Below are 57,671 nucleotides of genomic sequence, written 5' to 3'. Positions count from 1 at the left end.
CCTGCGGCCCGCCTCCCCGCCTCTGACGGCGATCTTCGTCATTCTGGCGGTGATCTGTGCCAGCGCCGCCATGAGTGCGGCCGGCGGTATGGAATACCTTGTGCGCGTTGCGGAGAAGGCGTTACGCAAGCATCCCAAGCAGATTCCCGTGGTGGGACCGCTGGTGGTGTGGCTGTTCACCGTCATGTCCGGTACCGGAAACATCACCTTCGCGCTCATCCCGATCATGTACGAGGTCTCCTATTCGGCGAAGATTCGGCCCGAACGGATTCTGGCCACGGCCACCACGGTGTGTCAGATGGCATTGTTGGCGAGTCCAGTGGCAGCGGTGACCTATGTATTCCTGACCCAGACCGAGGACGAGGGCAACTCGCTCGGCAAGATCCTGCTCGTCACCATTCCCTCGACCCTGATTGCGACAATCCTGACATCGCTGGTCATGTCCCGGCTCGGCAAGGACCTTGACGATGATCCGGAATATCAGCGACGATTGGCCGACGGGGAGGTCGAACCGCCGCATGTCGGCACCGATGACGACGAACGCGAACCGCTGCCGCCCCGCGCGGCGTGGAGCGCCTACATCTTCCTGGCCGGCGTCGTCATCGGAGTGGTGCTCGGACTCTTCCAGAGCCTGCGGCCCACCTACGAGGTGTCCCGGGACGACGGAACGCTCGTGGTGAACACCGTGTCGATGACCTTTTTGATCCCGATCATCATGTTTGCCGTCGCCGGTCTGATCATGGTGATCTGCAAGGTGAAAACCCAACCGGTGCTGGATCAACCGATCATCGGTACCGGCCTCGTCGCCGTGCTGCTGCTGGTGTCGGTGCCGGTGCTGGCCGGCACGATCCTCAACGATCACATGGACGAGGTGGTCCGATTCGTCAACAGCGCGCTCGGTGTGTCCGTCGTCCTGTTCGCGGTCATCCTGTTCCTGCTGACCGCGCTGATCCAGAGCCAGTCCGCGGCGGTCGCCATCCTCATTCCGGCGGCGTTGACCGCCGGCCTGTCGGTGGGACCGATGACCGGCATGCTGGGTGCGACGGTCGGCAACAATCTGCTGGCGTCGATGAGTGGTCTGGGTCAGGCGTGCATCCTCACCGACAAGACCGGCTCGACCAAGCAGGGGTCATTCCTCGTCAACGGCTCGTTCCTGGTGCCGATGCTGCTGTGTGCGGTCTTCTCGGTGGCCGTCGGACTCGGACTTCAGCTGTTGGTCTACTGAAGCCGATGGCCGGCGGCGAGAAGTCGGTGACGGATCCTCGTCCCGAGTAGCAGAATGGGCTCATGCCTTCGGCACCTTCCCATCGCCCGCCGCGTGTCACCCCGACCTCGGATCCGGTCTGGGCGGCCACCGCGGCCGACGTGGTCGCGGCAGTCCACAGTGACCCGGCCGGCCTCGACTCGGGTGAGGCGGCAGCCCGGCTGGGCCGCGACGGACCGAACGTGCTGCGCACAGTGCGTGTCCGCCCGCTTCACATTCTCCTCAACCAGTTCCGCAGCGCACTGATGCTTCTGCTGATCGTGACCGCCATCCTCGCGGCCGTCCTGGGTGATCGGAACGACGCCGCCGTCATCGGGGTCATCCTCGCGGCCAGCGTGCTGGGCGGCTTCGTCAACGAATACCGTGCCGCGAAGGCGACCGAGTCGCTGCACGATCGCGTCCACCACAGCACGACGGCGCTGCGGTCGGGGCAGGCCACAACCGTCGACGTCGCGGAACTGGTGGTGGGCGATGTGGTCCGTATCGTGCTCGGCCAGATCGTCCCGGCCGATCTTCGGCTCATCGAGGTCACCGACCTCGAGTGCAACGAGGGAGTGCTGACCGGCGAGTCGACGGCGGCGGTCAAACAGGTCGACCCGTTGCCCGCGGACACGCCGCTGGCCGAACGCTCCAACTGTGCGTTCATGGGGACCGTCGTCGAGGCCGGAAACGGCACCGGCATCGTCGTCGCGACCGGGGTGCGTGCCGAGTTCGGCTCGGTGGCGGCAGGACTCGGCGACGATGCACCCCAAACCGCCTTTCAGAAGGGCCTGTCCAAATTCTCGGTACTGTTGTTGCAGGTGGCGGTGCTGCTGACCATCTTCATCATCGCGGCGAATCTGATTCTGGGGCGTCCCCTCATTCAGTCGATTCTCTTCGCTCTCGCCATCGCCGTGGGGATCACTCCGCAACTGCTGCCCGCCGTCGTGACCACGGCGTTGGCTGCCGGGTCCCGGCGGCTCGCGGACGCGAAGGTGTTGGTCAAGCGGTTGGTGGCGATCGAGGACCTCGGGGACATCGACATCCTGCTGACCGACAAGACCGGCACCCTGACCGAAGGGCACATCACCTTCGTCGACGCGTTGTCGGCCGACGGCCGCAGCGATGAGTCGGTGCTGGTGACCGGTCTGTTGTCGACGGATTCGGATGCAGCGCACGGTGTTTCCGGCGGCAATGAGCTCGACGCGGCGCTGTGGTCGGGTGCCGGTGGGGTGACCGAGGGCATCGCGGGCTACCGGCGGGTGGCCAGTCGCCCCTTCGATCATGTCCGGCAGATGGCGTCGGCCATCTCCATCGACCCGCAGGGGCGACACATCCTCGTGGTCAAGGGTGCCCCGGAACGGATCCTGCAACGCTGCTCGGTCGTCGTCCCGGAGGCGCAACGCACCGTGGATGGTCTGTTCGCGCAGGGGTCGCGGGTCGTCGCGCTGGCCACGCGTGAGATGCCTGCCGATCGTGACGCCATCGGCGACGACGATGAACGTGAACTCACCCTGACGGGTTTCCTGGAGTTCCTCGATCGACCGAAAGCCTCTGCGGCGCAATCATTGCAACAGCTCGCCGACCTGCACATCACGGTGAAGGTGGCCACCGGCGACAACGTGGTGGTGGCCGAGAAGGTGGCCGCCGACCTCGGAATGGTCTCCGGGGGTGCCATCACCGGACCCGAACTGGACCGCCTCGACGACGACGAGTTCGCGCGAACGGTGCACGACCGCACCATCTTCGCCCGCGTGACGCCGGATCAGAAGGCACGGATCGTCGCATCGTTGCGGCAGCACGGGCAGGCCGTCGCCTTTCTGGGCGATGGGGTCAACGACGCCCTGGCCCTTCACCGCGCCGACGTGGGGATCTCCGTCGACAGTGCCACCGATGTCGCCAAGGATTCGGCGGATGTCGTTCTGCTGGAGAAGGATCTGGGTGTGCTCGCCCGCGGGGTCGCGGAGGGGCGTCGGACCTTCGCGAACACCATCAAGTACGTGCAGATGAGCGCGTCGAGCAACTTCGGCAACATGTTCAGTGCCGCAGGCGCATCCGCGTTCCTGCCGTTCCTGCCGATGCTGCCGAGTCAGATCCTGCTGAACAACCTGCTCTACGACGCCAGTCAGCTTGCCATCCCCGGTGACCGTGTCGATCCGGAGTACCTGCGGTCGCCGTCGCATTGGGACATCGCGGCGATCCGGCGGTTCATGCTCTTCTTCGGGCCGATCAGTTCGCTGTTCGATTTCCTCACGTTCGCCGCTCTGATCAACATCTTTCACGCGCACGCACCGGAGTTTCACACCGCATGGTTCGTGGAATCCCTCGCCACGCAGACTCTCATCGTCTTCGCGATCCGCACCCGCCGCATCCCGTTCCTCCGAAGTCGTCCGGCGACGGTCTTGGTTCTCGCGGTCCTGAGTGTGCTCGCGATCGCGGTGGCCTTACCGTTCACCCCGCTGGCCGGTCCGCTGGGATTTGTCGGATTGCCGCTCGGGTTCTATCTCTTTCTGCTCGCCATGGTGGTGGCGTATCTGGTGAACGTGGAGTTCGCCAAGCGCATCTACTATTCGGGCGCCGAGTTCCGGGCGCAGCCTCCGTCGCGATGGCGTGGACACGAACACCACCTGGAACGTCGGCGGTCCCGATTCACCGCCGTCCGGCGTTGACGGCGCTCTGCGGGGTTAGGCTGGGGTGTGCTCTACCTCTCCCTCGTCGTCATCGCCATGGTCGCGGTGAGCGCGTGGGTGCAGTCCTATCGTCGCTCCACCCAGCCCCGTCGGAATCCGGATCTCTTCGTCGCCCTGTCCCAACTCAACGACCGGTCGGGGTCACCCGGCCCGTGGCGTGCCGCCGAGGTCATCGACGAGAAACATCACCTCGAGACCCGCGCCGCCTGGCCGTCGGCTGTGGTCGGGGCGCTGGCGATGGGAGCCGCGGTCCTCATCGTCCAGGATCCGTCGAACATGATCACCGGGGCCGGATTGCGATGGGTGACAGGCGAATTGCTGGTGATCGCGCTCATCTCGGCGGTGTGGACGGGCCTGTGTGTCCACCGTGCCGCCCGGCTCGTGGTCAGCCAAGCCGACCTGCATCGCGGCCGCTGAGGTGAGCCTGACCGTGGGCGCCGGCGCTGATGCTTGGCCTGACCGTGGGCAATCGTCCGCGTGCTGCGCGCTCCGGAGGACGAGCCCGACGCTGCCCCGCGCTCGGCACCCGGGTTGGCGCAGCTTCCCGATCTGCTGACGGCGGCGGCCGACGCCGGTGTGCGCGTCGATCTCACCGTCGAGGGTGAGCCGATCGAGTTGGTCCTGGGAACCGAGAAGACGGCGTACCGGATCCTTCAGGAAGCCCTGACCAACGCCACCAGGCATGTGGATTCGGCGCGGGCGTCACTCCGATTGCGCTATGCGCGTGACCAGTTGACGATCACCGTCGGCAACGCGGCGGCGGGTGCGCCGATCCGGGAATCGGGCTTCGGTCTTGTCGTCATGCGGGAACGCGCACAGTCGGTGGGCGGGGAACTGCGGGTCGGTCGATTGCCGGACAACGGCGCTCCTGCGTGAGACCTTCCGGATTCTGATCGTTCCACCCCGGATCTCGAGGTGGTGGGCGAGGCCGGTGATGGTGCCGAGGCGGTGCGGTTGGCACGGGAACCACGCCTGGACGTCGTCGTGGTGGACATCCGGATGCCGCGGGTGGATCGCCCATAAGAACGGACTCGCCGCACCCCGGGGTGGACGGGCTGCGCCGTGAATGATCATGGTAGCGATGACGCTTGGCGATACTTCCGAGACGGGTTGGCCTCGTCTTCGGTCTCGCCCCGTGCCCGGCTCGTGGGCTGATTCCCGATCAGCACGGCAACGCCCCAGATGATCAGCCCGACGGCGAGAACGATCCCGTGGGCGATCCGGAGGGCGCCGGGCACGAAGAACACCGGTAGGAAAAGGGTGAGACCGAGACCGGAGAGCGTCGCGCCCAGCCGGTCCATGGCCGGGCCGCCGCGTTTCCGCGCCGCGTGCACGATCAGCGCGATGCCCACCGCGGCCAGCAAGAACCAGCCGATACCGAAGGTGATCATCGGGACCCAGGCGTAGCGAAATCCGTCCGCGATCGCCAGCGCGTCGTAGTTTCCGTTGTCGCGGGCCCAGTGTCCGAGCGCGGTGAGTCCGTAGGCCTCGGCGCCGTAGTACGGCAGCAGAAACGACGCCGCCAGCCATGCGGTCAACTCCAGCGCCGAACCTGCGCTCGGGAGGAAGCGCAGGGCGACGGCGATCAGCACGAATCCGGTCATGGCGCACAGGTGGGCCGTCATCCACGAGGGTGCGGCGAACGCCTCGGCGCCGGCGCGGCCCTCTTCGGAACCGAAGCCGCAGATCAGTGGGTACAAGGTGAACATCACTCCCGCAATGATCGTCGCGACGCCCGATGCGGCCGATGTCGAAGTTGCGGTGCGTGGCATGTGCGGCGTCATGGGTTCACCCGTCGTAGTTGTGAGCACTGCTCTCTCAATTAGAGAGCAGTGATCACAAAAGGTCAACCGCTGCGTCGCCATTCTGCGTCGGCAGCCGTCGTCACACCGATGGCGAGCTTTGATCGGCCGTGTTCCCGGCTGTGACAGTAGGACCGGCGGCGGGGATGGTCACCGTCGTCGACGTGGACAGGCCACGACTGTCGGATGCGGTGACGACGAAGGAGTCGGCGGTGATCGCGCGGGGCGTGTTGGTGGTGTACAGCCATTGGCCGGTGCTCGGGTCCAGGGTGACGATGCCGTTCGTCGGCTGGGTGGTGATCTGGTAGGTGATGGTGTCGCCCGGATCCTCGTCGGTGGCGGTGACCTGGCCGACCACTCCGATGGGCATCACCAGGATGCCGTCGGCGAAGCTGGTGGCGTAGAGCGTGGTGCCATTCGGGCTGACCGCAACGTCCCGTGGGTTGAAGATCGCGGTGGTGCTGACGACGTCCCGGGTGAGGGTGTCGATGGACGTGATGGAATCCTGCGTCGCGACGTAGAGACGTTTCCCGTCGGGGATGACCGCGAGTGCGTTGGGATTGCCGATGCCTGAAATCGTGGCTGTCACTGTGTCATTGTCGGGATTCGACGGGTCGATGGCGACGATCGACACCGTCTGCTCGTTGGCAACGTACAGGGTCGTGCCATCGGGCGAGATCACGACGGACTCCGGGCTGGTACCGACGTCGATCGTCTTCACGATGGTGTTGGAGGACGTGTCGATCACCGAGACTGTGCCCGGGTCGGTGTCGCTGGTGACGTAGGCGTATCCGCCATCCGGGGCGATGGCCACACCATATGGGTAGGTCAATGGAATCGTCGTGACAGTTGTGTTGGTCGAGGCGTCGATGACCGACACTTGGTTACCCGAGCCTGTGGTCACGTAGAGCAGCCCGCCGTCCGGTGTCATCGCCAGATCCCAGGTGTCGCCTCCCGGCGGGATCTCGGTCACGGCGCCGGTACTCATGTCGATCACGGCGACACCGGCAAAGGTGTTCACGTACGCGCGCGAACCGTCCGGACTCATCACGAGATGAATCGGTGCCTCGCCCACCTGGACGGTCGATTTCGTTCCGGCGGCGATGTCGCGGAAGGTCACGGTGTTGGCTCCGAAATTGACGACGGCAACCTTGGTGCCGTCGGCGGTGAGCGGGGTGACACCCCACGGCCATCGATAGGGGCTGTTGACCGACTGATCAGTGATGATCATCGTCGACGCGCCGATCGAGCTGCTCGTCGAGGTCGAGGACGTGATGGTCGGGGCGTGGTTGAGTGCCTGCGGCGCGATGATCGGTACGGTCACGGTTGTGGTCTGCCCCGACGACGGTGTCGCCGAGAGCAGGTGCCAGTGCGCGCCGTTGACCGGTGTCTCATCAGACGCCGTGACTATGAACGAATCCGTGGTCGCGGCGGTGCTAGACGGGTCGGACAACCCGAGCACGTAGTCGGGATCGGTTGTGTAGGAATACGTTCCGTCCGGATACATCACCACTGTCTCGTGTTCGGGTTGGGTGAGCACGGTGTAGGTCAGTACATCGCCGTCGGAATCGGTGGCACCGAGCGATCCGGTGACCACGCCGGTGGTGGGGTCGACGAGCTGTGACGTCGACGACATCGCCGGATAGGAATTGAAGAACTTGCGATTGACCTGTTGCCAAGCGGCCCAGACGAATACCAGTGCAGGAGCCGGAGGCGGCGTGGTGGGGTCGGTAGCGGCGAGCGGATTGAATCCCAGTGCGCTCAGGAGGTTCGCCACCAACTGCGTCGGTGCGTTCACCACGCGGACACCGTGATCCGTGGTCACCGGTGCAGGTTCCTCGTCTACGACGGTCGACGATGTCTGCGAGGCTTCCGGCTCCGAGAAATCGCTCGCTGTGATCATGTACGGGGTTGCGGATTCCGCTGAAGCGTCCATGCCCGCCGCGTCGTCGGAGTTGCGCTGCAGTGAGTTTGGTGGGACGTCCACCGATAAAGGAGGCGACGTCGGGGTCGTGGGAGAGTCGGACGGTGATACCGAAGGCGTCACCTGCACATCGGCACCAGTGGGTGTTTGATTCTGTGCCGCAGTGGGTTTTACTGTCACTCCGGTATCCGCGGTGGGTTCCTCGCTGGTCGCGGTGGTTGCTGTGCTCGGCTCCTCGGTGGGAGTCTGATCGAGATTTGTCGGTCCGGTCGGGTCGGAGGTCACGTCGGTCTCGGCCGTCGATGACGGTTGTGTGTCGAGCTCCGTGGCGAGGTCGGTGCCAGCGGTCTGATCCGAGGTCGTTGACTGCTGATCGCTCTGGATGCTCGACGTCGAGCTCGACGAATCCACCGGTTCTGCGGTGGCCGTCGACATGACGCCAGCCTGGCCGCCCCACCAGAGCGCAGTCCCAATCCCTATGCCCGCCAGACCTGCTCGGAACTTACGTGTCGATCCACTGCATGGCCTCTGGTCATCGTGCGTCCTCGCGGTTATGTCGGCAGGCCCTGCGGGCCTTGGGTGCGGTGCGCCGCGAAGACGACGATTCCAGTACGACGAGGAGCCGCCAAGCCCCATCTTTGGGGGGCATCAGAACGGTAGCGGGCCGGATGAAGCGCCACGGCGCAGTCGCCCCGACCATCCTGCACAGAGACCCATCGACCAGACCCGCAGGACACCGCAGACCGCTTCGGGATCGGCCGGCCGACGCTCATCAGGGGGACGATGCCGAGAAGATGGGTATCTACCTGTTCGTGCCGGCGGCGGCGATCTGGGTCACGGTCGGCGACGTGAGTAGTCCTCGATGACCGGAGGCGTTGGGTCTATGGTCGGCCCGGCATTGCGCTACTACGAGGTAGATCTCCGTTGGATGTCAATGTTGTTGCGCATCATCGTTGAACCGCACCGCGCGGCGTGGACTCTTGCGGTGGGATTTGGGGGTTGCGACGGTGCCTTAGCCGGAAGCAGAAGCGACGCCTCTGGCCACGTGGTCGGTTGCGGAGCCGAGCTGCGCTGGGGAGGAATAGCAGGCGATGGCGATGAGGGCCAACCCGGCCATCGCGTTGAGGTGGGCCGCCATCCACAACGGTGCGGCGAACGTCTCTCGCCGTCACGGCCCACCTCGGAGCCGTGGACAAGTGGGTGCAACGCGAACAGTAGGTGGCGGGCCGCCGCGCCCGAGTCAGGTGAAGGCTACCCCGGGCTTGAGGCCGAGCTTCTTGAACACAAAGGCCGCAGGACAGAATCCGGTGAACGAGGACTGCAGGAGGTTGAGGCCGACGAACCCCGTCAGCCACAGCCAATATCCGGAAACGAAGGCGCCGAGCGCCACCGAAATCAGGATCATGGTGCCGGCCATGATCAGGACGGCGCGGTCGATGGTCATTCTGGGGAGTCCTCTCGGGCCGGTATATACCCCATGGGGTATCTGACGAGACAATATCATATACCCCCATGGGTATTCGGCTCCTTGCAGTCAGAAGAGGAAGCGACGATGAAGACAAACGAGTCGACCCTCGACCTGGGTCATCCGGGGAGTGGCAGGCATCGTTGCGCCGATCCGCGGGGTCGTCGTCGAGGCGGGCCGCTTGCTGGGCGTCATCCTGCTGGTGCCGTGATCATGCTGGTGACCGCTGCCGGGGGTTCTGCCCATCTACCGCGTACTGGGAATGGCCACAAACTGAGCTGTGGCGCTGAGCGGCGGTCTTCAATCCATACCGGCCGGCTTCGGCTCGGTGACGTGAGAGCCGATGACGGGAATCGAACCCGCGTATTCAGCTTGGGAAGCTGATGTTCTGCCATTGAACTACATCGGCGTGCAGGTCTGTACGACCTGCGACGAAAGACTAGCAAACTCCCCTGGCTGTTCCGACGTCGAGGCCCTTTCCCGGTCGGCGCGTCTCCCGCGACGGCGAGGTGCGCGTGGACGAACACGCCGGACACATAACTGAGGCGATCCCCGTCCGATAGCCTCGGACCGTGCTGCTTTCCGACCGGGACATCCGCGCCGCCATCGACACCGGGCGCCTCGCGCTTGACCCGTACGACCCCGCTCTCGTACAACCGTCGAGTGTCGATGTGCGCCTGGACAGTCTCTTCCGGGTGTTCAACAACACGCGTTACACCCACATCGACCCGGCGCAGCGGCAGGACGAGCTCACCAGCCTCGTCGAACCCGACAAGGGGGAGCCGTTTGTCTTGCACCCGGGCGAGTTCGTGCTCGGATCGACGCTCGAGGTGTGCTCACTGCCCGACGACCTCGCCGGACGACTCGAAGGCAAGAGCTCGCTCGGACGTCTCGGACTGCTGACGCACTCCACCGCCGGGTTCATCGACCCCGGCTTCTCCGGGCACATCACGTTGGAGCTGTCCAACGTGGCGAACCTGCCGATCACGCTGTGGCCGGGCATGAAGATCGGCCAGCTGTGTCTGTTCCGCCTGTCGAGCCCCGCCGAGCATCCGTACGGCAGTGCCGCGGTCGGCTCCAAGTACCAGGGGCAACGCGGACCGACGCCGTCGAAGGCCTACCTCAACTTTGTGCGGGATATTTCGGGGTAGCAGCAGGCGAGCCTTGGGCCGGAGCTGTTGGGCTGTCGGCTTGCATGGTCTCGACTCGTGGCTCGCCCTGCAGCGCTCGCAGCGGCTCGCCCGGCGAGAGATGGTCGGGCCGCGGGGTCTCGATACGCGGCGGCCTCGCTTCGCTCGGACGTCGCTACTCGACTGGCGGGGGATGATCGCTGTTCACCGACGCGTCGACGCGGCGCCACGTCGTGGTGGGTTCCGCGATCATTGCCCCGCGTACGTCTACTGGTATGAAGCTGACCGTCATCGGATGTGGATATCTCGGCGCGACCCATGCGGCCTGCATGGCCGAACTCGGGCATGACGTCCTCGGCGTGGACGTCGACGCCGAGAAGGTGGCTCGGCTGCGTACCGGTGAGGTGCCGTTCTTCGAGCCCGGACTGTCAGACATCCTGCGGCGCAATCTGACGGCCGGCCGGCTCGAGTTCACCACGTCAATGCAGGCGGCCGCCGACCACGGCAGTGTGCACTTCGTCGGCGTCGGAACGCCGCAGCGGGCACGAGGATACGGCGCCGACACCTCCTACGTCTTTTCCGCCATCGAAACCCTCGCCGAACTCCTGCGTGGTGAGCATCTGATCATCGGGAAGTCGACGGTGCCGGTGGGCACCAGTGTCGAACTCGCCGAACGCATCGGTCACCTCGCCGGAGACCTCGCTGACATCGAATTGGCCTGGAGCCCAGAGTTTCTCCGCGAGGGATTCGCCGTCGAGGACACCCTGCGGCCCGATCGGATCGTCGTCGGCACCGACCCGGAGGCCGTCACCAGCGCGGCGGTGGCGATGATCGGTGAGATCTACCGGGAGATCCTCGAAACCGGGGTACCACTGGTCACCACCGACTGGGCGACAGCCGAATTGGTCAAGACCTCCGCCAATGCCTTTCTCGCGACCAAGATCTCGTTCATCAACGCGGTCAGCGAACTGTGCGAGATCGTCGGCGCCGACGTGTCCACCCTCGCCGACGCCATCGGCTACGACAACCGCATTGGGCGCCGATTCCTCAACGCCGGACTCGGATTCGGCGGGGGCTGCCTGCCCAAGGACATCCGCGCGTTCATGGCGCGCGCCGACGAACTCGGCGCACACCGCACCCTCGGATTCCTGCACGAGGTCGACGCCATCAACATGCGCCGCCGCAGTGCCATGGTCGACCTCATCGAGCAGACCTGCCCCGGCGACCTCATCGGCGCCAACATCGCCATCCTCGGCGCGGCGTTCAAACCGGAGAGCGACGACGTGCGGGACTCGCCGGCGTTGAGCGTCGCCGGGCAGTTGGCCCTGCGTGGTGCCGCGGTGACGGTCTTCGACCCGAAGGCCACCGACAACGCGCGCCGCATGTACCCGATGTTGCACTTCACCGACAGTGCTCGCGCCGCGGCCACCGACGCCGACGTGGTCGCGCTGGCCACCGAATGGGCCGAATTCGTCCACATGGCACCCGAAGAACTCGACGACGTTGTCCGCCACAAGGTGATCGTCGACGGCCGACGATGCCTTGATGCAGGTCAGTGGCGTGCATCCGGGTGGGAGTACCACGCGCTCGGTGGTGCGGTCCGGGACCGCACCACCACCCCCGCGCGGGTCGGCACCGCGAGCGCCGCACAGGTCGGCGGCCCCTCGTCACGGGCAGCGATTCGCCGACACGTGCTAGGTTGAACAACCACACAGCGGATGCGGGGAGGCATCCGGGCGAGTGTAGGGAAATTCGATGTCCACGAGTGCAGATGCGGCCACCGCGCGCAGCGTTGTCCACGCTGCGCTGACTGATCGTGTCCGCACGCGGCTGACCAGCCGAAACTCGCCGGTCGTCGCCCTCATCGACCTCGACACCACGGGTGCCTCGGCCATCGTCGTCGACATCACGGCCGACGAGGAGATCATCGCGGCGCCCGCACCGCTCACCGACGTGACGCCCCGCGCCCTCGATCTGGCCCTCGCCACCCACCTGATCGGTGTGGCCCGGGTACCGGCACCCGATTCCGACGTCGGGACCGCCGAACTCCGCAAGCTCGCCGGGCGCGCCCGCACCCGACTGGCCGCCTCCGAGGGCGCGTTCATCATGGGTGAGGAGCACGTCCGCCTGTTCCGCGTCACCCGCCGCGACATGGAGGTGGCGACCGCCACCCAGGCCGCAACGCTGTCGGCATACATCGACGACGTCCTCGCCTCGGTCGGTGCGCCTGACGCCGCAGTCCTCCTGACCTCGACGCACGTGCAGTGGCCCGCACTGGACACCCTGCTGTCGCAGGTCCGCGGTGCGCCGGTGATGGTGCTCGACGACATCTCCGACGAGCCGCAGCCGACCCACGGAGTCGCGTTCGCCACGACGGAAGACTTCCGGACGCCCTCCGACGACCAGACCTCCCAGGTCCGGGTCGTCGAACCCCCGGCCGATGCTCCGACCGCGGTCGCTACCGCATCGTCGGTGGCTCCTGGAGCTGCCGACCTCGGGCCCCACGATGACCGGCCCGCCGATGGCCTCGCCACCGACGTGGAGCCGATCGGCGTCGACGATGCCGTCACCGATCAACTCGAGGCGATCACGGACCGACTCGACCCGGTGGAGGCACTCTCCGGATACCTCGCCGACTCCGATTTCGACGCCGACGCCGATTTCGACGCCGACTCCGCTGCCGACACCGCGGTGCCGCCCCCGGAGGCCGGCGACAGCCGCTGGTTCTCCCGACAACGCTGGCTGCTCGGCGGTGCGGTCGCCGGAGTCCTGGCGGTGTTCGGAGTCGCCACCGCCGTCGCCTTCACCGGCGGTTCGCCGGAGCCGGCGGCGCCGAGTGTCGCAGCGAGCGCCCCTGCCGTGGCCGCCCCACCCGGGAGCAGCGCGCCGCAGGAGTTCGCCGATCCCTCCGACCTCGTCGAAGCCCGCCGGCCTGCGGTGCTCTACACCACTCCGCCGCCCCCACCGCCGCCGGACACGAGTACGCAGCAGCAGAATCAGAATCCGTCGTCGCCGCGAAGGCAGGCCCGACCCCAGCCGCGGATTGTCATCCCGATCCCCGGGCGGCCGCCGATCGTCATCCCCTGACCGGGCTGATCAGGACACCGAATCCGGATCGTGTCCGGATTCCCTTGCGGCGGTGAGGTAGTCGGCCAATTGCCGTTTCATTTCACGGTCGAGCGCGCGGTCGAGCGCATTGTGCGCCGACACCTGGCCGGCTCGACGCAGGCCCATCAACAGGCGTGTGGTTCTTTCGGATTCGTCGTCGTTCGTCGGGATCCAGCCGTCGTCATGGCCTTCGGTGACCCGACGGCGGCCGGCGGAGATGAGGGTGTTGGCGACGCTGTCCATCGCCTTGTCGAGGGCGGCGTGCACGTCGAGGATGTCATCCAGTGACATCCCCTGGGCGACAAGCTCTCCGTAGGCGGTGACGGTTTCCGGATCGAGGATGGCGTAGGTGTTCGGCGGACTCCCGCCGGTGGATTCGGCACCGGCGGATTCGGCACCGGCGGATTCGGCACCGGCGGATTCGGCACCGGCGGATTCGGCACCGGCGGATTCGGCACGGATCAACCGGAAGTCGGAAAGACGTTGCCACTGCTTGGGATCCGCGGTGCGTAGGGTCTGCTCGAGTTCGTCGGCCGTGACGGAGGTGGGGGTGGTCTGCGACCACCGCTCGGTGACCGCTTCGCGCAGGCCCAGGACGTGGGCGAGGTCGTCCCCACGTTGCATACCGGACAGGAAATCGCCGATGTGGCGGATGGTGAAGCCACGGCCGAGTAGATCGTTGATCACCTTCAGGCGTGCGAGGTGTTGGTCGGTGTAGATGGCAATGCGGCCGCGCCGGAGCGGTCGCGGCAACAGTCCTCGGTCCTGATATCCGCGAACGTTCCGGGTGGTCGTCCCGGCTTCGCGGGCCAGGTCGTCAATCCGGTATTCGGTCACGGAGAGACATTCTCGCAGATCGGGTGTGACCGGTGGTCCGGGTCGGTCACTCCGGTGCGGTCACGGTCGTAGCCCGTTGGCGATCAATGCGAGCACACCCTCGTAGTTGGCAGCCGGATCCAACAGTGGTGGTAACGCCCCGGCAAGTTCCAGACTGACCGCCCCGTGCGCGCAGGACCACACCTGCATCGCCAGGACCGCGGCATCGCCCGTCCGGATCACGCCGGCCGCCTGGCCGTACTGGACGATGTCGCTGAGCGCGGTGAACGCGCCCTGCGCGGTCTCCGCATCAGGTTGGCATTCCGAGGAGAACATCAACTCGTAGACGATCGGATATGCCAGCGCGAAGTCGCGATATGCGCGTCCGCTGTGCGCGAGGCGAGCGGCGGGATCGCTGTCGGTGACCGCCCGGAGGTTGTGGCCGAACTCGGCGAAGGCATCACTGACCAGCGCGTCGAGCAGTCCTTCCTTGCCGTCGAAGTGGTTGTAGACGCCCATCGGTGCCACCCCGGCTTCCTTGGCGACCGATCGGACGGTGAGTCCGGCGACCCCGTCACGTTCGAGGATGCGACGCCCGGCGTGAATGAGGTTCGCTCGGACCTCGGTGGCGGGTGTGCGACGTGACGGGGTTGCGCTCGGCATATTGACAACCTACTAGAACGGTGTTCTCCTTGAGTGGAACGTTGTACTACAACGTTGGGTCAACGTTCCACAATCTGACTCCAACCGGAGAGGGGCGCATCATGCGCACTCGTTGGTGGGCGCTTGGCGCCCTGTGCTTTGCCGAACTACTCGTGATGATCGACAACACGATCGTCAACGTCGCGCTGCCGACGATGGCCCGCGACCTCGACGCCGGGATCTCCGGCCTGCAATGGATCGTCGACGCCTACACGCTGGTGTTCGCCGGACTGCTCCTCACCGGCGGATACCTCGGTGACCGGTTCGGTCACCGTCGCATGCTGCTGACAGGGATCGCGGGTTTTGTCGCGGTCTCGGTACTCGCGGCCTCATCGCAGACTCTGGGTCAACTCGTCGCGGCGCGTGGCGGCCTGGGACTCTTTGCGGCGCTGGTCTTTCCGGCGACCCTGGCGTTGATCACGACGATCTTCACCGAACCACGTCAACGCGCGGCCGCGGTCGGGATCTGGGCGGCGACGTCGGGAATAGCCGTAGCGATCGGTCCGGTGCTCGGAGGGTGGTTGCTCGAGCACTTCGCGTGGTCGTCGGTGTTCTGGGTGAACCTGCCGGTGGGGGTGCTTGCGGCCGTCGCCATCGTCGGGGTCGTCCCGGGGACACGCCCGGAGACGGTGTCGCGCTTCGACGTCATCGGTCTGCTGCTGTCGATCGTCGGTCTCGGACTGCTCGTCTACTCGGTCATCGAGGGACCGAATGTCGGCTGGACCGACGTCCGCACCGTCGCCGGACTCGGTGGTGCCGCGGCCGTGATGGCGCTGTTCGTTTGGCGGCAGATCGTCATCGCACATCCCATCCTCGACGTTCGGTTGTTCGCCAACCGCCACTTCGCCGCCGCGGCCGCCATGATCAGTGTGGCGTTCTTTGCGCTGTTCGGGTTCATCTTCCTGATCACCCAGTACTTTCAGGCGGTCAAGGGATACGGGCCATTCGACGCCGGGATCAGGACGCTCCCCTTCGCCGTTGTGATGGCCGTCTTCTCGCCCGTGGCGATGGCGCTGGCGCACCGATTCTCGCCCCGACCGGTGGCCGTCGCAGGTGCGATCCTGATGTCCATAGGGTTCGGCCTCGTCGAAACCACTTCGCGGACTTCGGGATACTGGGAGCTCATCGTCTGGTCGATGTCGCTGATGGCGATCGGGCTGGCGTTCATCTCGGGGCCGTGCACCCAACTGATCATGGACGCACTCCGGCCCGAACAGGCGGGCGCCGGAAGTGCGGTGAACGACACGACTCGCGAGGTCGGCGGGACCCTCGGAGTTGCCGTACTCGGGTCCGTCCTCACCTCCGTGTACGCCTCCGGCGTGGCGGATCGGCTTGCGGCACTCGGTGTTCCGCACGGTGCCGCCGACACCGCCGGGGAATCGGTGATGGCTGGCGTGGCGGTGGCGCAACACGCACCCGCCGTGGTGGCCGATTCGGTTCGTGTGGCGGTACAGGAGGTTTTCGTCGACGGACTGCACTCCGCGGTGTGGGTGGCGGTCGCCGTGACGGCGACGGCCGCGGCCCTGGCCGCGGTGCTGCTGCGAGGTGACCCGCGGGGCGCGACAGCGACCGACGCAACCGCGCCGGGGTCAGAGGTCGAGCGTGAGGTGGTCACCACTCGCCCGTGACACACAGGTCAGGATCTGCCCGCCGGCACGTTCCGGCTCGGTCAGGATGTTGTCGCGGTGGTCGATGCCACCCGACAACGTCCCGATCTTGCATGTGCCGCAAAAACCTTGGCGACACGAATACGGAACCGAGGGAATCTCGTTGCGCAACGCCGCGAGTAGGGTCTGGTCGGCGCCGACTGTGATCTCCTGACCCGTCGAAGCGATGGTCGCGGTGAACTCTCGACCGTTCTCCACCGGCGGCGGAGTGAACCGCTCGTAATGCAACTCGATGTCCGGGCGATCGACCAGATGTCGACGCAGATTCTCCAGCATCGGTACCGGGCCGCAGCAATACACCGCCAGACCCGAAGGGGCACGGCCGGTTTCGGGATCGATCGCGCCGACCAGCTCAGCCATGGTGGGCAGGCCGCCCTCATCGTCGGTGCGGATGGTGACCTTGTCGCCGAAGCGGGCCACCTCTTCCCGAAACGGGATCGAGTCGAGCGTACGACCGGTGTAGATCATCGACCAGTCCAGACCGAACTTCTCCGCGGCATTCAGCATCGGCAGGATGGGGGTGATACCGATGCCGGCCGCGATGAAGCGCAGCTTTCCGGCTGCGGATCCGTGGCCCGGTAACGAGATCGGAAAAGCGTTGCGCGGACCCTTGATCGACACGAGATCACCCACCGACAGAGTGTCGTGCACCTCGACCGATCCGCCCCCTCCGTCGGGGATGCGTCGCACCGCGATGCGATAGGTGAGCCGGTCGGCGGGGTCACCACACAGCGAGTACTCGCGCATCCGGCCGGATGGCAGCAACAGGTCGAGGTGGGCTCCCGCATGCCAGCGGTGCAGTATGCCGCCGTCCGGGTCGGCGAAGGTGAGGGCTACGACGTTCTCGTCCTCGGCGACCACCTCGCGATCCACGACCCGCACGACGGTGATCCCGGTGTCGGCGGTGGTGTCGTGCAGCGGCGACAGGGGACGCCAGAGCGGCCACCAGATCTTCGACAGCGCGGTACCGAAGGTGAGGAGGGGATCATGGCGCCACCGGCCGTAAAGATGCGGCGGGGGTGCGGTCAACGACGTCGTGTGGGGATGTGCGCGTTGATTCATGAGATGCCGTTCACCCCGCCCGACGTGCCGCCGGGGACGCTGCGAGATACGCGACTGCTTGTGCGGTGGAACCGATCTCGTTCGGATGGAACCCCGGACGGAAGTAGCTGGTGGTGGCGAGGATGACCTTCCACATCTTGGGCAGGACCCCGGCGCGGACACCTCGGAAGTAGTGGTATTCGCGCTGAAAGAAGTTGTAGTGCAAGCTCGGATCGCTCGTCATGATGAACCGGAAGCCACGGTTGACCAGCAGGAGGAGCACCGGCAGGGCCACCAGCATCGCCCGGCCCCGCCGCAGATATCCGTCACCGAAGTAGACGGCCACCTCATGGGCGACTGCTCGGTGCTCCACCTCTTCGGCGCCGTGCCACATGAACAGATCCGACATCGTCGGGTCGGCACCATGCTCGACCCAGGTGTTGTTGAGTGCGAAATCGCCGAGAATCGCGGTGTAATGCTCCAATGCCGCGATCAGCCACAGTCGTTCGACGAGATGTTTCTGGCGAGCACTGGGGCTGCCTTTGTGCAGCGGCCCCAACAACTTTCGGAATATCCACTCCATCTGGCGACAGAACGGGCGGGGATCGATGCCGTGATGGTCGAGGAATTCCCAGAGGACGTGATCGTGGGCCTCGGCGTGCATCGCCTCCTGCCCGATGAAGCCACGCATGGTGGCGATCAGTTCCTCGTCATGCACCAGCGGAAGAGCCTCGTTGTAGGTCTGTACAAACCATCGTTCACCCTCGGGCAGAAGGAGGTTGAGCACACTGACGAAGTTCGACGCGACCGGGTGGCCGGGGATCCAGTGCAGCGGGACCTGTGACCAGTCGAACGCGACGTTGCGAGCATGGAGTTCGACGGGGCCGGGGTCGGAGCCATCGGCGTCGAGGGGTTCGCGGGAACCGCTGATCGAGTGAGCGTGGGCGTTCATCGGTGGGCCTCCTTGCCGGCGACGACGGTACGTCGAGCTGCGAGATGTGAGATCCAGGGAGCGAATCTATAAATGCGGTAACCGATCTGGGCTTCCGGGGCGACCGGTACCACGGCCTTGTCGCCGACGATCGCCGCGACGATCCGGTCCGCAACCTTGTCGGGGGTGAAGCCTCGTCGGCGATAGAGCTCGGTGAGTCGTCGCTGTTCGGCGGACTGGGCATCATCGTCGAGTCCGGCGATGGCCGAGGTCCCCACGATCGGGGTGTCGATGAGACCGGGGCAGATGGCGCTCACCCCGATGTGGTGATCGGCGAGTTCGCCCCGCAGCGACTCGGAGTAGAGCAGCACGCCGGCCTTGCTCGCCGAGTAGATCCCCAATCCCCGCTGCGGGGTGAACGCGGCGGCGGAGGCCAGGTTCACGATGTGACCGCCGGTGCCACGACGGACCATCTGACGGCCGAACTCGCGACACCCGGTGATCACGCCCCGCAGGTTGACGTCGAGGAGTCGATCGATCTGCTCGTCGGTGGCATCCAGCGACGCCCCGGAAAGTCCGATGCCGGCGTTGTTCACCACAATGTCCGGGACACCCTGTGCAGCTGCGACATTTGCGGCGAACTCGGCAAACGCCCCGGTATCGGAGACGTCGAGGGCGTACACCGCGGTGGCCGCGCCGCTCTCCTTGCACATCCGCGCGGTCTCTTCCGCTCCGGCCGGGTTGATGTCGGCGAGGACGACGTCACAGCCGAGTTCGGCCAGGGCGCGAGCGGTTTCGCGGCCGATGCCGCTGCCGGCGCCGGTGACGACGGCCAAACGACCCGACAGTGCCTGATCTTGGCCGAATCGCCGTGCGCGGGTGTGGGTGTCGGGAGTCCGGGGTGAGCCGTTGAGGTAGGAGATGAACTCGCGCACATTGGCTGCCACATACTCCGGATGCGTTGACGGAAGCCAGTGCCCGGTGGTCGACGGCCGACGCCAGAGCTTGGCCACGTACTTGTGCGTGGTCGCGAATGTCGGTGGGCGGATGGCGAAGTCACGCGAGTTGAGGAGCTCGAGCACCGGAACGGACACCGTGCGCGGGGCCGGGAAGATCAGTCGCCGACCGATGTTCGCGCGGTAGTAGCGCACACCGGAATTCATGTCGCGACGCAGGGTGGGCCCGGTGTGCACCGCGTCGCGGGGGGTGCCGTCCATGAGGTGTAGGAACTCCCGCCAGACCCGCGGGTTTCCGAGAACCCCGAGGAACAGCCGCGGAGCCACCGGCAGGTGGAACAGGCCGATGTAGGTGGAGCTGATGGCCTGCGCGATCGAGTTGCGGATGTTGCGTGGCGTCGGGTGGGTGATGTTGTGGCGCAACAGCGCACCCACCTGATCGAGACTCGGGCCCGAGATCGAGGTGAACGACGCGATGGCCATCGAGGCGTCGCTGCGCGACACCGCCTCCCACGATTGGATGGAACCCCAGTCGTGCGCGACCACATGGACCTTGTCGTTTGGAGCGACGGCCTCGGCGACGGCGAACAGATCGTCGGCGAGATTCTCGATCCGGTAGGCGGACACGCCGTCCGGGCGGTCACTGCCGCCGATGCCGCGAGTGTCGTAGGCGAAGACCCGGGCATCCTGCGCCAGGTCGGCGGCGACCCCGTCCCACACCCGGTGGGTGTCGGGCCACCCGTGCACCAGCACGATCGTCGGCATCGCCGATTCATCGCGTGCGCCCCCGACGGCCTCGAAGAGAGCGAGGTTGACCTCACCGCTGCGGACCGTGCTGCGTTTCCATTCCACCGTCGAACTCCCGTCGATCAATGGAGGTAGACGTTACCAACGGTTACATGAAAAGCCAACGAATCCGGGGTTTGCGCTGATCAACCCCGAAAAACCGGTGGTCAGGAAGGTGTCACTGCCGATACGACGCCAGGAAGTTGCCGATCCGTTCGATCGCCTCACCGAGCTCGCGGGCCCAGGGGAGCGTGACGATCCGGAAGTGGTTGTGGTCGTCGAGGTTGAATCCGGTGCCCTGGACCACCAGGATCTTCTCCTGCAGGAGGAGGTCCTGAACGAACAGTTCGTCGTTGTGGATCTCGTGGACCTCGGGATCGAGGCGAGGGAAGGCGTAGAGCGCGCCGGACGGCTTCACACAGCTCACGCCGGGGATCTCGTTGAGTTTCTGCCACGTCACGTTGCGCTGCTCGTAGAGCCGACCACCGGGGTTCACCAGGGCCTCGATGCTCTGATAGCCACCGAGCGCCACCTGGATGGCGTGTTGGCCGGGCACGTTGGCGCACAGGCGGGTGGACGCGAGGATGCCCAAACCCTCGATGAATCCCTTGGCGTGGTCTTTGGGTCCGGTGATGACCACCCACCCGGCCCGATAGCCGCACACGCGGTAGGCCTTGGACAGCCCGTTGAAGGTCAGGCACAGCAGGTCCGGGGCGAGCGAGGCGATGTTGGTGTGCACCGCGTCGTCGTAGAGGATCTTGTCGTAGATCTCGTCGGCCAGGATGAGCAGGGAATTGCGGCGGGCGACGTCGGCGAGTTGCTCGAGAACCTCGCGGGAGTAGACCGCACCGGTCGGGTTGTTCGGGTTGATGATCACGATCGCCTTGGTGCGCGGCGTGATCTTGGCCTCGATGTCGGCGATGTCCGGATTCCAGCCGTTGTCCTCGTCGCAGCGATAGTGCACCGCCGAGCCGCCGGAGAGTGCGGTCATCGCCGTCCACAGCGGGTAATCCGGCGCCGGGATCAGCACCTCGTCGCCGTCGTTCAGCAGCGCCTGCATCGTCATGGTGATCAGCTCGGACACGCCATTGCCGAGAATGACGTCGTCGACGTCGAAGTACGGGAAGTCGGGGATGAGTTCGTAGCGCGTGACCACCGCACGACGCGCGGACAGCACGCCGGCGGATTCGGAGTAGCCCTGTGAATACGGCAGGGCGTGGATCATGTCGCGCATGATGACGTCGGGCGCCTCGAACCCGAACAAAGCCGGGTTGCCGATGTTGAGCTTCATGATGCGGTGGCCCTCGGATTCCAGCCGCGCGGCATGCGCGTGTACCGGGCCCCTGATCTCGTAGCACACGTTCTGCAGCTTCTGCGACTGCTCCAGCGGCTTGAGGTTCTGATTCAGGTGGGATACATAAGGCCTACTCACGAGTTCAATTGTCGCAGCCGCAGGCAAATCGGTTTTTTTCGGGCGTCGACGTCGACGTTCTCAGCGCTCTCCCTGACGTTGACGGCGCTTTGTCTCGCACTGACAGCGCTCTCTCCGACGTTGACGGCGCTTTGTCTGACGTTAACGGCGCTCTCTCCGACGTTGACGGCGCTCAAGCAAGCGCTGTCAACGAGGAGGTGAGCGCTGTCAACGAGGAGGAGAGCGCTGTCAACGAGGAGAAGAGCGCTGTCAACGAAATCGGGCCCGTCCGATTCGGTGTGAATCGGACGGGCCCGATGGCAGATCTCGTGCAGTCAGGCCTCGTGCAGTCAGGCCCTGTGGCCGGGCCGCTTCTTGCCGGCGGCGATCCCGAAGCCCTTGGCCTTCGACGCACCGGTTTCGCCGAGGGTGCGCTCGTCGGGAGCCGAACCATTGCTCGACGGTGCCGGAGCGTCGTCGACGGGTTCACTCACGGCTGCCGGTTCCTCGACGGGTTCACTCACGGCTGCCGGTTCCTCGACGGGCTCACTCGGCTCCTCGGCCGGCTCACTCGGCGGCTCGGCGGGCGCCGCCTCGGCCGGTGCAGCGGCGGCAGGCTTGGCTGCCGGCTTGCCGATACTGCCGGGGCGCTTCTTGCCGGCGGACATGCCGAAGCCCTTGGCCTTGGCGGGCTTGTCCTCGGTGAGTGCACCTTCCGCGGGCGCAGTTGCCGATTCGGCGGACTCACTCACGGCCTCGGCTGCCGATTCGGCGACGGGCTCACTCGGTGCCTCGGCGGGCGCCGCGGAATCCTCGGCCGGTGCAGCGGCGGCAGGCTTGGCTGCCGGCTTGCCGATACCGCCGGGGCGCTTCTTGCCGGCGGACATGCCGAAGCCCTTGGCCTTGGCGGGCTTGTCCTCGGTGAGTGCACCTTCCGCGGGCGCAGTTGCCGATTCGGCGGACTCACTCACGGCCTCGGCTGCCGATTCGGCGACGGGCTCACTCGGTGCCTCGGCGGGCGCCGCGGAATCCTCGGCCGATGCGGCGGCGGCAGGCTTGGCTGCCGGCTTGCCGATACTGCCGGGACGCTTCTTGCCCGCGGACATACCGAAGCCCTTGGCCTTCGCCGGCTTCTCCTCGGTCACCGCGGCCGCACCTGCGGGCTCGGTCGACGCCTCGGCAGGTGCACTGGCCACCTCGGCCGGCTCACCTGAAGCCTCAGCGGGTGCCGCCGGCGCGGCTGCGGCGGCAGCACCGGGCTTCGCGCCCGGACGCTTCTTGCCCGCAGACATACCGAAGCCCTTGGCCTTCGCCGGCTTGTCCTCGGTCAGCGCGGCACTGCCGGCCGACTCGGTCGATGCCTGGGCGGGTGCTGAGGCTTCCTCCGCCGGCGCCGAAGTTGCCGCGGCGGGCTTCTTGGCGCCCGGGCGCTTGGCTCCGCCCATGCCGAATCCCTTTGCGGCGGGCTTCTTCTCGGCCGCGGGCGCCTCAGCGGTGGCTTCCGCGGCTCCGGCCGACGCCGCCTCCGCCGGTGCGGCCTTGGCGGCGGCACCCGGCTTCTTGCCGCCCTTCATACCGAATCCCTTTGCGGCGGGCTTCTTTTCGGCAGGCGCCGACTCGGCGGGTGCCTCGGCCGGTGCGGCCTTGGCGGCGGCGCCGGGCTTCTTGCCGCCCTTCATGCCCAGACCGACCTTCGGCTTCGGCTTCGACCCGGCATCGGTCGTCGCCGCGGCAGCAGCGGCCGCGGGAACCTTCTCCTTCTCGGGTTCGGGTTCCGGCTCGGGGGCGGGCTTGCCGATTGGGCCGAGGAAGCGGCCACCGCGGGTCACCTCGGGGGCGCCGCGCTTGACCGACTCCAGCAGCAGCTGTGCGACGTCGACGACCTCGACCTTGCCCTCGTTCTCGGTGCCCGACGTCCGCGCGGTCACGCCGTCGGTGAGCATCACGCGGCAGAACGGGCAACCGGTGGCGACCTTCTGCGGCACGTCGCCACCGATGTCGGAGCCGAGTGTGTCCAGCGCCTCGTCCACCCGGTCGATGTTGATGCGCTTACCGATCTGCTCTTCCATCCACATCCGGGCGCCACCGGCGCCACAGCACATGGATCGTTCGCCGTGACGCGGCATCTCCCGCAAGTTCGAGCCGGACGCGGCCATCAGCTCACGCGGCGCGTCGTAGACCTGGTTGTGGCGACCCAGATAGCACGGATCGTGATAGGTGACGCCCTCGCCGAGCGGGGCGACCGGCACCAGACGCTTCTCCCGCACCATTCGGTTGAGGAGCTGGGTGTGGTGCACCACTTCGTATTTCGCGCCCAACTGTGGGTACTCGTTGCCCAGGGCGTTGAAGCAGTGCGCACAGGTGACGACGATCTTCCTGCGCTGCTGCGGCGCGGTCGAGAAGACCTCGTTCATCATCTCGATGTTCTGCTGGGCGAGCATCTGGAAGAGGAACTCGTTGCCCGCGCGGCGAGCCGAGTCTCCGGTACAGGTCTCGCCCTCGCCGAGGACCAGGAAGTTCACCGCGGCGATGTCGAGCAGTTCGGCGACGGCCTTGGTGGTCTTCTTCGCGCGGTCCTCGTACGCGCCGGCGCAGCCGACCCAGAAGAGGTACTCGAAGCCCTCGAAGGACTCGACGTCCTTACCGAACACCGGGATCTCGATGTCCATCTCGTCGATCCAGTTGGTCCGCGCCGAGGAGTTTTGACCCCACGGGTTGCCCTTGTTCTCGAGGTTCTTGAACATGCCGGCCAGCTCGGTCGGGAAGTCCGACTCGATGAGCACCTGGTAGCGGCGCATGTCGATGATGTGGTCGACGTGCTCGATGTCGACGGGGCACTGCTCGACGCAGGCGCCGCAGGTGGTGCAGCTCCACAGCGTCTCGGTGTCGATGACCGCACCGAGCTGCTCCGGGTCGAACGCGCCGTCATCGGAGGTGATGCCGTCGCCGCCCCCCATGAGCCCCTTGGACTCGCCGACCAGCTTGCGGGCGGCCTCGGCACGCGCGGCCTCCGGGATCTTTGCCAGCTTGGCCTCGTCGACGTTTCCGTCGGCGTCGACCAGGCCGACCTCGTCGCCGCCCATGTCGGTACGCCCACCGGCGATCAGATAGGGCGCCTTGGCCTGCGCGTGGTCGCGGAGCGACATGATGAGCAGCTTGGGCGACAACGGCTTACCGGTGTTCCACGCCGGGCACTGCGACTGGCAGCGACCACATTCGGTGCACGTGGTGAAGTCCAGCCAGGCCTTCCACGAGAAGTCCTCGGCCTTGCCCGCACCGAACGCGTCGACGTCGGGATCGGCGGTCTCCATGTCGAGGACCTTGCCGCGGCTCATCATCGGCTTGGCCGCACCGAGGGCGACGCCGCCGTCGGGCTGACGCTTGAGATAGATGTTGAAGAAGGCGGCAAAGCGGTGCCAGGCCACGCCCCAGTCGATGTGCGAGCCGACCACCGCGAGCCACACCATGCCGCTCATCAGCTTGATGACCGCGGCCCCGGTGACCCAGTACTCCGACGACCCCTCGAACAGCTGCGCGAAGTAGTGGGTGAAGAACGACGTCCAGATCGGCGGGTCTTCCAGGCCCGCCGAGATCTTGAAGGTCTTGACGAAGACCATGCCCAGGCCCTCGAGCAGCACGACCCATTCGACGAAGTAGGCGGCGCCGAACCGCGAACCCGAGAAACGGGAGATCCGCTCGGGCACACGGGGATGGTTGAGCTGGCGAATGATCATCAGCGTGACGATGCCGATGACCGTGCCGAGCCCGAGGGCCTCGTCGGCGAAAATGTAGATGTTCCAGGAACCGATGATCGGCCAGTGGAAGTGCGGGTCGAAGATCTGACCGTAGGCCTCGAACCAGAAGATCGCGCCGATCAGGAAGCCGAACATCACCAGCCAGTGCGCCCAGCCGACAGTTCGGAACTTGACCATGCGGGTGTGGGCGACGAACTCCTTGAGCATCGTCCACAGGCGGGGGAGCACCGGAAAATACCGGCCGCTGTCGATGCGCTGGCCCTGGGCGATGGCACGCACCATGCGCCAGACTCCGCGCAGGAACAGCGCCCAACAGAACAGGCTGATGACCGCGGCAATCGTGCCGATGGTGATCGTCGTGGCATTCACGGCGTCCGGCCCCTCTCTGGTTGTCTTCAGACCCTCCGGCGCTGGCTGACGGGCGCGGGGTCAGACGTCTACTACAGGTAACCGTAATTGCTGGGGGTGAGGCAGCGCTGCCAAGGCTGACCTAAGTAACGCTCGGTCGGTTACCGGTGGTGTCAGACAGATGATACTTGTCAGTAACTTACTGTCCAGTCAGATAGTGGGTGGTGTGACGCGCGCGACCTTCTCCAGCTCGTCGAGCGCGGTATCGAGATGCGTGAGCAGCCGCTGCAGGCTGGGCAGCTCCTTGCGGGCGCCGATGAGCCCGAAATTGATGTGCTCGGCGGTCGAGGTCACGGTGATGTTCAGCGCCAACCCCTCCATCGCAACCGACACCGGATAGACCCCGTCGAGCCGGGCGCCGTTCCAGTACAGATTCCTGGTGGGTCCGGGGACGTTGCTGATGATGATGTTGAAGTTCGACGGTATGTGGCCGGCGAGGCCGGGGACGATCGTCAGCGCCAGAGGCGCCACCGCGGCCGCCCCGTACGCAAGGGCCTGCAACGGGGAGAGTCCGCGGATGACCTTCTTCGACTCGCGCATCGACCCGACCAACGTGGCCAGGCGGCGCTCGGGGTCCGGCTGATCGGTCGCCAGATTGGCCAGGATCGCGGTGACCGCATTGCCCTCGTGATCGTCACCTCCGATCCGGGTGGACACCGGCACGGCCGCGATCAGCGGTGCGGCCGGGAGTTCGTCGTGGTCGATGAGGTAGGACCGCAATGCCCCCGCGCACATGGCGGCCACCACGTCGTTGATGGTGATCTCCAGCTCGTCGGCGACGGCCCGCAGGCGAGCGGTCTCCCACTGCTGCGCCGCGAACCGTCGGGCGCTGCCGATCGAGACATCGAGCATCGTGCGGGGCGCGGGACTCACCGGGGAGGTGAAGCTGTCGTTGGACACGGTGTTCCAGGCGATCTTCGCTGCGGCCGGCGCGATTCCGGCGATCTGTCCCGCGACGTCGAGGGCTGCACCGGCGGCACCGAGAACGCCGGAGACGCTCAGCAGCGATGCGCCGGCGGGCTTGCGTGGACGCGACGAGACGGACGGAGCCCACGGTGACGTGCCATTGCGGTCGGCCGGATCGGGCGACAGGGTTCGCTCCAGCATGCGCAGCGCGGAGACGCCATCGAGGAGGGAGTGGTGGATCTTGGTGTAGAGCGCGACGCGGCCGTCTTCGAGACCCTCGACGATGTGCAATTCCCACATCGGCCGGTTGCGGTCGAGCAGGGCACTGTGGTGCAGCGACACGTAGCGGAGCAACTCGCGGATGCGACCCGGTCGGGGCAGTACGGTCCGGCGTACGTGATAATCGAAATCGATCTCGTCGTCGTAGGACCAGGCCAGCAGCCCCATCAGCGCGACGGGCGTCGCGGGACGTTTGCGGAACAGCGAGCGCACCTCGGTGCACGCGCCGAAGCGGTCGATCATCTCCTCGGCGAGGTCGGCGGCGCTCTGCCCGTCGCGGGGGATGAACAACTGCAGCCCACCCACATGCATCGGTTGTTCGCGGGTCTCGGCCATGAGGAACATCGATTCCGTGACCGGCATGTATGGCATGACGCCCCCTTCGACCCCTGATGAATCCCTGATGTGGGAGATCCTGCGGTGTGGGTCCCATTACAGTACCGCCGGAGGAGATCCGTGCGTGTACCGGTCCGTGGTGACCTCTACCGTGGTGCCCTGTGGGGATGCGAGCGGTGGCCGGACGGGCGTTCCTGATCGCCCTGATCGCCGTCGAACTCGTCATCACCCTGGCGGCGACCTGGGTCTACGTCTCCGCCCACGGGCGGGTCGTCGACGAGCGTGACATCGCCGCCGGCTCCACCGTCGTCGTCCTCGGGTCGCTGGTCGACGACGGGGAACCCGGCGACTATGTGCGGGGTCGCCTCGATACCGCACTGGAGCTATACCGGTCGGGGCGAGCGGATCGAATCATCAACTCCGGCAACGGGAATCCGGACGCAGGAGATGAACCGGCGGTGATGCGGGCCTACCTCGAGGGTCACGGCGTCCCGGCCGGGATCATCGTCGATGACCCCGCGGGATTCGACACCGCGGCGAGCTGCCGGCGGCTGCGTGACGAGTTCGACGTCGACGATCCGGTGATCGTCACCCAGGACTTTCACGTCTCGCGGGCCGTGGCGTTGTGTCGCAGCCTCGGAATCGATGCGACCGGGGTGGCCGCGCACTGCGACTGCTCGTGGCCGACCCTGCTGCGCAACCACTTTCGTGAGGCCGTGCTCGCGCGTCCGCGGGCATTGCTGACCGCCGTGGCCGGCTGACGGGTCTTACCGGCGCCGCAACGGCAGTCGCGGACGACCGGTCAGGTAGAGCGAACCGGGTAGGTGACGCAGCACCTCGACCAGCAGCAACGAACCGGCCAGGGTGGCGAGGTAGACGACCGCGGTACCCCAGGGCTGGCCCAGCGCCTCGAGGATGGCCGGGCGTCCGTCGACCTTCGGATAGAGGATGAAGAACAGCACCAGCACGTGGCACAGGAACACGCTGAACGAGCGGTTCGATGCGAACGAGACCGCCCGGGCGAACCGCGGGGTGAAGTCACGCCAATGCTCGCCCCAGTGGGCGGCGGCGGCATATAGGCACGTCATCGCCACGATCAGGAACGGGATCAGCGTCGGGAAGAATGCCGAGTCGTTGTCGTGGACCGGATGTCCCTGCACCTTCACGCCGTACAGGTAGACACCGACCGCGAATCCGCCGGTCAGCAGGAGGGCGCCGGCGAGCCACCAGGCCTTCCCCGACAGCCACTCCGCGATCTCCTCGCGGTGTACCGCGGCGATTGCGCCATAGAAGATGAAGAACTGATACGGGATGAACGTCGCGTAGTGATGCCACCAGTACGGCGCGACCGACGCGGGCGGTTCCCAATAGGTGATGATCAGCGTGATCGCGACCTGCACGGCCAGGCTGCCCGCGAGAAGCATGCGATGCCGGCCGACGGTGGCCCGCACCACCCACAGCACCAGCGGGAACAACAGGTAGACCTGCAGCATCACGAACAGGAAGTACATCTGGAACCCGGACAGACCCCACACGACGAGCTTGCCGAACTCGTTGAGGCTGGTCGGCACGTCCGACAGTCGGCCATTGGCCCACATCGCCTGGACCACCCAGTAGATGAGCGACCAGATCAGGTACGGGAAGATCACCAGCTTGATCCGGCGACGCCAGAAATCGAGCGTGGAGAAGTCCGCCTTGTCGAAGTTCTGGTACATCAGCACGAAGCCGGTGAGCGCGAAGAAGGTGTTGCGGGTGAAGTGCAGCAGCAGCGAGGTCGTGTTGACCGGCAGGCTGGTGAATTCGTTGGTGGTCTGGGTGAGGCAGTGGACGAAGATGACCAACGAGAAGGTCGTCGCCCGGATCAGGTCCACATGGTGCAGATAGGCCCGCCGAGTGCGGCCGGCGACGGCGGTGGCGAACGTCGATTGTGGAGCTGATGGCTGCACGCCGGTATCGGTCGCGCGCGTGACTGCGGTCGTCATACCCCTACTCTCGGACAACGGTGCGGGCGGCTGGCCCGTCGACCGCCGGTGTGCGGCGCTCCCCGCCCCGGAACCGGCGTCAGTGGAAGATCGGTCGCGTCGTCGCGATCGGCAGGGCGGTGATCCATCCGCAGCCGTGATCTATCCGTGATCTGACGTCAGGGTAGCAGCGCAACCTTGGCGTTCCCTGGGACGCATCTGCCAGACCGTCCCAGGGGTGAAAAACCTCACAATCGCCACGATCCAGACATTCCTCGGGTCGATGCCCGCCGCGGCGGTCCCATGTCGACGATGCAACTTCGGTGAACGTAATCCTGTCGCCTCGATCGGCAACCCGGCACCCTGACTCGCACCGCCCACCCGTGCGAGTTCGTATCCCGGGCACCACACATGACCAGCGCGACGCCAGTCGCAGGAGAGGACAACAACCATGGCCGAACAACCCACGAAGTCGGTGGCAATCGTCGGAGCCGGGCTGGCCGGCACGAGTGCCGCACTCGGCTTCCTCGACGCCGGATTCGACGTCACCCTCTACTCCGATCGGGATCGCGCGTCACTGCGCGACAAGGTCCCGCCGACCGGCGTCGGCGTGCTGTTCGGCAAGTCCCGCGAGTGGGACGCCGAGATCATCGACGATCTCTACCAGGTGGGCAATACGACCGGCATCAGCGTGCGCCTGCACTCCGGCAGCGGTGACGAGCGCGCCGACGTCCTCGAGTTCAATCCCGACTACGGCTATGTCGCACAGGCGGTGGATCTGCGTCTGCGCGCCGACGACCGGCTCGGCCGCTTCCTGGACCGCGGCGGCCGGTTCGACGTCGGGCATGTCGACACCGCTCGTCTCGACGAGATCGCCGGCTCGCACGATCTGACCCTGGTGGCCACCGGCAAGGGTGGTCTGTCGGCGCTGTTCGGGGTGGACGAGTCCCGGACGCACTACCGTGAGCCGCAGCGCCGGCTGCTGCAGGTGACCCTCGAGGGCGTCGATCACGGCCCGGACACCTTCGGCTACCGCAGCCGGGAAGGCGGGGCGCATTCGCTGTTCAACCTCGACAGTGAGAATGGTGAGATCTTCGTCGGTCCGTTCCTGCACAAGGACGCCGGCGCGACCTGGTCGATCATCGTCTTCGCCAAGACCGACGGTGCGTGGGCACCGAAGATCGACAATGTGGTCGACGCCCAGTCGGCGCGTCAGGCCGTCGTCGACATCTTCACCGAGTTCTTCCCCAAGGACGCCCCGGTGGTGTCGTCGCTGCGGGTCATCGACTCCGATCCGTACTCCTGGCTGACCGGCGCGGTCACCCCGACCGTGCGTCATGCGGTGGGCCGCACGGCGAGTGGGCATGCGGTCGGCGCGATCGGCGACACCGCCATCGCCGTCGACCCGGTGGCCGGCCAGGGTGCGCAGAACACCCTGATCCAGGTCGCCGAACTGGTCAAGGCGGCACGTGCCCGACTGGCCGCCGATCCGAACGCGACGTTCGACGCCCAGTGGCTACATGACGAGTTCGAAAAGCATTGGGAGCGTCGCGGTCACGCCTCGGTCGAGGTGACGCGTCTCTACCTGGGCGACCCGGACTACGCCACCCACCTGGAACTGTCGTTCCCGGCGGCCGCGGTGAACACCGACATCGCCTCGGCGTTGTTCGGGTTGCTGTCGGAACCGAATCCGCTTCTGTCCCTGCGTACCCGCGACGATGTGGTGGGATTCATCTCGGCGGTGGCCGGTGAACCCGCCGATGATGTGCTGGCACGTTTCGTTCCGGCCGGACAGTTCTCGGCGGCACCGTCCCGGGAGTCGGTGTCGGTCTGATCCGGGTCCGTGCGATGAGCGGCATCGGCCGGCGGGGTGTCCTCGCCGGCCGTTGTGTTGTCAGCGTCCTCCGGGGGGCGGTGTCGTTCGGGCCGGTCGGCCCTGGTGGGTGGTCCCCACTTCGGTTGTCGCGTCGACGATTTCGTCGAGGAGTTGCGGGAAGGTGGCCGAGGTGGTGCGCACGATCGATGAATGTGTCTGTCCGGCAAGCACAACCACCTCCGCGTGGCCACCATCTGCGTGGACCGCGGACGCATAAGCGTAGGTCATCAGCGCCGGAACGGTGGTGTCACGCGAACCTACAACGGCGATGATCGGAACCGACGGATCGATGTTCTGGATCGGATCGACCGCAGCGAAATGCCCGGGCACCTGGGCGGCGGTACCCCCGAGAACGGTGATCGGGTTGCGGTCCCCGAGCCGCACCGCGCGACGGAGGTCCAATGGTCCGGAGATGGAGACGGCCAGGGCCGGACGGTATTTCGGTGGCCCGGACGGATCGCCGGGGAGTGGGCGGCGCCGGGTTGCCGACCACACGGCGAGTTGTGCGCCGGCGGAGTGCCCGACCACCACCGAGCGTCGCGGATCGATACGTGGGAATCGCTGCGCCAGAGCGGGAATCGTGTCCATGGCGGCGGCGATGTCGCTGAAGGTGGTGGGCCAGCCGCCGCCACGGCCGACCCGGCGGTACTCGATGTTCAGCACCGCCAGGTCGCGGTCGGCGAGCGCGACCGCGAACGCGGTGAAACTGGCCGCACCGACACGGCTCTTCCACGCGCCACCGTGGATGAGGATGACCAGCGGGATGCGTCCGGGGTGCGTCGCGGTGGGCAGGTAGAGGTCCATGTAGTTTTGCTGCGGGTCGGCGACGCCGTCGGTCACCGGGTAGTCGATGCGATCCACCGACATGTACGGCGTCGATGCCATCACCGATGGTGCCGGGGGGCCGGCCATACCGGTCTGTCCCGACGAGGCGGACACTCCCAGGGTGAGCGCCACGACGCCGAGCACACCCGCCGTCAGCACCCGAGCCCGCGCGGTCCGACGACGCCGAGCGGACGCATGCACCGGAGCCACCCGTCCATTGTGCGGGCTGTTGGTGGAGCACGCTTCGTGACCGGGCGCCGGCATGTGAGGATGTGATCCGAGCCGAACACAGGAGGTCCGACGATGGCGCGCAACGGATGGGGGCTTGCCGATGCACCCTCGCAACGCGGGCGTGTGGTGGTGGTGACCGGCGCCAACTCCGGCATCGGACTGGAAACCGCTCGGCAGTTCGCGCTGCTCGGTGCGCACGTGGTCTTGGCCTGCCGCAATCCGCGGTCTGCCGCCGCCGCGCGTGACGACATCGCGGCGACCGTGCCCGGAGCGCACCTCGACACCGTCGGACTGGACCTCAGTGACCTGTCGTCGGTGCGTGACTGCGCCGACACCCTCATCGCCGACTACCCGGTGATCGACGTCCTCGTCAACAATGCGGGCCTCATGCGGCAACGTCGGGAACTCACCGTCGACGGTTTCGAGATGGACTTCGGAACGAACTTTCTCGGGCACTTCGCGCTCACCGGCCACCTCCTCGGTGCGTTGCGCAGCGCGCCCGCGGCGCGCATCGTCACCGTCGCCTCCAAGGTGTACAAGGCGGGCCTCATCGACTTCGACGACCTCACCATGGAGCACGGGTTCTCGGCGGCACGGGCATACGCCCGCGCCAAGTTCGCGCAACTGGTGTTCGCGGTGGAGTTGCAGCGGCGACTGTCGCGCAGTGCGGGGTCGCCGATCTCGGTGGCCGCCCATCCCGGCGCCACCCAGTCGGGTGTGATGCGGGATCAGGCCGCAACTGTGCGGTGGCTGTTCACGACCCCGTCGTTGCGGTGGCTCCGCCGCACCTTCATCATGGAAACCCCTGGTGGTGCCCTGATCTCTCTGCGCGCGGCCACCGATCCCGGGGTTCTGGGCGGTCAGTACTACGGCCCACGCGGACCGTTCGAGTTCAGTGGTCCGCCCGTCCAGGTGACGCTGACCGACAAGGCCACCGATCCCGTTCTCGGACAGCAGCTCTGGGACACCGCGGGGAAGCTGACCAGGGTGGATTTCGGGTTGTAGGCGGTGAACCGACCCACAATCGGGTTGGACGATCGCGGCCCGCGCCCTCGGCATTGGCCCTACCATCACGGACAATGACTCGCACAGCTGCTTTCGTCCGGATCGTGATCGCGTACGTCCTGGCGATCGGGGTGGGCCTGATCTGGCTGATCTGGGGACCCGGCACCGGCATGCGGTGGCTGGATTCGCTGATCGCCGATGTACTCGCCACCCTGGTGATCTTCGGTTTCAGTCGGCTCCACCACAATTCGAGCTTCTACGACGCGTACTGGAGTGTCATCCCACCTCTGCTGGTCATCTGGTGGTGGGTCCGGGGTGACACCGGAATCGGGGCGTGGCATTGCTGGGCGATCGTCGGTGTCGTCACGATCTGGGCGGTGCGACTGACGATCAACTGGATTCGGACGTTCCCGGGTCTGCATCACGAGGACTGGCGGTACCCGATGCTGCGCGGGCGCGCCGGTCGTGCCGAGTTCGTCGTCGACCTCACGGCCATCCATCTGGTCCCGACCCTGCAGGTATTCGTCGCTCTGATGCCGGTGTACGTCGCCGTCCGGGAGCCCGACGTGCGGCTGCCGTGGCTGGTCGTCGTCGCCACGGTGGTCGGACTCGGCGCGGTGGCCCTGGAAACACTGGCCGATCGGCAACTGCGTGTGTTCACCGCGGACGCGGAGCCCGGCGCGGTGATGGATCGAGGCGTGTGGTCGTGGTCGCGGCACCCGAACTACTTCGGTGAGTTCGGTTTCTGGTTCTCGTTGGCCCTCTTCGGAATCGCCGCTGTTCCCGGCGACGCATGGTGGATGTTCGTCGGTGCGGTGGTGATGCTGGCCATGTTCCTCGGTGCGAGCATCCCGATGATGGAGCAGCGCAGCCTCGAGCGGCGCCCTGCCTACGCCGAGGTGATGGCGCGGGTGTCGATGTTCGTTCCGCGCCCGCCGCGGCCGGCACGCGTCGCAGGCCGATGACACGACCTCGGGTCGTCATCGCGGGGATGGGAGACACCGGCACGCTCACCGCCATTGCGCTGTCGCGTCACGTCGACGTCGTCGGCATCTCGCCGACCGACGCACTGATCAGTGGTCAGGAACTCGGTCTGCGACTGGCCCGGCCGGATGTCTGGGCCGGCGAGTACGCGCTGCCGTATCGGAACTACCGCAAGCTCGATGAGGTTCGAATCATCAAGGGCCGCATACTCGGTGCCGACCTGGACCGACGGACGGTCACCGTCGACACCGCCGCCGGCGGCACGCTGACCGAGCCGTACGACGCCCTCGTGATCGCCACCGGCGTACGCAACGGATTCTGGCGCACCACCGACCTCCGGTCCACTGCCACGGTGCGCGATGACCTGGCCGCGCACCACCGTCGGATCGCGGAGGCGACGTCGGTGATCGTCGTCGGCGGGGGAGCCTCGGCGGTGAGCGCCGCGAGCAACATCGCGACGCGCTTCCCGACCATCCGCGTCGACCTGTACTTCCCCGCAAAAACACCGCTGCGGCAGCATCATCGACGCGTCTGGACCACGTTACGACGACGCCTCGAGACCGCCGGGGTGGGGCTGCACCCCGGTCACCGGGCCGAACTCACCGGCGTCGACACCGACGACATCGGCACCGGACGGGTCCGCTGGAGCACCGGACAACCCGACGCCGAGGCCGACGTCATCATCTGGGCGGTCGGCGCATCCACGCCGAACACCGGGTGGGTGCCGGCGGAGATCCTCGACGACCGCGGATTCGTCACCGTCACACCACGATTACAGATCCCGGATCATCCGGAGGTGTTCGCCGTCGGCGACGTGGCGGCCACCGATCCGCTGCGGTCGTCGGCACGCAACCGCGCCGACCGCCTCGTCGCCCGCAATGTGCGTGCTCATCTGGCCGGACGCCGGCTGCGTTCCTACCGGCCGCCGCGTCGTCGCTGGGGATCGGTGATCGGACCCCAGACCGATGGGCTGCAGGTGTTCGCCCCGAACGGCCGTGCGTTCCGATTCCCGGCATGGTCGGTGCGGACCGTCCTGTGGCCGATCATCGTGCGCCGGGGCATTTATCGGGGTGTGCGAGATCGACCAGGCGTGTGGGAGGCGAGCCCACCCGACGAGGACTGACACCTGTACGCTCGGATTCGGTACCGCCGAGAGAGGGAGGATCTCACCATGGTCGACAACGTTCTGTGGGATGCCATTGCGTCCAACGACTCTGTGCTCGACGCCCTGCTGTTCATCTTCAGTGGCGTGAAGTAGTAGTCCGATACCGACGACGCCCCGATCTCCGAGATCGGGGCGTCGTCGTGTCCGGAGCACGGACATCTTCTCCAACCGGAGGTGTCAGAGAGCGAAACGTCCGGCAAACGCACGCAACGGCAGGTCCGTGCTGGTGATGATGCCGGGTCGGGCGGCGACCACCGACCGGAGGGAGTTCAGCGCCGGCATGCCCGTCACGGTCATGCCGATCGACGCGAAGTTCTCGGGTTTGGACAGATCGACGCCCGGCCGCGGGAAGATCATGTGCTTGCTGTAGATGCTGGGATCGCCGGTGACCTGGGTGATGTAGCAGGACTTGATGTCCCACGCCGGATCTGTGTGCGGGGTCATCTGCCATTCCAGGTGTGACTCGATCCGTGCAACGCCGTCGACCATCCCCCGGTAGGAGATGTAGTTGGCGCCGAGCGAACCCTTGGGCAGTTGGTACCAGCCCAGATCGATGTCCTTGGTACAGGCCCCGAGTTCGTAGTTGAAGGTCACCTCGTCGAGTTCGAGATCGAATGCGTCCGCCATCAGGTACACCGAGTCGGCGAACACCGCCGTGTACTTGTGCAGCGACTCCGGAATCGACGGATCATCCACGGAGCGTCCGTATCCGACCTCCTTCCACGTCTCCACCGAGTGATGGCAGGACACGTCCACCGACTCGATGACTGTCACGTTCTGGATCTCGGCGACGTCGGCGGTGTGCACGATGCCGAGGATCTGATTCAGTCCCGGGTTCATCCCGGTGCCGTAGAACGTGGAACAGCCTCGCTCGCAGGCCGATTGGATGACCTCGCTGACCTTCCGTCCGGACGGGTGCGACCAGTTGGTGTCGCGGTGATAGCCGGTGATCCAGTCCGCGGTCGTGACGACGTTGATGCCGGCCTCCAGCACGCGCTCGTAGAGTGCCTCATCGGGGAAGACGCCGTGGAAGGTCAACACGTCGGGTTCGGCGGCGATGATCTCCTCGACGGTCCCCGTCGCGGTCACACCGATCGGGTCCAGACCGACGATCTCACCGGCGTCCCGGCCGATCTTGTCGGCGGTGTAACAGTGCAACCCGACGAGTTCGAGATCGGGGTGCCGCTGAATCCGACCGATCGTCTCGGTGCCGAGATTGCCTGTGGCAACCTGGAATACCCGAATCTTGGTGTCGCTGCTCATGGACGTGTGACCTCTCTTCGGTGAGTAAGGCGTCAGGCCGACGCGGACACGGCCGAGGGATGCAGCGGGACGATCGCCCCACTGTGTGGGCAAGCGGGATCGAGATCGATGGGCACGCCGTCGTCGGGATAGAACTGGCGCGCCCACTCCCGCAGTGCGGTGAAACCGCGGAACTCCCTGCGGGACAGCGCCGGTGGATCGGAGTACCGCTGGTGTGACCAGATCTCGACGTCTGCGGCGAACTGCTCGATCACCAGATCCGCCATCGCCCGGCCGTAGTCGGTCATGTCGCCGGCGTCCTCCTCGCCGGGTTTGCGTCCGATCCACACGGTGAATCGGACGTCGCAGGTCGCATCGTCGACGGGGGTGACCGCGGGCATGGTGCGGTTGGAGATCATCCCCCACGACTTGGTGACCGAGCAGCCGAGGCCGGCGTTGATGGAATACACTCCGCTACCGGCGGTTTCGAGGGTCTTGCCCGCTTCGAAGGCGATGGTGAAATCGACGTAGGAGACCGGTCCGTCGAAGTCGTGCCGGGTGAACTCCGGCATGAACGGGGTGCCGTGCACGAAGGTGAAGTGCGCGAAGTCGACGCCGTTCTCGAGAACGTACTGCGGGTGTAGTTCCACTCCTCGCCAGCAGCGGATGGCGGCCGGCACCGGCCGGTAGTAGAGGCGGGCCGCCTCGGCGTCGTCGCCGAAACCGACGAACACGTCAGGGACATCGAAATGCGGTGCGCGGCCGTGCTTGTCGTGCCAGATCCACACCGACTCGTTGCGTTCGACCACCGGATAACTCCGGATGCGCCGGCCTTTGTTGGGTCGCTTCTCGTAGGGGATGCAGACGTTGCGGCCCTCGCTGTTCCACTGCCATCCGTGAAAGGGGCACTGCAAGTTCTCGCCGTGTACGGTACCGCCGTAGCCGAGGTGGGCGCCGAGATGTTCGCAGTAGGCGTCGAAGACCGACAACCGGCCGGAGGCCGATCGCCACGCCACCATGTCGCGGCCGAAGTAGGTCATCCGGTGGACCTGGCCGACCGCGATCTCGTTCGACCACGCCACCTGGAACCATCCGGTGGGCTCCATGGACAGGGGTGTCTTGGTCACTGGTGGTGTGTCCCTTCGATGACCGCGGCGGGGGCTGATGTCGCACGCTCTGGTCAGAAAGGTAGAACCCTCTGCGAAAAAACACAAGAGGGTTCTATGAAAAGGGGGTGCTGGGTACGATGCCCGGTATGGCAGAAGCCGAGGTGAGCGCCCGACGCCCCAACAAGCGGGGGCAGGCGACGCGCGACGCGATGCTCGACGCTGCGGTCACCTCGTTGGCCTCGGGGGATCCGGGTTCGGTGTCGGGCAATCGGATCGCCAAGGACATCGGGGCCACCTGGGGGGCGATCAAATATCAGTTCGGCGACATCGACGGCCTGTGGGCGGCGGTGCTGCGTCGCACCGCCGAACGCCGCGGCGACCTCCCGGTCCGCGACGTCCCGCCCGGCACCCCGATCGCCGATCGTGTGCACGCCGTCGTCGACCTCATGTACGAGGGGCTGACCGCGTCGGATTCCCGTGCGATCGAGACACTGCGAGCGGCGCTGCCGCGGGATGCGGCCGAACTCGTACGGCTCTACCCACAGACGGCAGCGGAGTTCGCGTCGTGGTCACCGTCGTGGAATGAGGCGTGCCAGCGACTTTTCGGTGATCTCGGTGTCGATCCCGCCCGGGTGCACGAGGTGGCCGAGTTCCTGCCGGGCGCGGTGCGCGGGCTGGTCTCGGAAAAGCAGCTCGGCAGTTACAGTGACCTCGACGTCGCCCGCAGAGGACTGGCCAACGCGATCGCGGCCTACCTGGACCCGTCTGCCACGAACGCGCCGGGCACGGACCGGCCCTGAGCGTCGCAGGTCATCGGCCGGTCACTCGGCGGCGGCGACCTGCGCGCGCACCTCGTCCATGTCGAGTCCCTCGACGGCGCTGATCAACTGCTCGAGTTGCGGGGCCATCAGGGCGCCGGCCTGGTTGAAGACCATGACGCCGTCGCGGAAGGCCATCAGCGTCGGGATCGAGCGAATGCCGAACCCGCCGGCCAGCTCCTGCTGCGCCTCGGTGTCGACCTTGCCGAACACGATGCTCGGGTGGGCTTCGGCCGCCTTCTCGAAGACGGGCGCGAACATGCGGCACGGGCCGCACCAGCCGGCCCAGAAGTCGAGGAGGACGATGCCCTCGGCGTCGACGGTCTCGGAGAAGTTCTCCATGGTGATCTCACGTGTACTCATGGGACGTTCAATGATGCGTGGTGCCGACATATTCCCTGATCCAATACCCTGTGGGGTATACGACATCAGTCATCGGGAAGACCGAGTGCGTGCCGTGTGGCCGTGACCTCGGCGACGACCCGGACGTCGTCCCACCCCAACTCCGCTCCGGCGAGGCGCGCCATCTCGGCGAGGTCGTCGTCGGTGGGCGGTGCCGCGGTGCCGATGCCGGTGCGGCGGATCAGCAGATCGGTCAACGACCGCGCCGATTCGTGCCTGGCGGAATGCACGAGGGCGGCCAGCGGGATGCCGTCATGGGTCACCGCGCGGGCCAACTCGGGCCGCTCGTCGGCGAGTCCGATCACCGCGGGCGCGTCGCTGCCGTAGATCTCCTCGACGATGGCGACGGACGTCGCGTCCAGGGCGGTGCTCGTCAACGCCGAACGCCGGGTGCCCTCGCATCCGACGAGGAGGCGGGTGGCGGTGGTGCTCGGCGAGACCGACAATCCCGCACCACGGGCCAAGGAATCGACCGCCTTCTGTGCGAAGGCGCGGGAATTGGTGTACTTCCCGCCGGTGGCGGAGACGATCCCGGCCATCCCCTGCTTGGCGTGATCGACGAGTTCGGATGCGCGACTGGCGTTGTAGGTGTCCTCGCCGGCCTGCTCGGTCAGCGGGCGCAGCCCACCGTAGGCGGTGATCACGTCGTCGATGTCGAGGTGTACCGGCACCATCGACGCCTCGTTGATGGCCGAGATGAATTTCACCACGGCCGCCCGGGTGAGCCGCCACTCGTCGACCGCGCCGTGGTACGGCGTCTCGGTGGGACCGACCAACGACAGTCCGCGCCACGGTGCGAAGCTGAAATGTCGGTGGCCGGACACCGTCAGCACCATCGTCGGCGACAACTCCCGGGTGACCAGGTAGATCCCCTCGGATCGCACCGTCGGTTCCGGTCCGGTGAGTTGTTCGGTGATCGGACTCGCGGCCAGCACGTCACGAGCCCACGGACCCGTCGCGTTGACCGTGACGCGCGCCCGGACCTCACCCACCCGACCCGAAAGGTGATCGCGCACATGGGCTCCGACGACACGCCCGGCGCCACCGATGATCGTCTCCACACCGACACCGTTGGCCAGGAGTGCGCCGTGAGCGGCGGCGCTGCGCAGGAAGGCCAGGGTGAGTCGTTCCGGGAACGCCATCATTGCGTCGTGGAAGAGGGCGCCGGAGTCCAGGCTGGGCAATCCCCGGGCCACCAGGGCGTCGTGGCTCAGAATGCGGTGTCGGGGAATGTGTTTGGTGGGGTCGGCGATGCGGTTGCGGTCCGCGGACAACAGGTCATAGGCGGTCAGCCCGGCGCGTTCGACGATCCCCGGATCCGGGAGCACCATTCCGATCGGGCTGACCAGGTTGGGGGCGATCGACATCAGCGTGCGCCGCTCGGCCAGCGATTCCCGCACCAGGCGCACGTCGAACTGCTTGAGATAGCGCAGCCCACCGTGGATCAGTTTCCCGGTGGCCGCCGACGTCGCGCCGCCGAAGTCGTCGCGTTCGACCACCGCCACCTCCAGACCGCGGCTCGCGGCCTCGTACGCCACGGCCGCTCCGGTGATCCCTCCGCCGATCACCAGCACGTCGACTGTGGTTGTGCCACCACCGAAATCGGTGCGGTGCAGGGTCGTGGTCGCCATCGTGTCAGTGCTCCTCGATGTCGGCGCGGATTCGCCGCAGGAGATCGTCGCGTTCGCTCTCGACGTCGAGCCAGCCGAGTCGCAGGACACGCACCGCGATCATCCACGGGTCGATATCGGCGGAACCGATCCCGGACAGTTTCTGGTACTCGGCGAGATAGAAGTGCAGCATCACCCGGCGAACGCTTTGGTAGACAACGCGTTGGATGGCGGAGATACCCGGGAAAAGTTCGGCCTCGGTGAACAGCAGTCGCGTCGCCGCGACATCGGTGGCGGGCACGCCCGCGGCGGTGGACTGCCAGTCGATGGTGGCCAGACCACCGTCGTGCTCGAAGACGTTGAGCGGGTGAAAATCCAGGTGCAGCACCGAATTCCCACCGGGTAGCGCCCTGATCCGGCGGCGCACCGCGGCCCGTTCCTGCTCGGTCAGCGCCGAGAGTGGTTCGGAATCCAGCAGATCGACGGCCACCTCCCGGGTGTCGGTGAACGCGGTGCTGCGGTGGGAATGAATCCGCATGTGCTCGCGGGCCAGCGACCGCGCGACGGCCGGGATTCGATACGGGCGCCGCTCGGCGACGGTGGTGAGCGGATCGCCGGCGACCCGGTCGAAGATGATGCCGACCCGCCCGTCGTCGAGGAGGAGCTTGCCGTGGCAGGCGATCGGCGTGATCCCGAGGGTGTGCACCTCGATCGAGTCGTGCACCTCCTTGTCGATGGCCGCGACCGCGGTGTCGGTTCGGGACTCGCGGAAGACCTTGAGTACCTTGGCTTCTCCCCAGGGATAGATGTCGCTGGTACGACCGGTGGCCATCGGACGGCCCAGTTGATGACTCATGGTGTGTCCTTCTGCCCGTAGCGGATGCGCAGGGCGTGCTCGATCACCGCGAGTTGCTGCTCGTCGTCCAGCGTGCGGGGGGTTCCGAGTGCGTGTGCGTGCCAATACAACTCACAGAGCCATTCCAGCAGTGCGGCGTTGTCGACGGCCTTGTCGAGATCGCTGCCCAGAGCGACGGCGCCGTGATTGGCCATCAGTGCGCCCAACCGGCCGTCGAGTGCGGAGTGCACCGCCGTGGCGAGTGCCTCGGTACCGAAGGTCTCGAACGGGGCCACACGCAGGGAGCCGCCGAGTCCGAGCTGCTGATAGTGGATGACCGGCAACTCATCGCACACCACCGCGACGGCGGTCGCGAATCGCGAATGGGTGTGCACGACCGCGTTGATCCCGGTGAACTGCGGCTGCCGGTAGACGCCGAGATGCAGCTCGATCTCCGAGGAGGGTCGGTGATTGCCGGCCACGATGTCGCCGGTGAGGTTCACCACGGTGATGTCGTCGACGCCTGCCTCGCCGAGGACGGTGCCGGATGCGGTGATGGCGACCAGATCGCCGTCACGGGCGCTGACGTTGCCGGCCGAGCCGATGAAAAGGCCGAGGTCACCGAGGTGCCGCGACGCTGCGGCCACGCGCGCGCACAGGGTGCGGGTGGTTTCGGATATCACTCGTCCACCCTCAGGGGTTGCGAAATCAAAGTCAAGTCTGATTTCACGTGGCGCGCACCTCGCTGGATAGGATCACCAAGATGTCTCAACCGTCCGATCACTCAGTGGGCGCCGACCTCGATTCGGTGCCGCTGCGTCGAGTCCCCACTCAGACGCGGTCGCGGGAAAAGGTCAGCCGCGCACTGGTCGCCGCTGACGTGATCGCACGCCGCGACGGCGTGGAAGCGCTCACCCTGACCCGTGTCGCCGAGGAGGCGGGACTGTCGGTCGGGGCGTTGCACCAGTACCTCCCGGATCGCGAGGCCATCGTCGCTGCGCTCGTCGCCCGCTACCACGAACGCATCGAGGCGCAGATGGACGCGATCATCGATCGTGTCGAGGTGGGCGCGGTCGACGATCCGGTGCGCGAGGTGATCGGCCGGATCGCGCAGATCTACACCGAGGAACGCAGTGTTCGCCTGGTCCGCGCGATGGGTGCGGTGGCCGCCGACGGCGGGCGCGCCCACAAGGCGCGGATGGTGGAGAAGCTGCGCGAACTGATGGTCCGTTGCGGGATGCCCGGGACCGACATGGCCGTCGTGCGGATCGTCTTCGCCGCCGCCGATGCGGTGATGCACGAGGCGTTCGCCGGCGACGAACCCGACGCCGCGCTGCTCGCCGAACTCGAGACGATGCTGCGTGCCTACCTCGATCAGCGGTGACGGGCCACCGACCTCAGCGTTGATGACCGGACTCCCCGACGATCTCGAGCGCCGACAACCCGACCATCAGCGCGCGTAGCCCCAACAGGAGACCCTCGAGATCCTCCCCGCCGGGATCGGCGATCCGATGGAGGGAGAATCCGTCGATCATCGCGAGCATGGCGTGGGCGGCGAGGGGATTGTGCACCCCACCGGCCCTCAGCGCCCGGCCGGCGACGTCGCGTGTCGCGTTGATGATGGCGACGACGCGTTCGCGCAGTTCGGGTTTGCGGGAGGCGTAGAGGTAGATCTCGAACTGGGCGATGGTGTGCGGATCGTCCTCGTTGCGGATGAAGTCGACGAAGCTGTCGATCAGTCGTCGCGTCGACGAGCCCTCGCCGACCGCTCCCTCGAGCGCGCCGAGCCGGGCGACCTCGCGATCCATCGCCTCCGACACCGCCTCACCCATCAACTCGTCGATGGATTCGAAGAAGTAGCTCGTCGACGAGGCGGGCAGGCCGGCGGCGGCGGCCACCGCGCGGTGTGTCACCGCGGCGAGTCCCTGCTCGGCCATGATCTCGATGGTCGCGTCGAGGAGTTTCTGCCGGCGTTGGCGGCTGCGTTCGCGGACGCCCCGCTCACTGGTCTGGTTGCCGCTCATCGGTGCGAAATCGTCGTTGCGATCACTCGGTGGGATCTCTCCGTGGGTGTGGGGTGGGTGAGGTGGGCTCTGAAGATCATTTCACCGGCACTTCGGCGGCCGGCCGCCAACGGGTGGAGTCGAGTCGTCGGACCGCCGGGATGACCGCGACGAGTCCGGCGGCGGGGATCAGGAAGGCCAGGCCGATTCCCGATCCGGACGCGACGGCACCGATCGTTACCGCCCCGAGGATCACGCCCACATAGTTGAACAGGTTGACTCGCGCGATCACCTCGTCGCGGCGGGCCGGCAGGATGCGCCCGGCCACCGCGAAGGTGACCGGGATCAGGATGCCGCCGGCGACACCCGCGATGGCCAGGCCGACGATGGCGCCGGCGAACGCGGGGACGGCGGCGATCACCGCGCATCCCGCGATGCCGATGGCCAGCGATACCCACGCCAGCCGGGTCACGCCGAAGCGAACCTCGAGGCGGTCGGTGACGAGTCGGGAACCCAGCGTGGTGACCTGATACATCGCGTAGCCCAGCGGCGCGAGGTTGGCCAGGTTGTCGAATGCGTTGGTGAGATAGACGGTGCTCCATGTCGCCACGGCGGAGTCGAGCATGAAGATCGCCATCAGAGTCAGTCCCACCAGCCAGATGGATCGGCGCGGCATCGGGATTCGCCGCGGCTCATCGCCTGCGGTGTTCTCGCTGTTCGCGGCGGGCGAGGCCGCGCCGTGATGGTCGGGGTGGAGTTCGGGTGCGGCTTGTTCGCGGGACGGGTCGAGCCCCATCACCCCGAACGCCGCCACCGCGATCTGCACGGCGGCGGCGGTCAACAGCGCCCCGACCGCACCCGCGGCCGTCGACAGGAACCCACTCATCGCGACGGCGCCCAGCGCGGCGGCAGCGGTGTACGCGGCGAAGAGCCTGCCCAGGTACGGGCTGCCGGTGCGGGCCTCGAGCATGGTGCCCTGGATGTTCTGGGCGGCGTCCATCGTCCCGAGTCCGATGCCGTAGATGACGGCCGACGCCATGAAGATCGCGAACGCCGGCGCGAACGCCATGGACGCGATGGCCGCCGCCTGAACCGTCAGGGCCGCGCACACCGCCACGCGGCTGCCCCACCGCACCGAGATCAGGTCCGCGGCGATCGAACCGACGCCCGCCATCACGCAGGTTCCCAGCAGGATCAGGGCGACGCCTTGGTCATTGATGTCCCAGGTGTTCTGGAACGACGGCAACGCGGTCATGACCGCGGCGTAGCCGAGGCCTTGTGCGGCGTATCCGCACGCGGCGGCCGCCTTGCGAACCCGCAGTGCGGGTTGCTGTCCGATGGCGTCGGACCCGGTGGGAGTGATCTGCATTCGAGGATCCTTCGTGGTCGTCGACTGATTGTCGCGCGTGTGTGCCGGCCTGTGCACCCGTGTCGGAATATGTGTGTTGCTGCGCGGTTCTGCGGGGTAAAACTCGGGGTACGAAATCTGGACTGATGTCCTGTTATCTTCATTAGGGGGCCTGGGATCGAACAGGGCAAGAGCGTCCGAACAGTGTTTACACTTCGGAAACCCGACGGCGCCGACGGTGACCTACCCTAATTCCTGAGCAACTGTCCAGACTTGATGGCACACTGTCTCCGACGATGCGGACCACCTCCGTGGCCGACGACGATGAAGGGATCTCCATGTCCACTCCACCGACCGTCCTGGTCACCGGAGCGAGCTCCGGAATCGGCAAGGGCTTCGCCACCCGATACGCCCGGCAGGGCCACGACGTCGTGCTGGTGGCGCGGCGAGCCGACCGACTCGACGCGCTGGCCGCCGAGTTGGAGAACGCGCACTCCGTCACCGCCACCGTGGTACCTGCAGATCTGACCGACCCCACGGCAGCGGAGACGCTCGGCGAGCACCTCGACCGCGAGGGCATCGCGGTCGGAATCCTGGTGAACTGCGCAGGTTTCGGTACCGCGGGCCCGTTCATCGAGGAAGACCCGGCCCGGCTGGCCGATGAGATCGCCGTCGACGTCGTCGCGCCGACACTGCTGACCCGCCGATTCTTGCCGTCGCTGGTGGCCGCGGGTACGCGGGGTGCGTTGATCATGGTGTCGAGCACCGCATCTCATCAGCCGGTGCCGAACATCGCGGTGTATGCCGCATGCAAGGCCTATGTCACCTCGCTCACCGCTGCGATCTGGAAAGAGCTGTCCGGCACCGGAGTACGCGTACTGGCTCTGTGCCCCGGGCCCACCGACACCGAATTCTTCGAGGCCGCCGGATCCGATCGGTTCAAGGTCGGACGGGTCGGCGCGATCGACGAGGTCCTCGACGCCGCGTTCGCGGCCCTCGACCGTGGCGGTGATCCCGTCGTGACCGTCGGACGGGGTAATCGCCTGCAGGCCCTCGCAGCCAAACTCGCCCCCCGTCGACTGACCTTGGCGGTCGGGGCCACCTCAACCACCCCCGCGGAATGACTTGGCCGGCAGAGAAAGCCGGCAGAGAAAGGCAGACATCTCATGTTGCTCGACTTCGACGATCGAGTACGCGCGTCGATCAACCTCGAGGCGGTGTTCGGCGCGCTGCCGACACTCGCCGACCTGGTGGTCGAGGCGCGGACGATTCTGGCGCAACTGGACTCCGACGTCACATTGACGCTTCGGGCACCGGGAGGACTCGGCGCACGGTATACTTTCGGCCCCAACGGTATTCGTTCCGGCGGTGGTGCATCCGGTCCCAGCCTGTTCTTCACCTCCGCCGGGCATCTGAACGCGGTGGTCGACGGGGCGTCGCAGCCGATCCCGGTGACCGGGCCTCGCGGTTTCCGCTTCCTCACCACGGTGTTCACACCCCTCACGGAGCTGCTGTCGGAGTACCTGCAGCCCGACGACAGCCGGTTGAGCGATCCGCACTTCCGGGAGACCAGCACCCTGCTGATGTTGGAGGTGGTGGCCGGCGCGTTGTCGGTCGTCGCGAATCACGATGAGAGCGGGCGATTCTCGGCCGCACACATGCCCGACGGCCGAATCGACATGCAGATCGGCGAGGATCGGACCTACCGATTCGCTGTCGCCAACTCGGTGATGCGGCGCACCACGATCACCTCGTCGGCGCCGACCGCGGTGCTGCGCTTCGCCGACCTCGACGTCGCCGGCAACGTCCTGAGCGGTCGCGAGAACTCGCTGTCGTGTGTCAGCGACGGCCGGATCTCGATGACCGGCCTCATTCCCCTCATCGACAATCTCAACCGCATCCTCGACCGGGTCGGGGCCTACCTCGGAGACCACGACCAATGACCGAGTCGACCATCACCGGCGGCGAAGAGCTCGCCGACCTCGAATCCTCTTCGGATACCTACAGTTACCGCAAGAGCAACGACGCCTTCGATCGTGCCGTCAAGGTGATTCCCGGCGGCATCTACGGTCACCTGTCGCCGACGGAGGGCATGCACATCCCGCGGTCGGCGTTCCCGAAGTTCTCCGAACGCGCCGAGGGCACCCGATTCTGGGACCTCGACGGAAACGAGTTCATCGACTACATGTGCGGATACGGCCCCAACGTACTGGGCTACGGAGACCCGGATGTGGCTGCGGCCGCCAATGCGCAAGCAGCCAAAGAGGATACGGTTTCGGTACCGTCGGTCAAGCTGGTGGAGTTCGCCGAGCTGATGGTCGACACCGTTGCCAGCGCCGACTGGGCCTTCTTCGCGAAGAACGGCGGCGACGTCACCACGCTCGCCGTCATGACGGCACGAGCCGCGACCGCACGACGACGCATCGTGTTCTTCTCCGGCTACTACCACGGCGTGCATCCGTGGACGCAGAAACTCGACTACCCCGGGGTGCTGGCGCAGGACGTCGGCGGCAACATCGAGGTGGGATGGAACGACATCGACGCTCTGCGTGCGGTATTCACCGAGAACCGTGGCGAGATCGCGGCGTTGATCGCGCAGCCGTACAAACACGGCAACTTCGCCGACAACGAACTGCCCAAGCCCGGCTATTGGGCCGAGGTCCGCAAGCTCTGCGACGAACACGGTGTCGTCCTCATCGTCGACGACGTCCGGGCCGGCTTCCGCCTCGATCTGGCCGGTAGTGACCACTTCTACGGATTCGAAGCCGACCTCATCTGCTTCTGCAAGGCAATCGCCAACGGATACAACGTCTCTGCACTGTGCGGTAAGGACAGTCTGCGCTCGGCGGTCAGCTCGATCACCTACACCGGCAGCTACTGGATGAGCGCCATCCCCTTCGCGGCCGGAATGGCCACCATCGAGAAACTGAAGGCCCTCGACGCACCGAAGCTCTTCCGCGAGTTGGGTACCGCCCTCACCGACGGCCTGGTCGACGTCGCCGCGTCGCACGGTCTGACACTCGTCGCCTCGGGGGAACCGGCACTGTTTTACCTGCGCATCGCCGACGACCCGTCACTCATGTTGCACCAGAGATGGATTGCCGAATGCGTCAAGCGAGGCGTCTTCCTGACCTCGCATCACAATCACTTCATCAACGCGTCTCTGACGCACGACGACATCACGCGAACCCTGGAGGTCGCCGACGCGGCGTTCACGGCGATCGTGTGACCTGATGGCGCCGGCCGCGGTCGGGGCGGCCGGCGCCATTCCCATCCGCGGGTTGCGTCGCCCATGGTGCGACCGGCGGGAGGGCTACTCCACCATCGGCATGGCGACCGATGTGTCCTTCAATGCGATTCCCGACGCACCCAGCTTGCGGGCTCCGTCGACGAGGGCCGCGACGATGCGCGCAGCCCCCGCGTAATCGAGCCCGTCGGGCGGGTGGATGTTGGAGATGCAATTGCGTTCGGAGTCACGGCGTCCCGGCTGTGGGCCGTAGGTCAGGTAGATGCCCAGACTATCGGCCACCGACAGTCCGGGTCGTTCGCCGATGATGACGATCATGACCTCCACGCCCAGCGCCTCGCCGATGTGGTCGCCCAGGGCGACGCGTGCCTGGGTGGCGATCACCGGCGGTGCGACAGTGCGTTCTGGCGACACCGCCTCGACAATCGCGGCCGCCAAGGCGACGCCATGGTCGTCGATCGCGGTCGCCGACAGCCCGTCGGCCAACACGATGCCGATATCCGCTCCCGAATTCCGGACAGCGACAAGGTCATCGGGCACCCGTCCCAGATCCGGACGACGCAGGTACTCCGCGCGGTCGGTTGCGCGACTGCTCACCGTGACCGGCTCGCCGAGGCCCAGGCCGCGCAGGCCGTCGAGGATGGTGTCGGTGGACATGGGGGTGTGCACGGCATCGCGGGCCGCTGCATGGTCGGATTGGAACCTCAACACGTCCGTGGTCGACAGGGCGGAACCACTGCGCTGCAAACCGATGCGGGCCTGGGTGAGGCGGCGCATCGGATCCCACGGATCGTCGCCGATCTCCCCGGACCGATCCGCGGGCACATTGCCGGTGCTCATGATGCCGCCAATCCGCGCAGGGGAGAGGATGCCGGGTCGAGCGGTAGGACGCGACCCTGATTGTCGGCCATGCCGATTCGCTGCATCCACGCCTCGAACTCGGGTGCGGCACGCAGTCCTATCACCTCACGCAGGTAGAGCACGTCGTGAAACGACAGGCTCTGATAGCCGAGCATGATGTCGTCGGCGCCGGGAACGGTGATGACGAAGGAGACCCCGGCCAGCCCGAGCAGGCTCAGTAGCGTGTCCATGTCGTTCTGGTCGGCTTCGGCGTGATTGGTGTAGCAGACGTCGACGCCCATCGGCAGTCCGAGGAGCTTGCCGCAGAAGTGGTCCTCGAGCCCCGCGCGGATGATCTGCTTGCCGTCGAACAGGTACTCGGGGCCGATGAATCCGACGACGGTGTTCACCAGCAACGGGTCGAGCGCACGAGCCACCGCGTAGGCACGGGTTTCCAGGGTCTGCTGATCCACCGGACGACCGCCCGTTCCCAGATGTGCGCCAGCCGACAAAGCCGATCCCTGTCCCGTTTCGAGGTACATGACGTTGTCGCCGACGGTGCCCCGTTTCAGTGATCGCCCGGCCTCGTTGGCCTCGGACAGGATCGCCAGGTCGACACCGAAACCCCGGTTGGCGCCCTCGGTTCCGGCGATCGACTGGAACACCAGGTCGACGGGTGCGCCGTCCTCGATGAGTCCGATGGTGGTGGTGACATGGGAGAGCACACACGACTGCATCGGGATCTCGAAGCGGGTGCGCACCTCGTCGAGCAACTCCAGCAGTGTGGAGGTGGCCTGCGGTGAGTCGGTCGCCGGGTTGATTCCGACCACGGCGTCACCGCTGCCGAGCAGGAGCCCATCGAGCATGCCCGCCGCGATACCGCGCGGATCGTCGGTGGGATGATTCGGTTGCAAACGCGTGGCCAGACGTCCCGGCAATCCGATCGTGGTGCGAAAGGCCGAGGTGACCTCGATCCGTTTGCCGACTGCGATCAGATCCTGATTGCGCATCAGCTTGCTCACCGCCGCAACCATTTCCGGGGTCAGGCCGGGGGACACCGCGCGCAGGCGTTGCGCGCCACCGGCCGCGGTGACCTGCTCGAGCAGCCAGTCCCGGAACCCACCGACGGTCAGATCCGACACCGCCGCGAACGCCGCACCGTCGTGGGTGTCGATGATCAGCCGGGTGATCTCGTCGGACTCGTACGGGACCACCATCTCCTCGAGGAAGGTGGTCAACGGAAGGTCGGCGAGCACCCAGGCGGCGGCGGCACGTTCGGCATCGGACTCGGCCGCGCAGCCGGCCAACTCGTCGCCGGAGCGGGCCGGTGTGGCCTTGGCCATCACCTCGACGAGGTCGGCGAACTGATGGGTGTGCCCGCGCACGGTGTGGCTGTAGGTCACGAGAGTCCCTCTTCGGCGTCGGCAATGGCCTCGAACTCTTCGTCGGCGCTGGCGAAGACGAGCCGCTTGCGGCTGTACAAGCCAAAGTAGCCCATGAACAGTGCGAACACGATCAGACAGCCGGTGGCGGCGGTGATGTCGACGAGGAAGGTGGCCACCACCGCGGCGACCCCGACGACGAGGGCGAACGACGTGGTCACGATGCCGCCGGGGGTGCGGTACGGCCGCGGCATGTCGGGTTCGCGGACACGCAGCACGATGTGGCTGATCATCATCAGCACATAGCTCAGCGCGGCACCGAAGACCGCCATGTTGAGCAGCATCGCACCCTCACCGGTCAGCGACAGGACGAAACCGATGACACCGGGAACGATCAGGGCAAGGGTGGGCGATTTGCGAGAGTTGGTCACCGACAACGACTTCGGCAGGTAGCCCGCCCGCGACAGGGCGAACAGCTGACGGGAGTAGGCATAGATGATGGAGAAGAAACTCGCGACGAGTCCGGCCAGGCCGATGTAGTTGACCACGGTGTGCGCGGCGCCGCCGCCCAGTGCCTCGACCAGCGGATTACCCGAATCCTGCATGGCGTCGGCGCCGCCGGCCCCGGAGACCAGGAACAGCACCAGCGCGCAGGTGAACATCAGGGCGCACATCGCGGCGATGATGCCGCGTGGCACGTTGCGGGCCGGGTCCTTGGCCTCCTCGGCGGCCAGCGGGACACCCTCGACGGCGAGGAAGAACCAGATTGCGAAGGGGATCGCCGACCAGATGCCGAGGTAACCGTGCGGCAGGAACGCGCTCGCGCCGGCGGCGTCGGTGGGGGCGATGTCGGTGAGGTTTCCCCAGGAGAAGTCGCCGATCGCGGCGACCGCGAAGATCAGCAGACCCAGCAACGCGATCGCAGTGATCACGAACATCACCTTCAGAGCCTCGCCGACACCGGCGAGGTGGATGCCGATGAACAGCACATACGCCGCCAGATACACCCACCACCCGTCGGTGATGCCGAACAGGTGCAGCGACTCGACGTAAGAACCGATGAACGTCGCGATCGCGGCCGGCGCGATGGCGTACTCGATGAGAACGGCGGTGCCGGTCGCCATACCGCCCCACGGCCCCAGCGCGCGGCGGGCGAAGGTGTACCCGCCACCCGCGGCGGGCAGGGCCGAACTCATCTCGGCCATACCGAGCACCATCGCCAGATACATCGCGGCGATGATGACGGCGGCGATCGCCAGGCCGCCGAAACCGCCCTCGCCGAGGCCGAAGTTCCATCCGGAGTAGTCGCCGCTGATGACGTAGCTGACGCCGAGCCCGGCGAGCAGCACCCATCCGGCGGTCCCGGTCTTGAGGCGACGTTTGTCCAGGTAATCGGTGGTGGCCGCGGCGGTGTCGCGGGCGGATTCGGTCATGCTCATTCCAGCGATCCTCTCGGTCGGTCGAGCGCGAGAGTGCCGTCGCCTCTCGCGTGGGGATGAACGACGACCGACGCTACGGACTGTGTGTCACATCACAGTGGCGTCGAGGTAAGGCCGGTTGAGAATGCCGGACCGAAAGATTCTCAGGCCGGTTAACACGGATGAAACACAAAAACGATGCGCGGACATCTGCGCTCGGTCACCGTGGAGACGATATGTCTTCCACGCCCCGGTCCACTCCACCGCATTCCCAGACGCCGAACCCCGAATCACCGCTCGTCTCCGACGAGTCCCCGGTCCGCGGATTGACGCGTCGGCAACTCCCATTCATACCCGTCTTCGCGCAGTCGGTCGCGGCCATCGCCCCGGCCGGTACATCGGCGGTCACGCCGTTGTTCGTCATCGTCGCCATCAGCGGCACCGGGGGAGTGGTGTCGTTTCTCGTCGCGATGGTGGTCATCGTCGCGGTCGCCTGCTGCATCCGACCGATGGCGCAGCGACTCGCCGTCGTCGGTGGCCTGTACTCCTACGTCGCACAGGGCTTCGGCCCACGGGTGGCGTTGCCGACGGCGTGGTCGGCGATCCTCGGCTACGGCTCGGTGAGTATGGCCGGGCTGATGGCCGTCGGTCTGTATCTCAACCACATCGCGGTGAGTATCGGGGCGTCGACGAGCGTGTCATTGATCGCGATGTGCCTCATCGTGATCGGCGCAGCCGTGGTGATGACCCTGCTCATGGTGCGTGGTGTCAAGGTGTCGGCCGCGGTCATTCTCGCCGTCGAGGTGGTTGCCGTGGTGATCATGGTTGCGCTGATGATCTGGCTCGGCGCCTCCCATCGTGACGCGTCGTGGTCGCAGGTGTTCACCCCGCACATCGACGTCGGGTCGATGGGGTTGAACATCGTTGTGGCCGTGAGTGCTTTCGTGGGATTCGAATCGGCGACGACGCTGTCGGCGGAGGCGCGCAGGCCGTTTCGGACGGTACCCCGCACGGTCCTGTGGACCCCGATTGCTGCAGGCGTCATCTACCTGTTGGCGGTGGTGTCCCAGTCGGTGGCGATGTTCGGTGCGCCACAACAGGTCCGCGACTCACCGACTCCGCTGGCCGCGTTGTTTCTGGCCGACGGAACCCGGGTCGCGTCGGTGGTCCTCGACATCGGCATCGCCACGTCGTTCTTCGCGTGCGCGCTGGCGTCGGTGAATGCGCTTGTGCGGGTACTGTTCACGCTGGGGCGTGAGCGGGTGGTGCCCGAAGCGTTCGGTCGGGCACATCCGCGGTTTCACACCCCGGCGCTGGCCACCATCGTGGCGATGGTCGTGATCGTCGCCGGGCCGTTGGTGTTCTTGTGGTGCGGCGGTGATCCGCAGACCGGCATCCGCGACTTCCTGACCCTCTCGGCGCTGGGATACCTCGGCAGCTACCTCACCGCCTGCCTCGCGGCGCCCGCACTGTTGCGCCGGATCGGCGAACCGAGCCGGGTCATCGCGGTGCTCGGGGCGGTGACCGCCCTGGTCATCGCGGTGCTGCTGATCACCGGGCTGACCACCGACGTCGAACACGGACGCATCCTGTGCGGGATCTACGTCGGATCGACGTTGCTGGCCATCGGTCTGGTAGCGCTGATCGCCGCGCGCGCGCCGCACCGGTTCAACGGTGTGGGTGTGTTCGACGCGACCAGTCGCGACGACGTCCTGACGCTGGCGACGCTGCGATGACGCGTCAAGGTGGCGCATGCCGTAGCGGTGCGGTGGGTGCGCGATGGCGTTAGGACGCTCGGACTCGGTATCGCGTGCATTGCAGATCATCGAGACGGTGGCCGATCTCGGGATCGGTACCACCGGCCAGGAGATCGCCGAACACCTGAGGTTGCCACCGGCCAGTACGTACCGGCTCCTCAACAACCTCGTCGCCGACGAATTCCTGGTCCGCACAGCAGATCTACGCGGCTTCGCGTTGGGCACCCGGCTGTCGTCGTTGGTGAGTGCGGTGATCCCGCCACCGGTTCCGGCGCGTGCCCGTCAGCTGATCGACGAGTTCCGCGGATCGGTGCGTTTCGCTGTTCACCTGCTCTACTTCCGGCCCACCGGGACGTCGGGGACGGCGCTGCGGGTCCTCGATCCCGACCCGGATCATCCGCTGACCGGCATCGGCGAGTTGATGCGGTATCCGCATGCGTCGGCGGCCGGGAAGCTGATGCTGGCGTCGATGTCGCAATGGCGGGAGGTCGTCGGCACCACGCTGACGGCGGTCACCCCGGCCACCATCGTCGACCTCGCACAGTTGAGTGAGGAGATCGTCGCGGTGCGACGGACCGACGTGGCGGTCGACGACGGCGAGCTCGTGCCCGATCACGCGCATGTTGCGGTTCCGATCCTCGATGTCGACGGTGAGGTGCGTGGTGCGGTGATGATCGGTGGCGTGTCGAGCCGGCTCGAGGCCATCCGGTCGCTGGCCGACGGTGCCGCCGGGCTCGCGAGTGCGCTCGGACCGCTGCTGTATTGAGATGACGACCGGTCGCGGACCGGCCGCGGCACCGGCCTGACAGAAGTGTCGGGCGCAGGCATGGTTGCATGGGTATGCAGGGTTCATCCGGGGCCGACCCAGGCCACCACCAGCAGGAGCGAGTCCATGGATTTCGACGAGGTCATCCGCACCACCTTCGCCGCGCGCACGTACACCGACGATCCGCTCCCCGACGAGACCCTCTGGCGCATCCTTGACACGGCACGCTTCGCTCCGAGCGGCGGAAACCGCCAGGGCGCCCACGTGATCGTCGTCCGCGACGACGCGACCAAGCGTGCGCTGGCCGATCTGAGCAAGCCGGGCGCCCGCCGCTACCTCGCGCAGAAGTCGATCGGCGAGAAGCCCTGGAACCCGGTGCATCCCACCGCGATCACCGACGACGATCTGCGCAATGTGGACGACTCCGTCGACGATTTCGTCGCCCCGCTCGTCCACGCGCCGGTGCTGCTCGTGGTGACAGTCGATCTCGGTGTGGTGGCCGCGATGGATCAGGACCTGGACCGGATCGGCGTCGTCAGCGGCGCATCGATCTATCCGCTGGTGTGGAACATTCTGACCACCGCCCGATCCGAGGGATTCGGCGGCACCATCACCTCGATGGCCGTCGCCGAAGAATCGGCCGTGCGTGAACTGCTCGGTGTTCCCGACCAGTTCGCCGTCGCCGCCGTGATCCCGCTGGGCAGACCCGTCAAGCAGCTCACCAGACTGCGGCGGGCAGCGGTCGAGGAGTTCGTGACGCGAGAACGATTCGACGGTCCGGCCTTCGTACCCTGACCCCGTCGAGTGGGCGCTCTTTCGCGTCGAGTGTGCGCGGTACTCAGTCGAGTGGGCGGACGTCTACATGCACGAGGCAGCCCACGGCGAGAATCCCCCCGTGCGGCCCACGATCGGGAGGTAGGTAGCGTCGGTGTGCGTGGATGCGCAACAGGCGACCGACACCCTCGAGATCCAACACCTTCTCACCGAGTACTGTCGCGCGGTCGACACCCGTGACTGGGATCGGTACCGCCGCGTGTTCACCGACGACGCCGTCATCGACTACCGCTCCTCACCGTTCGGGATCGTCGGCACCCCCGAGGAGGTCATCGGCTGGTTGGATCCGGGTCTGTCGGCGTTGACGATGACCATGCACTACGTGATGAACCCCGACATCGCGATCGACGGCGATTCCGCCACCGTGATCGCGCAGTTCTACAACCCGATGCAGATCCCCGGATTCGACGAGTTGAGTACCTGCGGCGGGTACTACCACCACACCATGACCCGCACCGCCGACGGCTGGCGCAGCATCGGCATGCGGGAGGAGATCGTCTGGTTCGTCAACTCACCCGTCGGCTGAGGTGCCGGCCAACGCATCCGCGGCACGCACAAAAGCCAAGTGTGACAACGCCTGCGGGATGTTCCCGGTCTGACGTCGGGCATCGGTGTCGTACTCCTCGGAGAACAGTCCGACGTCGTTGGCGGTGGCGCAGGCGCGTGTCATGAGATCGTGCGCGTCCTCGATGCGTCCACTGCGGGCATACTGTTCAACCAGCCAGAAGGTACACGCCAGGAAAGGGTGTTCGCCACCGTCGATCCCGTCGACGCCGGCGTCGGTGCGATACCGCGTGACCAGGCCTCCGACCATCAGTGTCTGCTCAATCCGCTTGACGGTGGCCAACATTCGCCGGTCATCCGGTTCGCAGAATCCCACCTGGGGAAGTTGCAGGAGCGCGGCGTCGACCTCGCTGGTTCCCGCGTACTGCACGAAGGCGCCGGTGTCGGGATCGACCAGGGTGGAGTCGATCTCGTGAGCTACCTTGTCGCGCAATTCCTCCCATCGGTCCAGTGGTCCCTCGAGGCCATGGTTGCCGATCGCGCGCACGCCGCGGTCGAGGGCGGCCCACACCATCACCCGCGAGTGGGTGAAACGGCGTGCCTCTCCACGCATCTCCCAGATGCCCTGATCGAGGCGTTCGATGTTCGCCTCGACCTGATACAGCAACTCCCGCTGCAGTGACCACGACATCGCGGTCTCCTCGAGCCCGAAGTCGCGTGCCGACGCCAGGGCCACCAGGACCTCTCCGATGGTGTCGGCCTGGTATTGGGACACGGCCGCGTTGCCGATGCGGACCGGTGACGATTGCTCGTAGCCGGGGAGGTGGGTGAGTTCGCGTTCGGGCAGATCCCGTTCTCCGGCAATGCCGTACATGATCTGCAGTTGTGTCGGATCACCGGCGATCGCGCGCATCAGCCACTCCCGCCAATGCTCGGCCACATGCAGGAAGCCGTGGCACACCAGGACATCGAGGGTGAGGGCGGCATCGCGCAGCCACACGTAGCGGTAATCCCAGTTGCGGCCGCCGCCGATCTGTTCGGGCAGGGACGTCGTCGCCGCGGCGACGATGCCTCCGGTGTCGAGATTGCTCAGGGCGCGTAGCACGACGAGCGAGCGCACCACCTGTTCGCGGTAGGGGCCGTCGTGGTCGATCCGTCCCGCCCAGTGCGACCACCACTCGCGAGTCTCACGCAGCGCGGCGTCGACGTCGAGTGGATTCGGGTCCGGGCGGTAGGAACGTTGCCAGGTCATCACCAGGTCGTCGGTGCTGCCCGGGCGGGTGGCGAGTGTCCCGCGGTGCACGTGGTCCTCGGCGTGCAGCGCGACGCCGCGCACGACGACGGCATCCGGGCCGGCGATGCCGCGTAGTGCGGGCTCGTCGTCGTCGCCGGCCTGCAGCACCCACGGGACGGTGCGCGCGTAGTCGAATCGCATGCGCAGCTCGGTGGTGAATTCCACGTTCCCCTCGACGCCGGTGATGCGACGGACCACGTCGACCCGTTCACCGTCGATCGGCATGAACTCGCAGACCTCGGCGACGCCGTCGGCCGTCTCCCACCGCGTCACCAGGATCATGGAGTCGCCGTCGTAGCGTCGGGTGGCGCGCGCGTCGCGATCGGTGGGTGCCAGCCGCCAGGAGCCGTGTTCCTCGGTGCCGAGTAGTGCACCGAAGATCGACGGCGAATCGTAGCGGGGAACCGACAGCCAATCGATGTCACCGCCGATCGAGATGAGCGCGGCGGTCCGGCAGTCCCCGACAAGTGCGTAGTCTTCGATGTAGGCGGCCATGATTCGATTCTGCCCTCCGACGAAGGAGTAGATATGACGGCAACGACCCTGATCATCTTCGGCGCCACCGGTGACCTCACAAAACGCTTGCTGCTGCCCGCGCTCGGGCAGCTTCTCGATCGTGAGCCGGACCGCGAGGTCCACCTGATCGGTGTGGGCCGCTCCGAACGGCCCGACGACCAATGGCGCGCGGAGGTGCGTGAGGCGTTCGGTGACGATGCCGGACCCACCTCACGTAAACTCGCCGACGAAACCGTCTATCGGCAAGGCGATTTGACCAAATCGGACGATCTGTCCGGATTGCTCGACGAGGCCAAGGGCCGCCCGGTGCTCTACTTCGCGGTACCGCCCGCGGTGACGCAAC

The 57,671-nt window shown here is 66.6% G+C and carries 48 protein-coding genes and 1 tRNA gene (2 of these 49 cut by a window edge); 23 read left to right on the top strand and 26 right to left on the bottom strand.

The genetic code is table 11. The features are described 5' to 3' along the window. The 4 genes from ACWDPV_RS04065 to ACWDPV_RS04050 all read left to right on the top strand — a co-directional run. Nucleotides 1–1,225 carry the 3' portion of an anaerobic C4-dicarboxylate transporter family protein gene (locus ACWDPV_RS04065; protein WP_449741855.1) on the top strand. Its footprint begins 131 nt before the window's first position, so the window shows 1,225 of its 1,356 coding nt (coding positions 132–1,356); the start codon falls outside the window, past its left edge; the stop codon is at nt 1,223–1,225. A 62-nt stretch (nt 1,226–1,287) separates the two neighbouring features. Then, the gene (gene mgtA, locus ACWDPV_RS04060) at nt 1,288–3,912 is read left to right on the top strand and encodes a magnesium-translocating P-type ATPase (protein ID WP_449741854.1); all 2,625 of its coding nucleotides are present in this window, start codon (nt 1,288–1,290) and stop codon (nt 3,910–3,912) included. A 27-nt stretch (nt 3,913–3,939) separates the two neighbouring features. Next, complete coding sequence (locus ACWDPV_RS04055) at nt 3,940–4,350, top strand: hypothetical protein (RefSeq protein ID WP_449741853.1); 411 nt, start codon at nt 3,940–3,942, stop codon at nt 4,348–4,350. Nucleotides 4,351–4,410: 60 nt separating this feature from the next. Then, nucleotides 4,411–4,809: a sensor histidine kinase gene (locus ACWDPV_RS04050; protein WP_449741852.1), complete on the top strand. Its 399-nt coding sequence runs from the start codon at nt 4,411–4,413 to the stop codon at nt 4,807–4,809. A 194-nt stretch (nt 4,810–5,003) separates the two neighbouring features. Here the strand turns inward: ACWDPV_RS04050 and ACWDPV_RS04045 are convergent, their stop codons facing one another. The 4 genes from ACWDPV_RS04045 to ACWDPV_RS04030 form a co-directional block, all read right to left on the bottom strand. Then, on the bottom strand, nt 5,004–5,717 hold the full coding sequence (locus tag ACWDPV_RS04045; protein ID WP_449741851.1) for a hypothetical protein: 714 nt from the start codon (nt 5,715–5,717) through the stop codon (nt 5,004–5,006). A gap of 100 nt (nt 5,718–5,817) precedes the next feature. Next, entirely contained in the window at nt 5,818–7,560 is a 1,743-nt protein-coding gene (locus ACWDPV_RS04040) for an Ig-like domain-containing protein (RefSeq protein ID WP_449741850.1), read from the bottom strand. A gap of 1,339 nt (nt 7,561–8,899) precedes the next feature. Further along, a complete protein-coding gene (locus ACWDPV_RS04035) occupies nt 8,900–9,103 on the bottom strand; it encodes a YgaP family membrane protein (RefSeq protein WP_449741849.1) in 204 nt (67 codons plus the stop codon). A 359-nt stretch (nt 9,104–9,462) separates the two neighbouring features. After that, nucleotides 9,463–9,533 (bottom strand) — tRNA-Gly (locus ACWDPV_RS04030). A gap of 163 nt (nt 9,534–9,696) precedes the next feature. Between ACWDPV_RS04030 and dcd the strand changes: the two genes are divergently transcribed. The 3 genes from dcd (at nt 9,697) to ACWDPV_RS04015 (ending at nt 13,341) form a co-directional block, all read left to right on the top strand. Next, nucleotides 9,697–10,275, top strand: a complete 579-nt coding sequence (gene dcd / locus ACWDPV_RS04025; RefSeq protein ID WP_449741848.1) for a dCTP deaminase — start codon at nt 9,697–9,699, stop codon at nt 10,273–10,275. Nucleotides 10,276–10,529: 254 nt separating this feature from the next. After that, entirely contained in the window at nt 10,530–11,957 is a 1,428-nt protein-coding gene (locus ACWDPV_RS04020; RefSeq protein WP_449741847.1) for a UDP-glucose dehydrogenase family protein, read from the top strand. 52 nt (nt 11,958–12,009) lie between these two features. After that, nucleotides 12,010–13,341: a hypothetical protein gene (locus ACWDPV_RS04015; RefSeq protein WP_449741846.1), complete on the top strand. Its 1,332-nt coding sequence runs from the start codon at nt 12,010–12,012 to the stop codon at nt 13,339–13,341. A gap of 9 nt (nt 13,342–13,350) precedes the next feature. Here the strand turns inward: ACWDPV_RS04015 and ACWDPV_RS04010 are convergent, their stop codons facing one another. Both ACWDPV_RS04010 and ACWDPV_RS04005 read right to left on the bottom strand, forming a co-directional pair. After that, the gene (locus tag ACWDPV_RS04010) at nt 13,351–14,199 is read right to left on the bottom strand and encodes a MerR family transcriptional regulator (RefSeq protein WP_449741845.1); all 849 of its coding nucleotides are present in this window, start codon (nt 14,197–14,199) and stop codon (nt 13,351–13,353) included. A 60-nt stretch (nt 14,200–14,259) separates the two neighbouring features. Next, entirely contained in the window at nt 14,260–14,841 is a 582-nt protein-coding gene (locus ACWDPV_RS04005; protein WP_449741844.1) for a TetR/AcrR family transcriptional regulator, read from the bottom strand. Between the two features lie 101 nt (nt 14,842–14,942). Here ACWDPV_RS04005 and ACWDPV_RS04000 point away from each other — a divergent pair, with 101 nt between their 5' ends. Beyond that, nucleotides 14,943–16,508: an MFS transporter gene (locus tag ACWDPV_RS04000; RefSeq protein ID WP_449741843.1), complete on the top strand. Its 1,566-nt coding sequence runs from the start codon at nt 14,943–14,945 to the stop codon at nt 16,506–16,508. On the opposite strand, the gene ACWDPV_RS03995 is transcribed toward ACWDPV_RS04000, so the two are convergent. From ACWDPV_RS03995 to ACWDPV_RS03970, 6 genes are all read right to left on the bottom strand, one after another. After that, a complete protein-coding gene (locus tag ACWDPV_RS03995; protein WP_449741842.1) occupies nt 16,470–17,609 on the bottom strand; it encodes a PDR/VanB family oxidoreductase in 1,140 nt (379 codons plus the stop codon). The two genes, ACWDPV_RS04000 and ACWDPV_RS03995, sit on opposite strands and share 39 nt — an antisense overlap. A gap of 10 nt (nt 17,610–17,619) precedes the next feature. After that, nucleotides 17,620–18,540, bottom strand: a complete 921-nt coding sequence (locus ACWDPV_RS03990; protein WP_449741841.1) for a metal-dependent hydrolase — start codon at nt 18,538–18,540, stop codon at nt 17,620–17,622. Further along, nucleotides 18,537–20,327, bottom strand: coding sequence for an SDR family oxidoreductase (locus tag ACWDPV_RS03985; protein ID WP_449741840.1), 1,791 nt, complete (start codon nt 20,325–20,327; stop codon nt 18,537–18,539). Before ACWDPV_RS03985 ends, ACWDPV_RS03990 begins: the two co-directional genes overlap by 4 nt. Before the next feature lie 112 nt (nt 20,328–20,439). Beyond that, nucleotides 20,440–21,693, bottom strand: coding sequence for a pyridoxal phosphate-dependent aminotransferase (locus tag ACWDPV_RS03980; RefSeq protein WP_449741839.1), 1,254 nt, complete (start codon nt 21,691–21,693; stop codon nt 20,440–20,442). A gap of 329 nt (nt 21,694–22,022) precedes the next feature. Continuing rightward, the gene (locus ACWDPV_RS03975) at nt 22,023–25,796 is read right to left on the bottom strand and encodes a heterodisulfide reductase-related iron-sulfur binding cluster (RefSeq protein WP_449741838.1); all 3,774 of its coding nucleotides are present in this window, start codon (nt 25,794–25,796) and stop codon (nt 22,023–22,025) included. A 189-nt stretch (nt 25,797–25,985) separates the two neighbouring features. After that, nucleotides 25,986–27,392, bottom strand: a complete 1,407-nt coding sequence (locus ACWDPV_RS03970; protein ID WP_449741837.1) for a WS/DGAT/MGAT family O-acyltransferase — start codon at nt 27,390–27,392, stop codon at nt 25,986–25,988. 131 nt (nt 27,393–27,523) lie between these two features. On the opposite strand from ACWDPV_RS03970, the gene ACWDPV_RS03965 reads away from it, so the two are divergent. Next, nucleotides 27,524–28,117, top strand: a complete 594-nt coding sequence (locus tag ACWDPV_RS03965) for a SanA/YdcF family protein (RefSeq protein WP_449741836.1) — start codon at nt 27,524–27,526, stop codon at nt 28,115–28,117. Between the two features lie 6 nt (nt 28,118–28,123). Here ACWDPV_RS03965 and ACWDPV_RS03960 read toward each other — a convergent pair whose 3' ends face one another. Continuing rightward, a complete protein-coding gene (locus ACWDPV_RS03960; protein WP_449741835.1) occupies nt 28,124–29,338 on the bottom strand; it encodes an acyltransferase in 1,215 nt (404 codons plus the stop codon). A 430-nt stretch (nt 29,339–29,768) separates the two neighbouring features. Between ACWDPV_RS03960 and ACWDPV_RS03955 the strand changes: the two genes are divergently transcribed. Then, entirely contained in the window at nt 29,769–31,151 is a 1,383-nt protein-coding gene (locus ACWDPV_RS03955) for a styrene monooxygenase/indole monooxygenase family protein (protein WP_449741834.1), read from the top strand. Between the two features lie 60 nt (nt 31,152–31,211). Here ACWDPV_RS03955 and ACWDPV_RS03950 read toward each other — a convergent pair whose 3' ends face one another. Then, complete coding sequence (locus ACWDPV_RS03950) at nt 31,212–32,228, bottom strand: alpha/beta hydrolase (RefSeq protein ID WP_449741833.1); 1,017 nt, start codon at nt 32,226–32,228, stop codon at nt 31,212–31,214. 93 nt (nt 32,229–32,321) lie between these two features. Between ACWDPV_RS03950 and ACWDPV_RS03945 the strand changes: the two genes are divergently transcribed. From ACWDPV_RS03945 to ACWDPV_RS03935, 3 genes are all read left to right on the top strand, one after another. Next, nucleotides 32,322–33,254: an oxidoreductase gene (locus ACWDPV_RS03945; protein WP_449741832.1), complete on the top strand. Its 933-nt coding sequence runs from the start codon at nt 32,322–32,324 to the stop codon at nt 33,252–33,254. A 74-nt stretch (nt 33,255–33,328) separates the two neighbouring features. Beyond that, nucleotides 33,329–34,219: a DUF1295 domain-containing protein gene (locus ACWDPV_RS03940; protein ID WP_449741831.1), complete on the top strand. Its 891-nt coding sequence runs from the start codon at nt 33,329–33,331 to the stop codon at nt 34,217–34,219. Beyond that, nucleotides 34,216–35,361 carry an NAD(P)/FAD-dependent oxidoreductase gene (locus ACWDPV_RS03935; protein ID WP_449741830.1) on the top strand — a complete coding sequence of 382 codons (1,146 nt, stop codon included), beginning with the start codon at nt 34,216–34,218 and terminating at the stop codon, nt 35,359–35,361. Before ACWDPV_RS03940 ends, ACWDPV_RS03935 begins: the two co-directional genes overlap by 4 nt. Nucleotides 35,362–35,580: 219 nt before the next feature. Here the strand turns inward: ACWDPV_RS03935 and ACWDPV_RS03930 are convergent, their stop codons facing one another. Together ACWDPV_RS03930 and ACWDPV_RS03925 are read right to left on the bottom strand one after the other, a co-directional pair. Beyond that, complete coding sequence (locus ACWDPV_RS03930; RefSeq protein ID WP_348806407.1) at nt 35,581–36,666, bottom strand: NAD(P)H-dependent amine dehydrogenase family protein; 1,086 nt, start codon at nt 36,664–36,666, stop codon at nt 35,581–35,583. A 32-nt stretch (nt 36,667–36,698) separates the two neighbouring features. Next, the gene (locus ACWDPV_RS03925) at nt 36,699–37,772 is read right to left on the bottom strand and encodes a Rieske 2Fe-2S domain-containing protein (protein WP_449741829.1); all 1,074 of its coding nucleotides are present in this window, start codon (nt 37,770–37,772) and stop codon (nt 36,699–36,701) included. Between the two features lie 128 nt (nt 37,773–37,900). Here ACWDPV_RS03925 and ACWDPV_RS03920 point away from each other — a divergent pair, with 128 nt between their 5' ends. Then, nucleotides 37,901–38,554, top strand: coding sequence for a TetR/AcrR family transcriptional regulator (locus tag ACWDPV_RS03920; protein WP_449741828.1), 654 nt, complete (start codon nt 37,901–37,903; stop codon nt 38,552–38,554). A gap of 21 nt (nt 38,555–38,575) precedes the next feature. On the opposite strand, the gene trxA is transcribed toward ACWDPV_RS03920, so the two are convergent. From trxA to ACWDPV_RS03900, 4 genes are all read right to left on the bottom strand, one after another. Beyond that, entirely contained in the window at nt 38,576–38,935 is a 360-nt protein-coding gene (gene trxA / locus ACWDPV_RS03915; RefSeq protein ID WP_348806411.1) for a thioredoxin, read from the bottom strand. A 65-nt stretch (nt 38,936–39,000) separates the two neighbouring features. Continuing rightward, on the bottom strand, nt 39,001–40,605 hold the full coding sequence (locus ACWDPV_RS03910; RefSeq protein ID WP_449741827.1) for an FAD-dependent oxidoreductase: 1,605 nt from the start codon (nt 40,603–40,605) through the stop codon (nt 39,001–39,003). 4 nt (nt 40,606–40,609) lie between these two features. Beyond that, a complete protein-coding gene (locus tag ACWDPV_RS03905) occupies nt 40,610–41,440 on the bottom strand; it encodes a phosphotransferase (RefSeq protein ID WP_449741826.1) in 831 nt (276 codons plus the stop codon). Then, on the bottom strand, nt 41,437–42,066 hold the full coding sequence (locus tag ACWDPV_RS03900) for a class II aldolase/adducin family protein (RefSeq protein WP_449741825.1): 630 nt from the start codon (nt 42,064–42,066) through the stop codon (nt 41,437–41,439). The genes ACWDPV_RS03905 and ACWDPV_RS03900 overlap by 4 nt, the downstream gene beginning before the upstream one ends. A 116-nt stretch (nt 42,067–42,182) precedes the next feature. On the opposite strand from ACWDPV_RS03900, the gene ACWDPV_RS03895 reads away from it, so the two are divergent. Then, nucleotides 42,183–42,803: a TetR/AcrR family transcriptional regulator gene (locus ACWDPV_RS03895; protein ID WP_449741824.1), complete on the top strand. Its 621-nt coding sequence runs from the start codon at nt 42,183–42,185 to the stop codon at nt 42,801–42,803. Between the two features lie 13 nt (nt 42,804–42,816). Here ACWDPV_RS03895 and ACWDPV_RS03890 read toward each other — a convergent pair whose 3' ends face one another. Together ACWDPV_RS03890 and ACWDPV_RS03885 are read right to left on the bottom strand one after the other, a co-directional pair. Further along, nucleotides 42,817–43,443: a TetR/AcrR family transcriptional regulator gene (locus ACWDPV_RS03890; RefSeq protein ID WP_449741823.1), complete on the bottom strand. Its 627-nt coding sequence runs from the start codon at nt 43,441–43,443 to the stop codon at nt 42,817–42,819. 76 nt (nt 43,444–43,519) lie between these two features. Beyond that, entirely contained in the window at nt 43,520–44,791 is a 1,272-nt protein-coding gene (locus ACWDPV_RS03885) for an MFS transporter (RefSeq protein ID WP_449741822.1), read from the bottom strand. A gap of 275 nt (nt 44,792–45,066) precedes the next feature. On the opposite strand from ACWDPV_RS03885, the gene ACWDPV_RS03880 reads away from it, so the two are divergent. The 3 genes from ACWDPV_RS03880 to ACWDPV_RS03870 are packed head-to-tail and all read left to right on the top strand — an operon-like array spanning nt 45,067 to nt 47,999. Then, nucleotides 45,067–45,894 carry an SDR family NAD(P)-dependent oxidoreductase gene (locus tag ACWDPV_RS03880; protein WP_449741821.1) on the top strand — a complete coding sequence of 276 codons (828 nt, stop codon included), beginning with the start codon at nt 45,067–45,069 and terminating at the stop codon, nt 45,892–45,894. Nucleotides 45,895–45,936: 42 nt separating this feature from the next. Beyond that, on the top strand, nt 45,937–46,713 hold the full coding sequence (locus tag ACWDPV_RS03875; RefSeq protein ID WP_449741820.1) for a hypothetical protein: 777 nt from the start codon (nt 45,937–45,939) through the stop codon (nt 46,711–46,713). Next, entirely contained in the window at nt 46,710–47,999 is a 1,290-nt protein-coding gene (locus tag ACWDPV_RS03870) for an aminotransferase class III-fold pyridoxal phosphate-dependent enzyme (protein WP_449741819.1), read from the top strand. The genes ACWDPV_RS03875 and ACWDPV_RS03870 overlap by 4 nt, the downstream gene beginning before the upstream one ends. Nucleotides 48,000–48,083: 84 nt before the next feature. Here ACWDPV_RS03870 and eutC read toward each other — a convergent pair whose 3' ends face one another. Genes eutC through eat form a run of 3 tightly spaced genes read right to left on the bottom strand, consistent with a single transcriptional unit; the run spans nt 48,084 to nt 51,678 of the window. Continuing rightward, on the bottom strand, nt 48,084–48,857 hold the full coding sequence (eutC, locus tag ACWDPV_RS03865; protein WP_449741818.1) for an ethanolamine ammonia-lyase subunit EutC: 774 nt from the start codon (nt 48,855–48,857) through the stop codon (nt 48,084–48,086). Then, nucleotides 48,854–50,260, bottom strand: coding sequence for an ethanolamine ammonia-lyase subunit EutB (locus ACWDPV_RS03860; protein WP_449741817.1), 1,407 nt, complete (start codon nt 50,258–50,260; stop codon nt 48,854–48,856). Before ACWDPV_RS03860 ends, eutC begins: the two co-directional genes overlap by 4 nt. Then, nucleotides 50,257–51,678, bottom strand: coding sequence for an ethanolamine permease (gene eat, locus ACWDPV_RS03855; RefSeq protein ID WP_449741816.1), 1,422 nt, complete (start codon nt 51,676–51,678; stop codon nt 50,257–50,259). The genes ACWDPV_RS03860 and eat overlap by 4 nt, the downstream gene beginning before the upstream one ends. Nucleotides 51,679–51,893: 215 nt before the next feature. Here eat and ACWDPV_RS03850 point away from each other — a divergent pair, with 215 nt between their 5' ends. The 4 genes from ACWDPV_RS03850 to ACWDPV_RS03835 all read left to right on the top strand — a co-directional run bounded on the left by ACWDPV_RS03850 (nt 51,894) and on the right by ACWDPV_RS03835 (nt 55,540). Next, entirely contained in the window at nt 51,894–53,393 is a 1,500-nt protein-coding gene (locus ACWDPV_RS03850) for an APC family permease (RefSeq protein ID WP_449741815.1), read from the top strand. 43 nt (nt 53,394–53,436) lie between these two features. Beyond that, nucleotides 53,437–54,180 (top strand): IclR family transcriptional regulator, encoded by a 744-nt coding sequence (locus ACWDPV_RS03845; protein ID WP_449741814.1) that lies wholly within the window; start codon nt 53,437–53,439, stop codon nt 54,178–54,180. A 126-nt stretch (nt 54,181–54,306) separates the two neighbouring features. Beyond that, the gene (locus ACWDPV_RS03840) at nt 54,307–54,975 is read left to right on the top strand and encodes a nitroreductase family protein (protein WP_449741813.1); all 669 of its coding nucleotides are present in this window, start codon (nt 54,307–54,309) and stop codon (nt 54,973–54,975) included. Between the two features lie 139 nt (nt 54,976–55,114). After that, nucleotides 55,115–55,540 (top strand): nuclear transport factor 2 family protein, encoded by a 426-nt coding sequence (locus ACWDPV_RS03835; RefSeq protein WP_449741812.1) that lies wholly within the window; start codon nt 55,115–55,117, stop codon nt 55,538–55,540. On the opposite strand, the gene ACWDPV_RS03830 is transcribed toward ACWDPV_RS03835, so the two are convergent. Continuing rightward, nucleotides 55,526–57,307 (bottom strand): glycoside hydrolase family 15 protein, encoded by a 1,782-nt coding sequence (locus ACWDPV_RS03830; RefSeq protein WP_449741811.1) that lies wholly within the window; start codon nt 57,305–57,307, stop codon nt 55,526–55,528. The two genes, ACWDPV_RS03835 and ACWDPV_RS03830, sit on opposite strands and share 15 nt — an antisense overlap. 33 nt (nt 57,308–57,340) lie before the next feature. Between ACWDPV_RS03830 and ACWDPV_RS03825 the strand changes: the two genes are divergently transcribed. Further along, nucleotides 57,341–57,671 carry the start of a glucose-6-phosphate dehydrogenase gene (locus ACWDPV_RS03825; RefSeq protein WP_348810232.1) on the top strand. The gene runs 1,028 nt beyond the window's last position, so only the first 331 of its 1,359 coding nucleotides appear in the window; its start codon is at nt 57,341–57,343; its stop codon lies beyond the right edge, outside the window.

It is taken from the genome of Gordonia sp. NPDC003504 (genome assembly GCF_053587995.1).
This window is presented reverse-complemented; position numbering and strand designations above follow the sequence as displayed.

What these genes read in the sequence shown, in the direction of transcription:
- mgtA (WP_449741854.1), top strand. Translation starts at nt 1,288, where the DNA reads ATGCCTTCGGCACCTTCCCATCGCCCGCCGCGTGTCACCCCGACCTCG.
- ACWDPV_RS04045 (WP_449741851.1), bottom strand. Translation starts at nt 5,717, where the DNA reads ATGACGCCGCACATGCCACGCACCGCAACTTCGACATCGGCCGCATCG.
- ACWDPV_RS04035 (WP_449741849.1), bottom strand. Translation starts at nt 9,103, where the DNA reads ATGACCATCGACCGCGCCGTCCTGATCATGGCCGGCACCATGATCCTG.
- ACWDPV_RS04020 (WP_449741847.1), top strand. Translation starts at nt 10,530, where the DNA reads ATGAAGCTGACCGTCATCGGATGTGGATATCTCGGCGCGACCCATGCG.
- ACWDPV_RS04015 (WP_449741846.1), top strand. Translation starts at nt 12,010, where the DNA reads ATGTCCACGAGTGCAGATGCGGCCACCGCGCGCAGCGTTGTCCACGCT.
- ACWDPV_RS04005 (WP_449741844.1), bottom strand. Translation starts at nt 14,841, where the DNA reads ATGCCGAGCGCAACCCCGTCACGTCGCACACCCGCCACCGAGGTCCGA.
- ACWDPV_RS04000 (WP_449741843.1), top strand. Translation starts at nt 14,943, where the DNA reads ATGCGCACTCGTTGGTGGGCGCTTGGCGCCCTGTGCTTTGCCGAACTA.
- ACWDPV_RS03995 (WP_449741842.1), bottom strand. Translation starts at nt 17,609, where the DNA reads ATGAATCAACGCGCACATCCCCACACGACGTCGTTGACCGCACCCCCG.
- ACWDPV_RS03990 (WP_449741841.1), bottom strand. Translation starts at nt 18,540, where the DNA reads ATGAACGCCCACGCTCACTCGATCAGCGGTTCCCGCGAACCCCTCGAC.
- ACWDPV_RS03970 (WP_449741837.1), bottom strand. Translation starts at nt 27,392, where the DNA reads ATGCCATACATGCCGGTCACGGAATCGATGTTCCTCATGGCCGAGACC.
- ACWDPV_RS03965 (WP_449741836.1), top strand. Translation starts at nt 27,524, where the DNA reads ATGCGAGCGGTGGCCGGACGGGCGTTCCTGATCGCCCTGATCGCCGTC.
- ACWDPV_RS03960 (WP_449741835.1), bottom strand. Translation starts at nt 29,338, where the DNA reads ATGACGACCGCAGTCACGCGCGCGACCGATACCGGCGTGCAGCCATCA.
- ACWDPV_RS03955 (WP_449741834.1), top strand. Translation starts at nt 29,769, where the DNA reads ATGGCCGAACAACCCACGAAGTCGGTGGCAATCGTCGGAGCCGGGCTG.
- ACWDPV_RS03945 (WP_449741832.1), top strand. Translation starts at nt 32,322, where the DNA reads ATGGCGCGCAACGGATGGGGGCTTGCCGATGCACCCTCGCAACGCGGG.
- ACWDPV_RS03940 (WP_449741831.1), top strand. Translation starts at nt 33,329, where the DNA reads ATGACTCGCACAGCTGCTTTCGTCCGGATCGTGATCGCGTACGTCCTG.
- ACWDPV_RS03935 (WP_449741830.1), top strand. Translation starts at nt 34,216, where the DNA reads ATGACACGACCTCGGGTCGTCATCGCGGGGATGGGAGACACCGGCACG.
- ACWDPV_RS03930 (WP_348806407.1), bottom strand. Translation starts at nt 36,666, where the DNA reads ATGAGCAGCGACACCAAGATTCGGGTATTCCAGGTTGCCACAGGCAAT.
- ACWDPV_RS03920 (WP_449741828.1), top strand. Translation starts at nt 37,901, where the DNA reads ATGGCAGAAGCCGAGGTGAGCGCCCGACGCCCCAACAAGCGGGGGCAG.
- trxA (WP_348806411.1), bottom strand. Translation starts at nt 38,935, where the DNA reads ATGAGTACACGTGAGATCACCATGGAGAACTTCTCCGAGACCGTCGAC.
- ACWDPV_RS03910 (WP_449741827.1), bottom strand. Translation starts at nt 40,605, where the DNA reads ATGGCGACCACGACCCTGCACCGCACCGATTTCGGTGGTGGCACAACC.
- ACWDPV_RS03905 (WP_449741826.1), bottom strand. Translation starts at nt 41,440, where the DNA reads ATGAGTCATCAACTGGGCCGTCCGATGGCCACCGGTCGTACCAGCGAC.
- ACWDPV_RS03895 (WP_449741824.1), top strand. Translation starts at nt 42,183, where the DNA reads ATGTCTCAACCGTCCGATCACTCAGTGGGCGCCGACCTCGATTCGGTG.
- ACWDPV_RS03890 (WP_449741823.1), bottom strand. Translation starts at nt 43,443, where the DNA reads ATGAGCGGCAACCAGACCAGTGAGCGGGGCGTCCGCGAACGCAGCCGC.
- ACWDPV_RS03885 (WP_449741822.1), bottom strand. Translation starts at nt 44,791, where the DNA reads ATGCAGATCACTCCCACCGGGTCCGACGCCATCGGACAGCAACCCGCA.
- ACWDPV_RS03880 (WP_449741821.1), top strand. Translation starts at nt 45,067, where the DNA reads ATGCGGACCACCTCCGTGGCCGACGACGATGAAGGGATCTCCATGTCC.
- ACWDPV_RS03875 (WP_449741820.1), top strand. Translation starts at nt 45,937, where the DNA reads ATGTTGCTCGACTTCGACGATCGAGTACGCGCGTCGATCAACCTCGAG.
- ACWDPV_RS03870 (WP_449741819.1), top strand. Translation starts at nt 46,710, where the DNA reads ATGACCGAGTCGACCATCACCGGCGGCGAAGAGCTCGCCGACCTCGAA.
- eutC (WP_449741818.1), bottom strand. Translation starts at nt 48,857, where the DNA reads ATGAGCACCGGCAATGTGCCCGCGGATCGGTCCGGGGAGATCGGCGAC.
- eat (WP_449741816.1), bottom strand. Translation starts at nt 51,678, where the DNA reads ATGAGCATGACCGAATCCGCCCGCGACACCGCCGCGGCCACCACCGAT.
- ACWDPV_RS03850 (WP_449741815.1), top strand. Translation starts at nt 51,894, where the DNA reads ATGTCTTCCACGCCCCGGTCCACTCCACCGCATTCCCAGACGCCGAAC.
- ACWDPV_RS03845 (WP_449741814.1), top strand. Translation starts at nt 53,437, where the DNA reads ATGGCGTTAGGACGCTCGGACTCGGTATCGCGTGCATTGCAGATCATC.
- ACWDPV_RS03840 (WP_449741813.1), top strand. Translation starts at nt 54,307, where the DNA reads ATGGATTTCGACGAGGTCATCCGCACCACCTTCGCCGCGCGCACGTAC.
- ACWDPV_RS03830 (WP_449741811.1), bottom strand. Translation starts at nt 57,307, where the DNA reads ATGGCCGCCTACATCGAAGACTACGCACTTGTCGGGGACTGCCGGACC.